Genomic DNA, 57,671 nt, shown 5'->3' with positions numbered 1-57,671 from the left:
CCGTTCGACGCCGTGGGCCCGGAGGTCGGAGATCCGGTGGACCGGCTCTGGGGTCCGCCCCGCCTGGTCGGTGAGGAGATCGCCGGCGAGGTCATCGCCGCGGATCCGTTCGGCAACCTCGCGACCAACATCCCCGCCCAGTGGATCCGCGGTCTGCCGGGCTTCGTGGACGTTCGGATCGAGGGAAGGACGCACCGCGCGCGGGTGGTGGACACCTACGGTCAGGCGGAGGTGGGGGCCCTGCTCGTCCTTTCCGGCAGCGACGGCCTGGTTGAGATCGCCGTGCGCGAGGGCAGCGCGGCGGTGCGCCTCGGTGCGGGCCCCGGCGCGGACGTCCGCATCTCGCCTGCGCCCGAGCACGCGCCGATTCCATGACACGCGGCGCAAGCGGCCGCGCTCACCACAGCGTTACAATCGCATAGGAAGTTAGGGGCGCCAGCCCCCGAGGAGGAGGAGCCGTGCACCGTGTCCGTGCTCGCAGGGCCCTTGCCGCGCTGATTCTCTCGCTGGCGATCGTGACCAGCGTCCCCACGGGGCTGGGTGGCATCCGACCCGCAGCGGCCGCGGACGCCTCGTTGGTCTTCGCGGTCCTCGACCTGCTCAAGAACGAGCACGTCGATCGGCCCGACCCGGTCCGCCTTCTGGCGGCGGCGTTGGGCGGGCTTCGGCAGGCGCTGTCCAGGGCCGGCGTCACGGCCACGCTGCCCGACCTGGCGGCGACGGACGAGGTCGGTGCGCGGGTCGAGTTCCAGGCGCGGTTCGATCAAGCGCTGGCGGTCGCGGCCGGGCGTGTCACCCAGACCCAGCTCCAGTACGCCGCCGCGCAGGCGATGGCCGCGAGCATGGGCGATTCGCACACCGGCTTCATCACGCCCGAGCGCCTCGCCGAGCGCCGCCGCCAGCAGCAGAACCAGGCGGGGTTCACGGGGATCGGGATCCTGCTGATGCCGCGCGCCGGCCGCTTCTACATCAAGCTGGTGTTCCCGGGCACGCCGGCCGAGCGGTCGGGGCTGAGGCCGTTCGACCGGATCGTCGCGATCGACGGGCAGAGCACGGAGGGCATGACGACGGAGGACGTCTCCAACCGCATCCGCGGGCCGCAGGGCACACCGGTGACGGTTGTCGTGCAGCGCCCCGGGCAGCCGACGCCGCTGTCGTTCCTGATCGTGCGCGAGCCGATCGTCGTCCCGGCCGTCGAGCATCGGATGCTCGAAGGCGGCATCGGCTACATACGGTTCGGGCAGTTCACGCAGGGGTCGGCGAACCTGGTGCGCCGTGCGATTGAGGACCTGCAGGCGCAGGGCATGCGGGGTATGCTGCTGGACCTGCGTTCCAACCCCGGAGGGTTCGTGGCGGAGCTGAACCGGGTCGCCGACATGCTCTTGCCGGCGGGGCTGCCCATCTACACCATGGACAGCCGCCGCGACGGACGGCAGACGCAGGTGACCCGTACTGGTCCGGTGCTCCACCAGATTACGCCCCTGGTGGTCCTGGTGGACGACGGGACGGCGTCTGCCAGCGAACTGCTGGCTGCAGCTCTGCAGGAGCACGGCCGCGGGACGCTCGTCGGGACGCGGACGGCCGGGGCGGTGCTGGTCAGCATCACCTTCCCGCTGCCGGGCGGCGCCGGGTTGAGCGTCGCCATCGCGCGCATGACAACCTCGCGCGGCGTGGTGCTGGAAGGCAACGGGCTGCGCCCCGACGTCGAAGTCGAGCTCACCCTCGAGGATCTCGATCGCGGCGTGGACTCGCAGCTCGCGCGCGGGCGCGACGAACTCGCGCGCCGGTTGGCGCAGGCTGGACGGCCGCTTGTGACGACCGGCGTCCACTAGCCCGCATCGCCGCGGCGAAGCGCAACGACAGGATTTCCGTACGCCCCGGAGAATCCTCTTCGCTGCCGCCGCCCGCGACCGACCCAGGGAGGCATCGTGCTCGACGAAGCGCTCGTTTCCGATATCCTCACGCTCGCGCGCGCCCGAGGGGTCGACTTCGCCGAGCTGTACGTCGAGCGGTCGCGCCGTCGCGCGATGCGCGTCCTCAACGGCGGCGTCCAGGAGGCCACCAGCGGGATCGAGTACGGTGCGGGTTTGCGGCTGTTCTACGGGACTGACGTCGTCTACGCGTACACGAACGACCTCACCGCACCGGGCCTGCTCGAGGTGGCCGAGGACCTCACGCGCCTGCGGGGAGAGGCGGGTCGGGTCGATGCCCGCGGCCGGGGTGGGCTGGATTTCCGACGCCACGCGCCGCGCGGCCTGCACGCCCCGTCGGTTCCGTTCGACGAGCATCCGAAGTCCTACCGCCTGGAACGCCTGCGGGAAGCCGACGCTGCCGCCCGCGTGGCGCCCGAGGTGCGCGACGTCGAGTGTTCGCTGCTGGAGTGGGATCAGGAGGTGCTGGTCTGCAACTCCGAGGGTGGCTGGGCCGAGGACCGGAGGGTGCGTACCCGCCTCGTTGTGACCACGATCGCCCAGCGCAACGGCGACGTGCAGACCGGATTTGCCGCACCGGGTCTGAGCGTCGGCTTGGAACTGTTCGATTGTTGCCCCCCGGCCGAAGTGGGCCGGAAGGCGGGCGAACAGGCGATGACGCTGCTGCGCGCCAAGCGGGCCCCGGCCGGGGCGATGCCCGTGGTGATCGGCAACGCCTTCGGCGGGGTGATCTTCCACGAGGCGCTGGGTCACCTGCTGGAGACGACGTCCGTCGCGAAGAAGGCTTCGGTGCTGACCGACAGGCTCGGCGAACAGGTCGCCAGTTCCGTTGTCACGTACATCGATGACGGCACGACGCCGCACGGCTGGGGCAGCAGCGAGATCGACGACGAGGGCATGGCCACGCAGCGCACCGTGCTGATCGAGAGCGGCGTGCTCCGCAGCTACATGGTGGACCGCTGGGGCGCGCTCGTGACCGGGTACGCGCCGACCGGGTCGGGCCGGCGGCAGGACTACACGGTGGCGCCGACATCGCGGATGCGCAACACGTTCATCGCGCCCGGCACCACGCCGGTCGAGGCGCTGTTCGAGGGCATCGAGTTCGGGCTGTACGCCAAGGACATGGGCGGCGGGCAGGTCAAGCCGGGATCGGGGGAGTACAACTTCGCGGTGCGCGAAGGCTACGTCATCCGCCGGGGGCGCGTGGAAGAGCCGGTGCGTGGGGCGATGCTCGTGGGCAAGGGCCCGGAATCCATCCGGAGGGTCGTCGCGGTGTCCTCTGACCTAAAGACCGCACCGGGGATGTGCGGGAGCCTGTCGGGCGCGGTTCCGGTCGAGGTGGGCCAACCCCACCTGCTCGTCTCCGAGATCGTAGTCGGCGGAGAGGCGCGATGACGCTCGACGAAGCCCGCCGCTACGTGCTCGAGCGCGCGCGGCGCAGGGGCATCCAGGCGGAAGTCCTGGGGCTGCGGGACCGGGAGCTCACGCTGCGCGCCCACGGCGGAAGGCTCGAACAGCTCACGCGCGCGACGCAGGCGGGCGTGGGCATCCGGGTGGTCGTGCGCGAGCGCGTCGGGTACGCGTACAGCGAGCACCTCAGCCCGGAGGCGCTGGACTGGGTGCTGCAGGAAGCCGAGGAGAACGCCGCGCTGCAGCACGAGGCCGTCGGATTCCTGCCCGAGGGCACCGACCTGGGCGAATGGGGTCGCCTGGGGCAAAGCTTTGACGCTTCGATGGAGCGCAAGCAGCAGGCCACCCTCGACATGGAGGCGGGCCTGCGGGCCGATCCGCGCACGCACCGGGTTCCGGCGGCGATCTACACCGAGCGCGAACGCGAGGTCAGCCTGGGCTCCACCGAGGGTGCGGCCGGCCGGTACCGCACCGGCGTGGCCGGAATCGGCGCGACGGTGGTGATGCGGGAAGGCGACAGCATAAAGCAGTCCGCCGACATGGACTGGTCGGTGCGATTCGACGCGCTGGATCCCGGCCGCACCTCGCTGCGGCTGGTGGAGCGCACCGCGCGCCTGCTCGACGCGCGGCCGTTGAGGACAGGGCGCTACGTCGCCTACTTCGAGCCCAAGGCCTTTGCGCAGCTGTTGTGGGCGTTCTGGCCCCTGTGGAGCGGCAAGGCGGTGGTGGAGGGCAAGAGCCGACTGGTCGGCAGGCTGGGCGAGAGGATCGCCTCGGAGCTCGTGACCCTGGTGGACGACCCCACGCTGCCGGAGGGTCTGGCCAGCCGGCCGTTCGACGCGGAGGGGACTTCGGCCCGCCCGGTGGTCCTGGTCGAGCGGGGCGTCCTGTGCAGCTACCTCACGAACTCACAGACCGCCCACGCGCTGGAACACCCGAACACGGGGCACGCCTCGCGCGGCTACCGAGGGGTGTTGGGAGTGGCACCGACGAACCTCTACGTGAAGCCGGCAGACGGACTGCGCCGGGAGCGCGGCGTCGTCGTCACCGAGCTGATGGGGGTCCACGCCGGCGCCAACCCCATCACCGGTGAGTTCTCGGTGCAGGGCCTGGGGTTGTGGGTCGACGGCGGTGAGGTCGTCCACGCGGTGGAGGACTTTGCCATCGCCGGGGACTTTTTGGCGTTGCTGGAGAGGGTCGGCGCGGTGGGCACCGACCTCGACTGGTGGTTCGCCGGTACCGCGTTCGGAGCTCCGACGGTCGAGGTCGGCGACCTGTCGTTCGCAGGAGGGGAGTGACGGTGCAGGAGGTCGGCACGGTCAACAAGGTCAGTCCGACGGATTTCTACGTCACGGAAGATCTGCTCACGGACGTGCAGCGGGCGGCGCGCGACACCGTCCGACGGTTCGTCGACCGCGAGGTGATCCCGCGGATCGGGCGCTGGTGGCTGGACGGCATCTTCCCGATGGAACTGGTGCCCAGGCTCGGCGAGCTGGGGGTGTACGGCGCGAACCTGCCGGCGGAGTACGAGTGCGCGGGCTTGGACAACATCGCCTACGGGCTGCTGATGCAGGAACTGGAGCGGGGGGACAGCGGCATCCGGTCCTTCGCCAGCGTCCAGGGTGCGCTCGTCATGTACCCGATCTACGCGTACGGCAGCGAAGAGCAAAGGCGCCACTACCTGCCGCGGCTGGCGCGGGGCGAGCTGATCGGGTGCTTCGGCCTGACCGAGCCGACCGCCGGCAGCGACCCCGCCGCGATGAACACGCGTGCGCGCAAGACGTCGCGCGGCTGGGCGATCACGGGCACCAAGATGTGGATCACCAGCGGGTCGATCGCGCACGTGGCCATCGTGTGGGCCAAGGACGAGACCGACACCGTCCGCGGGTTCATCGTGCCGACCGACACCCCGGGCTTTGCGGCCCACGAAATCCACACGAAGGCTTCGATGCGCGCGTCGGTGACCTCCGAACTGGTGCTGGAAGACGTCGAAGTTCCCGACGACCACGCGCTGCCCGAGGGCGTTGGCCTGGGCAAGGCCCTGGGGTGCCTGACCCAGGCGCGGTACGGGATCGCGTGGGGCGCGATCGGGGCAGCGGTGGCGTGCTTCGAGGAGGCGCTGGCCTACGCCGGGGAACGGATCGCGTTCGGCCGGCCGATCGCGGCGACGCAGATCATCCAGGAGCGCCTGGTGGACATGCTCACCCGCATCACCGCCTCGCAGCTCCTCGCGCACCGGTTGGGCCAGCTCAAGGATGCCGGGCGGATGCGCTACACGCAGGTCTCGCTGGCCAAGCGCCACAACGTGCGCGCCGCCCTGGAGGTGGCGCGACAGGCCCGCTTGATCCTCGGCGGGTACGGCATCACGGTCGAGTACCACGCCATGCGCCACGCCGCCAACCTGGAGTCCGTCGACACCTACGAGGGGACATACGACATCCACACTCTGATCGTCGGCCGCGAGATCACGGGCCACGACGCCTTCTGAGCGACGGATCGAGGTCGACGGCAGCGGCTCGTCGATTCCCAGCTGCGATGCGCGTGTACTTCTGTGGGGCCATACGAGGTGGCCGGCGGTTGCAGCCGCGCTACGCGCGGATCGTCTCGTGGCTGCAGCAGCGCGGCCACCAGGTGCTGACCGCGCACGTCGGGCGGGCGGACGTCCTGGAACACGAGCGGGCCACACGCAAAAACGACCGGGCGATCTACGAGGGCGACATGGCCTGGATCGAACAGGCCGACGTGGTGATCGCGGAGGTCACCGTTCCCTCGATCGGCGTGGGGATGGAGATCATGCGCGCCCAGATGCTGGGCAAGCGGGTCGTGTGCCTGTGCGAGGCCGGTGCGGACGTCTCGGCGCTCGTGGCCGGAAACCCCCATGTCGAGCTGTGGCGGTACCGCGACGAGGACGAGCTCTTGCGGATCCTCGACCGCCTGGTCTCCTCGGCGGGTGGCTGACCCGCAGCCCGGCGCAGGCTGGCTCGCTTGCGGCCCGGCTGTCCGGCCGGCGGACCGGGCCAGGATTCGATCGGCCGCGTGGAGAAGGACTGCCCATTTCCCCCAGGAGGCCGGCCATGGCAGACGTGACGAGGGTGGTGCTGCCCCAAAGCGAGGTTCCGCGCGCGTGGTACAACATCGTTCCGGACCTCCCCAGTCCGCCTCCGCCGGTGCTGCACCCAGGGACGAAGCAACCGGTGGGCCCCGACGACCTGGCGCCGCTGTTCCCCATGGATATCATCCTGCAGGAGGTGTCCTCCGAGCGTTGGGTGGAGATCCCACAGCCCGTGCGCGACATCTACGGCCTGTACCGACCCACGCCCCTATACCGGGCGCGGCAGCTGGAGCAGGCGCTGGATACGCCCGCCCGCATCTACTACAAGTACGAGGGTGTGAGCCCGCCCGGCAGCCACAAGCCGAACACCGCGGTCGCCCAAGCCTACTACGCCAAGGCCAGCGGCGCCCGCCGGCTCACGACCGAGACCGGGGCCGGCCAGTGGGGGTCGGCGCTGGCGTGGGCATGCCGGATGTTCGGGCTGGAGTGCACCGTCTACATGGTGCGCGTCTCCTACGAGCAGAAACCCTACCGGCGCATCCTCATGGAGACCTGGGGCGCGGAGGTGCTGCCCAGCCCCAGCCCCCGCACCCACGCGGGCCGGGGGATCCTCGAGCGCGACCCGCAGTCTCCGGGTAGCCTGGGGATCGCGATCAGCGAGGCGGTCGAGGACGCGGCCACCCATGACGACGCGAAGTACTCGCTGGGCAGCGTGCTCAACCACGTCTTGATGCACCAGACCGTCATCGGGCTGGAGGCCAGGCGGCAGATGGAACTCTTCGACGACTACCCGGACGTCGTGGTCGGCTGCATCGGTGGGGGGAGCAACTTCGCCGGCCTGTCCTTTCCGTTCGTCGCCGACAAGTTGGCGGGCCGACAGACCCGCATCGTCGCGGTCGAACCGACGGCTTGCCCGACGCTCACCAAGGGCGCCTACCTCTACGACTTCGGCGACACCGCGCAGACCACCCCGCTGGTCAAGATGTACACCCTGGGGCACACGTTCGTCCCCGCGCCCATCCACGCGGGTGGCCTGCGCTACCACGGGGACGCACCGCTGGTGTGCATGCTGTACGACCGAGGCGTGATCGAGGCGTACGCCTATCCCCAGAACCCGGTTTTCGAGGCCGCGATGCTGTTCGCGCGGACCGAAGGCATCGTGGCCGGCCCCGAGCCGGCGCACGCGATCCGCTACGTCGTCGACGAGGCAATCCGGTGCCGCGAGGCAGGCGAGTCGAAGGCGATCCTGTTCAACCTCAGCGGGCACGGACACTTCGACCTGGCGGCGTACGAGCAGTACCTCGCGGGCAAGCTGCCGGACTTCGAGTACCCGGAAGAGGAGGTGCGCCGGGCGATGGCTGAGCTGGCTCCGCTCCAGCCCGCATAGAGTGCTCCCCGGCAGGCGGGGCAATCACGCGGAGCGGCGTGCGAACTCCCGCAGCACGTCGAACGCGTGGTCGATTTCCTCGTCGGCGGTGTAGAAGTGTCCGGAGATGCGGATGCCGGCTCTGGGCCGGTGGTCGACGAGGACGTTGCGTCGCGCCAGTTCCCGGGTCGCCGCCTCGGCTCCGGGGAAGTCGACGACGACGAGGCCACCCCTGGCTGATGCCTCGCGGGGTGTGTTCACGCGCAGTCCGTACTCGTCCGCCAGGTCGATGATCCGTTGGGTGAAGCGCACAGACTTCTGCCGGATCGCCTCGGCACCCACTTCCAGCACGATCTCCAGCCCGGCCCGCGCCGCGAACAGGCCCGGGATCCCGGGCGTGCCGGTCGCAAAGCGCATGGCGTCGGCGGCGAACTCCATGCGCAGGTCGAATGCGAACGGATCGCGGTGGCTGAACCATCCCACCATCCGGGGCCGCACGGAGGCCAACCGGTCCGACTGCACGTACAGCCAGGCGGCGCCGGGCCCTCCGCACAGCCACTTGTGCGAACCCCCCAGTACGGCGTCCGCGCCCCACGCCCGCACATCCACGGGCACGCAGCCGACGGTCTGATAGGCGTCCACGATCGACCACGCCCCGTGGCGGTGCGCGATCTGAGTGATTGCTGCCACGTCCTGCAGGGCGCCCGACCGGAAGATCCCGTGGTCGACGACCACCGCCAGCGTCCGGTCGTCAACCGCATCCTCCCAGGCTTCCAGGGGAATCGTGATGCCGTCGGGGCTGGGGATGCGGTGGAGGCGCAGCCCCAGGTCTTCGTGCATCTGCAGGGCATAGAGCAGGGTGGGGAAGTTCAGGTCGGTGGCGACCACCTTCGTGCGACCGCCCGGCTGCACGAGGCCGCTGAGCAAAATGCCGAACAGGGTCGAGACGTTCTGGTGCAGCGCGACGGTGCCCGCAGGCGCACCGATCAGCGTGCCGATCCGGTCTGCGTGCTCGCGCACGTAGGGCTCCCACCGTTCCCACGCCGCCACGCCCTGCTCGCTCCACTCCCTGCCGTAGCGGGCCAGCCAGTCGGTCGCCGAACGCGGCATCGCACCCATCGAGTGCGACACCAAATAGGTGGTGTGCGCGAGGATGGGGAACTCGCTCCGCCAGCGCAGCAGGGAATCGGTCATGCGTCACGCTCCACGAACGTCCTGGTTTCCCACAGCAGCGGGAAGAACTTCTTCGAGAGGGTCTCGTGCAGGTATCCGACCCCGGTGAAGTACGCCGGCTCGTCGGAGGCCTGCTCGCCGATCGTCTTCTGCACGTCGGCCTGTCCGGTCCCGGGACGCGCTCCGATCATGCGCTCGACCATCAGGACGTGGCGGCGCCGCCACAGCGCGAACATCTCGTCGTAGGCGATCATCGCTTCGGACAGCTCGTACAGATCCGCAAGCGACGGATCCTTGTGGATCCGGATGAGCGTCTGACGGATCTGCGCGTCGTCGTCGGTCGGAAGCCCGCGGCCGCGCAGCAACTCGATGAACGCGTCCCAGACGGTCGGTTCTCCCAGCCGCCGCCGCAGCGCCGCCAGGTCTTCGGGCTCCCGCTCGAAGCTTGCGAGGTAGCGCGGGTCCTTGGCTCCCGACAGGAACTCGATCTCGCGGAACTGCCGGCTCTGGAACCCGCTGGCGGGCTTGAGCTGCGAGCGGAACTCCAGAAAGTCCCACGGGCGCATCGTCTCGATGACGTCGAACCCGACGAGCAGCGCGCGGGCGATCTCCGTGGCCCGCCGCAGCAGGCGGGCGGCGGTCGGGAGGTCGCCGCGCACCAGCGCGCCCCGCACGCTCTCGAGCTCGAAGATCATCAGCCGGAACCAGAGTTCGAACACCTGGTGGACGACGATGAACTGCAGCTCGTCGTGCGCGTCGCTCAGGCGCTGCTGCAGACGCAGCAGCTCTGCGGTGCGGATGTACCTGCCGTACGTAAGGGGCTTGGCCGGCGCCTGCATGGCGGATGCCTCCCGTGAGAGTCCGGACGCTGCGGGCCCTCGCTCCTCGATAGTACCCCCGCCCCCGCGCCATCGCCAGGTTTGGCGGACCCCTGCGCCGCCTTCGACTACAATCGGGACATGGAGTTCGCCGACCTGCGCTGGCCGGACGTCGACGCGCTCCTGCGTAGCGGGCGGGCGCCGGTCTTGCTCCTCCCGCTCGGCGCGGTCGAGCCGCACGGGCCGCACGCGCCGCTGTCCACCGACCTGCTGATCTCCGTGGGGACGTGCCGCCGCGCCGCCGATCGCCTCGCCGACGATCCCGACGTACGGCTGTTGGTGTTGCCGCCCGTCCCCTACGGTGTGACACGGTACGCGGCGGGCTTTTCCGGTGCGGTCGGGTTTTCCGAGCAGACGCTGCACGGCGTGCTCGTGGGGATCTGCACATCCCTGCTGGGGCAGGGCTTCCGGTACGTCGTCGTCGTCAACAACCACTTCGAGCCCGAGCACGTACGGACGATCCACCGAGCCCTGGACGAGGTCGAGTCCACCACGGGTTGCGTCGTCGGGTTCTGCGACCTGACCCGCAGCGCCCGAGCGCGCCGACTGACCGAAGAGTTCCGCAGCGGTGCCTGCCACGGAGGCCAGTACGAGACGTCGCTGGTGCTCGCCGAACGCCCGGATCTGGTCGACGTGCAGACGATGCGGTCGCTGCCGGCCGTACCCGTCAGCCTCGTCGAGGCGATCGGTCGCGGCGTGCGCGAGTTCCGGGCGATGGGCCTGGACCGGGCCTACTGTGGATCGCCGGCACACGCGACCGCCGAAGAAGGGGAAGCCACCTTCGCGATCCTTGCCGAGATGCTCGTCGAGACGGTCCGCGCGCTCACGCGGGGGACCGGCGGCCGGGACCGGCCCGGCCGCTTCGGCGGCTAGCCTTATCCGCCCCTAGTCCCACGGCTCCAGGACGCACAGATCGGCGCGGCCGGAGGCCACCAGCGTGTTGACGTCGCCGATCGAGGCCAGGCCGCCCGCGACGAGCACCGCGACACCGACCCCGTTGCGTACCGCGTCGGCGAAGGGCACCAAAAAGCCCGGCCCATAGGTCGGGTCGTCGTCGGAGACCGTCTGGCCGGCGGTGACCTCGACCAGATCGCATCCGGCGTCCCTGAACGCCTGGGCGATCGCCAGCGCGTCGGCCTCGCCGATGCCGCGGCGCGCTCGGTCCGACGCGGGCAGGGCCACCCCCACGGGCCCCGACCACTCCCCGCGCACCGCGGCGAACACCTCGAGCGGAAACCGCAGACGGTTCTCGAGCGTCCCGCCGTAGGCGTCGGTGCGCCGGTTCGTCAGGGGAGACAGGAAACTCGCCAGCAGGTAGCCGCATCCGAAGTGCAGGTGCAGCAGGTCGAAGCCGGCCTCGCGCGCCATCCGGGCAGCCCGCACGTAGGCCGCCCGCACCGCGTCCATGTCCGCTTCGGTCATCTCCTTGGGGACGGGGCTTTCGGGCAGGTACGGGACGGGGCTGGGCGCCAGCAGGGTCCAGGGTTGGCGGAGGGGGACGTCCACACCGAAGCGGCGCGGCCGCGTGGCGCCCCGGCGCCCGGCGTGTCCGAGGACCGCGCCCACCCTCGCCCCCTCCGCGTGCACCGCCCCGACTATGGCTGCCCAACCCGCCGCGTGCTCCGGTCGGTACAGCCCGGCGTCTTCGGGCGTGATGCGCCCTTCGGGCAGGACCGCGACGATCTCGGTCAGCACCAGCCCCGCCCCCCTCGAGGCGAGTCGGGCCAGCGCATCCCGGTGCGAACTGGCTGGCACGCCGTCGGTCGCGCCGCACGCGGCCGCCGGTCGCAGGACGACGCGGTTGTCCAGGCGCAGCCCGCACACGGTGAAGGGGAGGTGGGCGGGCGGGGGCGGCAGGCGCAGCCGGTCCCGTTCGCGCGCGAGGTGCCCGTCGACGCGGTCGACGAACGCCGGGTCGCGTAGCCGCAGATCGTCGTAAGAGATGCGGCCGCTTCGGGTGAGCAGGTGGAACGCGAACCGCATCGGGTCCAGCCGGATCGTGCGGTCCGTGGTCTCGAACGCCCGCTGGCTCTGCGCGGCGGCGCGCTGGAACGCTTCGACGATCGGCCGGCGTTCGCCCTCGTAGGTGCGCAGCGCCGCCTCGACGTCCCGGTGCGCCTCGAAGGCGTTGGCGAGCACGATCGCGTCCTCCATCGCGAGTTTGGTACCGGAACCGATCGAGAAGTGCGCGGTGTGGGCAGCATCGCCCAGCAAGACCACGTTGCCAAAGTGCCAGGCGTGCGCACGAAGGGTGGGGAAGCGGATCCACCGCGAGTTGTTCGACAGCAGTGGCTCCCCGCGCAGCACGTCCCCGAAGATGGCCTCGCATCGGCGCAGCGTCTGCTCTTCGTCGGCTTCCTGCAGGCCTGCCCGACGCCACGTCGTCTCGGCGCACTCGACGATGAACGTGCTCGTGCGGCCGTCGTACGGATAGGCGTGGGCCTGGAACAGCCCCCACTCGGTCGGGCGGAACGCGAACGTGAACGCCCCCAGCGTGCGGCGCGTCCCGAGCCACACGTACCGGGCGCGCCCGTACGCGATCGTCGGCCGGAAGGCGTCCTCGTACCACGAGCGCACGATGCTGTGGACACCGTCGGCGCCCACGAGCACGTCATGCGGCGGCAGGTCGGATGGTTGGGTGACCTCGGCGCGGAAGACGAGCCGCACGCCGAGGTCCGCGCAGCGGCGCTGCAGGATGCCCAGCAGCGCCGTGCGTGCGATGCCCGCGAAGACGTGCCCGCCGCAACGCACCCGCTCGCCGTGGACCCAGACGTCGATCGCGTCCCACAGGACGAACCGGTCGGTGATCTCCCGATAGGTCCGGTAGTCGGCCTCCCGGAACTCGGCGAGCGTGCGATCGCTGAACACCACGCCCCACCCGTAGGTCGCATCGGGCGGGTTACGCTCGAAGACTGTGATCTCGCGGCTGCGGTCGGCCTTCTTCAGCAGCAGGGCGAGGTACAGGCCGGCGGGTCCGCCGCCAACGATGGCGACCCTCAAGGCAGCGCCTCTGCGAGCCGGTCGATCTGGTCGAGGTCTCCCACAGCCGGCAAGAGGACGAGTTCGTCGCACCCCGCCTCGGCGTAGCCTTCCACGAACTGGACAATCCTCTGCGGCGTGGTCAGCAACTGCTCGACGATCTTCTCGACGAACGGGCCGGTGAACGCGTAGTAGTCCCGCATGTAGCGGACGGCCTGCTCGATGGCGTCGTCGCCGAGGGCGAAGTAGCCCTGCCCCCACAGCTGCGGGCGTCCCGGCCGGCCGGCGTCGACCCATGCGGCGCGGGCGGCCTGGGCGGCGCGCGCGAACGCGCGGGGTGGGCCGCCGCCGTGGAAGTAGCCGTCGGCGTAGCGGGCGGCCCGCGCGAAGGCCTCGTCGCTGAACCCACCCACGAGGAACGGCGGCCCCCCGGCTCGGGCGGGCGGAGGACCGATCCTGCCCTCTTCCCAGATCTGCCGCAGCCGGCGCAGCTGCTCGGAAAGCCGCGCGCCCCGTCCGCGGTGGTCGACACCGGCGGCGTCGTAGTCCTCCTCCCGGGCGCCCACCGCCAACCCGACGACCAGCCGCCCGCCCGACAGTTGATCGAGCGAGGCAATCGCCTTCGCCAGCAGGGCAGTGTTGCGCAGCGGTCCGACGAGGATCGCGGTGACCAGCTTCAGACGCTGCGTCGCACCGGCCGCCGCGGCCAGCGCGATCAGCGGATCGTAGCTGTCGTAGGCCAGACGGTCGATCACGCCGAGGCTCGCGAAGGGCCCCTGCTCGGCGCGAAGCGCCCAGCGCATGATCACCTCGCCCCTCACCTCCGGGACGCCGCTGGGGAGCCCGATGCCGATTCGGATGCTCACCCCTCCCCTCCGATGGCTAGGTCCCCGGCCTTGGCGTCTTCTGCGCGCCAGCACGGCCGGTTTGCGAATGCTTCGATCATTCGGTGCTCCGCAGTTGCTTGCGGTCGACCTTGCCCGACGGTGTGCGCGGGAGCGATTCAGCGAAATGGACGTCCCGCGGGAACTTGTGCGGGCTGAGGCGTCCCCGCACGTACGCCTGCAGCTCACGCGCGACCTCCGGCGAGGCGCGCTGTGGCTCCCGCAGTACGACGTACGCGCGCGGCAGGACCAGCCCGCCTTCTGTATAGGGCACGACCGCACACTCGGCGACCAGCGGATGCGTGAGCAGGCAGGCCTCGATCTCCATCGGCGCGACCCAGATGCCGCCCACCTTCATCAGGTCGTCCGCTCGGCCCCGGTACAAGAAGCGGCCGTCTTCGTCCTGCGAGAACAGGTCGCCGGTGCGCACCCAGTTGCCGTGGAAGGTGCGCACGGACTTGCCGCGATCCTTCCAGTACAGCAGCGCCGCGGTCTCGCCCCACACCCACAGCTCCCCGACCTCGCCCGGGGGCAGGGAGGCGCCCTCCGGGTTGCGGACCTCGGCGCGGTATCCGGGACACGGACGCCCGACGCTGCCCGGGAGCACGTCGTCGAGCCGGTTCGAAATGTAGATGTGGTACAGCTCCGACGACCCGATGCCGTCCAGCACCTCGACCCCGAAGGCGGCCTTCCACCGGTGATACAGCTCCGCGGGCAACGCCTCGCCCGCAGAGGTCGCCAAGCGCACGCACGACAGGTCGGCCCGCCCGGCCTGGGCGTGCGCGAGCATCGCGTGGATCATCGTCGGCACCAGCACGAGGATCGTCGGGCGGTGCGCGGCGATCAGCTCGAACATGCGCTCAGGGGTGGAACGCTCCGGGAAGACCACGCCGGATGCGCCCACGCCGAACGGAAACAGCGCCGTGCAGTCGCGGGCGTACCCGAAGAACAGCTTCGGCACCGGCAGCACCACGTCGTCTGGCCTGTAGCGGATCACCTCCTGGGCGTAGTTCCAGAAGCTGAGATAGGGTGCGTAGTGGCAGTGGACGACCGCCTTCGGCCGGCCCGTCGTGCCCGTGGTGAACTTCCACAGGGCGAAGTCGTCCTTGGCCGTGTCCTCCCCGCGCAGCTCATCAGGTGCTTCGGCCACCGCGCGGTCAAAGCTGATCTCGCCCGGACGCAGGTCTTCCACGCCCACCGCCAGGATCCGGCCCCGGAAGTTCGTCTGGCGCGCCGCGTCGCGGATCCGGTCGTGGGTCACGGGATCCGTGACAACCACACGGGGGCGGACGTAGTCCAGGTAGTACGCGTAATCCGCGACGGTCAAAAACGTGTACACCTCGGCGGAGACCGCACCGATCTTCAGCGCCGCGTACCAGGTCGCGACGAACTCTACGCCGTCGGACAGCGCCAGCAGCACCCGGTGTTCGGGTTCGGTGCCCAGTTCCCGCAAGACGTTGCCCACACGGTTGGCCAAGCTCGCCAGCTCGCCGTAGGTCACCCGGCGGGTGCCGCAGACGAGCGCGGTCCGGTCCTGCCGTCCTTCCTCGAGGTGGCGGTCGAGGAAGTAGCGGGTCAGGTTGAAACGCGCGGGCACATCCTCGTAGGTGACCATGTCGCGCTCCCTACGACATTACCGCCCCGCCGTCCAGCACCAACCCCTGTCCGTTGATGCCCCGTGCAGCGTCGCTGCACAGGAACGCCACGAGCGAGGCCACCTCCTCGGCGGTGAACAGGCGCCGCTGGGGGCTGAACCGTTCGAGGATCCTGCGAACCTCCTCGGGCGGGCGTCCGCTGCGGGCGCTGATCCGCTCGATGTTGCGGAAGGTCATGTCGGTGGCCAGATATCCGGGGCACACCGCGTTGGCCGTGATTCCCCGGTCGGTGTACTCGATCGCCACCGACCGGATCAGGCCCAGCAGCGCGTGCTTGGAGGCGGTGTAGGCGGCGGTGTAGCGGGAGGCGGCCTTCGAGGCCACCGAGGCCACCGCGACGATGCGCCCCCAGCCGGCGTCCAGCATGTCGGGCAGCACGGCGCGGATCGCGTAGAAAGCGCCGGTGGCGTTGGTGCGCAGGTGCTCCTCCCAGTCCGCGTCGGTGGTCTCCGAAAACGGCATGCCTCGGGCGATTCCGGCGGCGGCGACCAGCACCGTGACCGGGCCGAGTTCCTCCCGCGTCCGCGCCACCGCTGCTTCGACCTGTCGCCGATCCGTCACGTCGCAGACCACACCGATCGCCCGTCCTCCGCTGGCTTCGACCTCCGCCGCCGCCCGACCGATCTGGTCCGCGCTGCGGGCGGCGAGGGCCACCGCGGCGCCAGCGCGCGCGATCTCTGCCGCGCAGGCCCGGCCCACGCCCCGCCCGCCGCCGGTGACGAATGCCACGCGTCCCCGAAGATCCATCCGCAGTTCGGTGTTTCGCCGGAGCCGCGCGCAGCCCCTGGCGGGCAGGAGGAAATTCCTTTAAGTTCGAGAATCGCAAACTTGAAGCACTCTGAGGGCGGGCGTGGCGGTCTCCGAAGCATCCGACCTGGAAAGCCGCCTCCACACGGACGACCACCGGGCGGTCCGGCTGTGGCTGCGCCTGCTCACGTGCACCAACCTCATCACCGCCGAGATCCGCCGCCGGCTGCGCCGCCGGTTCGGGACCACGCTGCCGCGCTTCGACCTGTTGGCGCAGCTGGAGCGCAACCCCCGCGGGCTGCGCATGGGCGAGCTGTCGCGGCGCATGATGGTCACCACCGGGAACGTGACGGCCCTCGTCGACCGCCTCGAGGCGGAGGGCTGGATCCGACGCCGCGCCGACCCCCAGGACCGGCGCTCCGTCCTCGTGCACCTGACGCCGGCCGGCCGGAGGGCGTTCGCACGCATGGCGCGGACGCACGAGGCGTGGATCGTTGAACTCTTCTCCGACCTGTCAGGGGAGGACATCGAGACGCTGCACGCGCTGCTGGGGCGGCTCAAGCAGAGCGTGCGGAAGAGGGAGGCGGCACATTGAAGGGAGTGCCACTCGCCGACTACCGCGCCCAACACTTCCTGTGGGAGGTGGACGAGGGTGTCGGGACGGTGACGCTGAACCGGCCGGCCCGCAAGAACGCGCTGACCTTCGAGACGTACGGGGAGCTGCGCGACCTGTTCCAGATGCTCGGCCGCGCCGACGACGTGCGGGCCGTGGTTGTGTGCGGAGCCGGCGAGGACTTCTGCTCCGGCGGCGACGTGCACGAGATCATCGGACCTCTGGTGCGCATGGGGGCGCCGGACCTTTTGCGCTTCACGCGCATGACCGGCGCGGTCGTTTGTGCGATGCTGACCTGTCCCCAGGTGATCGTCGCAGCGGTGGACGGGGTCTGCGCCGGAGCGGGAGCGGCGCTGGCGATGGCCGCCGACCTGCGCTTGGGGACGGCGCGCAGCCGCATCGCTTTTCTGTTCAACCGTGTCGGTTTGGCCGGGTGCGACATGGGTGCGTGCGCGCTGCTGCCCCGGATCGTAGGGCAGGGCCGGGCCGCCGAGCTGCTGTACACGGGACGCACGATGGACGGCGAGGAGGCCGCGCGCTGGGGCTTCTTCAACCGGCTGTGCGAGCCCGACGACCTGTTGCCGTCGGTGCGGCGTCTGGCGCGCGAGATCGCCGGCGGTCCGACGTTTGCCCACGCGATGACCAAGCGGATGCTGTACCAGGAGTGGTCGATGGGGCTGGACGAGGCGATCGAGGCCGAAGCCCAGGCGCAGGCCCTGTGCATGAGCACTCAGGACTTCCGGCGCGGCTACGAGGCGTTCGTCCACCGGCAGGCGCCGACCTTCCGCGGGGACTGACGCGCCCCTTGAGGCTTTTGTCGATGCGCCTGCTGGACCTTCCCCTGTTCGAGGACCGCCACCGCGAGCTGGAGCGCGCGCTGGAGCGGTGGTCTTCGGCGCATCTCCGTCCCTTTGAGGAAGCCGACCCGGACGAGGCGTGCCGCGGGCTGGTGCGCGCGATGGGACAGGCAGGATGGCTGCGCCACGCCGTCGCCGGACGGGAGTACGGAGGGGCTGCGGACGAACTGGACGTGCGCGCGATCTGCCTGATCCGACACGTCCTCGCACGGCACCGGGGCCTGGCGGACTTCGCGTTCGCGATGCAGGGGCTGGGATCCGGGCCGATCACGCTGTTCGGCAGCCCCGACCAGAAGCGCCGCTACCTCCCGCGCGTGGCGGAGGGTCAGGCGATCGCGGCGTTCGCTCTGTCGGAGCCCGACGCAGGATCCGACGCCGCGGCGCTGCGATGCCGTGCGGTTCCGCACGGCGAAGGGTACCGGCTGGAGGGGCAGAAGACCTGGATCTCCAACGGCGGCATCGCCGACTTCTACGTCGTCTTCGCCCGGACCGACGACGGGCCGGGGTCCGCGGGGATCACCGCGTTTGTCGTGGACGCGGACGCGCCGGGCTTGGAGATTTCCGAACGCATCGAGGTCATCGCCCCGCACCCCCTGGCGACCCTGACGTTTTCGAGCTGCGAGGTCTGCGGTCGCCAGGTCATCGGCGCGCCGGGCCAGGGCTTCCGGATCGCCATGGCCACGCTGGACGTGTTCCGCTCGTCCGTGGCCGCCGCCGCCGTCGGGTTTGCCGAGCGCGCGCTGCAGGAGGCGGTCGCGCGGGCGACTTCTCGGGTCCTGTTCGGGCAGCGGCTCGCGGACTTCCAGCTCACGCGCGCCCGGCTGGCGGAGATGGCGACGCAGCTGGAGGCTTCCGCACTGCTGACCTACCGCGCCGCATGGATGGCTGATCGCGGCCGGCGCGTCACGCGCGAGGCGGCGATGGCCAAGGCGTTCAGCACGGAGAGCGCCCAACGGATCATCGACGCCGCCGTCCAGATCCACGGCGGCTTGGGCGTCCGGCGGGGCCAGGTCGTGGAGTCACTGTACCGGGAGATCCGCGCCCTGCGCATCTACGAGGGGGCGACCGAGCTGCTGCAGCTGGTGGTCGGCCGCGAGCTCCTGCGGGAACGAGAGGAGGGATCGTGATGGCCGCGACGGCGCACGCGGACACATTCGTGCGGGACAACCTCCCACCGCCCGACGCGTGGCCTCCGCTGGTCTTCGACCTCCCGGAGCTGCGCTACCCCGATCGGTTGAACTGCACGGTCGAACTGCTCGACCGCGGGGCGCGCCGGCATCCCGAAAGGCCCTGCATCCGCGCGCCGGGCGTCGTGTGGACCTACGGGCAGCTGCTGGAGCATTCCAATCGCATCGCGCACGTGCTGGTTCGCGACATGGGCCTGGTGCCGGGCAACCGCGTGCTGCTGCGCTCGGCCAACACCCCGATGCTGGTTGCGGCTTGGTTCGCGGTGCTCCGTGCCGGGGGCGTGGTGGTGGCGACGATGCCGCTGCTGCGTGCCCGCGAACTCGTACCGATCATCGAGAAAGCCCGCATCTCGCACGCCCTGGCGGACGCGCGTCTGTCGGCAGAGCTCGAGGATGCCCGCGCCGCCGCCCCGGTGCTGCGCCGCATCGCCTACTGGGGGGAGGGCGGCGAGCTGGAGCGGCTGGCCGCGACGCATCCGGCAGACTTCGACCCGGTGAACACATCCTCGGACGACCCGGCGCTCGTCGCCTTCACCTCGGGGACCACCGGCGAGCCCAAGGGGTGCGTGCACTTCCACCGGGACGTGCTGGCGATCTGCGACACCTTCGCCGCCCACGTGCTGCGGGCCGATCCGGACGATCTGTTTGCCGGCAGCCCGCCGCTGGCGTTCACCTACGGGCTGGGCGGTCTCGTCGCCTTTCCGATGCGGATCGGCGCGTCGTCGCTGCTGCTGGAGCGCGCCTCTCCCGATCTGCTGCTCGCGGCAGTGGCGGAGTTCGGCGTCCGCGTGCTGTTCACCTCGCCAACCGCCTATCGCGCGCTGGCGGCCCTGTGGCGCCAACACCGCCCGCGACATCTGTACAAGTGCGTCTCGGCTGGCGAGCCGCTGCCGGCGTCGACCCGCAACCAATGGAAGGAAGTCAGCGGCGTCGAGATCATCGACGGCATCGGTTCGACCGAGATGCTGCACATCTTCGTCTCCCACCGAGAAGAAGAAGCCCGCCCCGGAGCCATCGGCAGGGCCGTGCCTGGCTACCAGGCCTGTCTGCTCGACGAACGGGGCGACGTGTTGCCGCCGGGGCGGGTCGGTCGCCTCGCGGTGCGCGGACCCACCGGATGCCGGTACCTGGCGGATGCGCGGCAGCGGCAGTACGTGCAGCACGGCTGGAACGTGACCGGCGACGCATGCTTGCTCGACGAGGACGGGTACTTTCACTTCCAGGCGCGCACCGACGACCTGATCATCTCCGCCGGCTACAACATCGCACCGCCGGAAGTGGAGGACACGCTGCTGGAGCACCCGGCGGTGGCCGAGTGCGGCGTCGCCGGGGTCCCAGACCCCGAACGCGGGCAGGTCGTGAAGGCCTACGTCGTCCTGCGTGCGGACTTCGAACCATCGGAAGACCTCCGCCAGGAACTGCAGGGGTTTGTCAAGCGGCGGATCGCCCCGTACAAGTACCCGCGGGCGATCGAGTTCTGCTCCGAACTCCCGCGCACGCTGACGGGCAAGCTGCAGCGTCACGTGCTGCGTGAGCGCGAGGCCGGGGAGGTGCGGCCGTGACGGTGCCCGGCGACGCTTGGGCGATCGTCCAGCCGCCGGGGTGGCCCCGGCCGCAGGGGTACGCCCACGGGATTGTGGCCTCCGGTCGTCTGGTCTTCTTGGCCGGCATGCTCGGTTGGAACCGCGAGGGCCAGTTCGAGACCGATGACTTCGTCGGGCAGGTCGACCGCGCGCTGCGCAACGTCGTCGAGCTGCTGGCGGCCGCGGGCGCGCGAGCGGACCACTTGGTGCGCCTCACGTGGTACATCACCAATCGGGAGGAGTACCTGCGCAGCCTGCCGGCGCTGGGTGCCGTCTACCGCGAGGTCATCGGCCGCCACTACCCGGCGATGTCGGTCGTGGAGGTCTCCGCTCTGGTCGAACCGCGCGCAAAGGTGGAGATCGAGGCTACGGCAGTCATTCCCACACCGGAAGGGGGGACACAACGATGATCGGCTGCAGGATCGCTTACCTCGTCGTTGCGTTGCTGGTGGTGGCGGCGCTGCCCGTCGGCGCGCAGCCGCGCGCCGTCAAGATCGGGTTCGTGAGCACCCTGTCCGGAGGCGGCGCGGCGCTGGGGATCGACGTGCGCGACGGCTTCAACCTCGCGCTGCGGCACCTCGGCAACCGGCTCGGCGGGCTGGGCGTGGAGGTCGTGGTCGCTGACGACGAGCAGAACCCCGAGGTCGCGCGCACCGCGGTGGACCGCATGCTGCGGCGCGACCGCGTCGACTTCGTCACCGGGATCATCTTCTCGAATGTGCTGCTGGCGGTCGGGGAGATGGTGTTCGCGAACCAGACCTTCTACATCAGCCCCAACGCAGGGCCGTCGGAGTACGCCGGCGAGCAGTGCAACCCATTCTTCGTCAACGTCGCCTGGCAGAACGACAACCTGCACGAGGCCATGGGACACCACGCGCAGCTGCGCGGGTACGAGACCGCCTTCATCCTCGCGCCGAACTACCCGGCCGGGCGCGACGCGCTCAACGGATTCAAGCGCTTTTACAAGGGGCGCGTGGTGAGCGAGGTGTACACGCGGCTGGGCCAGCTGGACTACTCGGCGGAGATCGCACAGATCCGTGCCGCCCGCCCCAGGGCCGTGTACGCCTTCTACCCGGGTGCGATGGGGGTGAACTTCAATAAGCAGTACGCGGAGGCTGGGCTGATGCGGGAGATCCCGCTGCTGCTGCCCGGATTTTCGGCCGACGCCGACATCATCCGCGCGGTGGGGCGGCCGATGGTGGGGGTGTTCAACAGCTCGCACTGGGCGTTGGAGATCTTCAACCCCATCAACCGCCGGTTCGTCGAAGACTTCCGTCGCACCTACAACCGGGTGCCGGCGCTCTATGCGGCACAGGGATACGACGCGGCGCTTGCCCTCGACCACGCTCTGCGGGCCGTCGGGGGCGACCTGGGCCGCAGGGCGGACATTCGGCGCGCGATCCTGGCGGGCTTCGACACCACCCGCGGACGCGTCCGGTTCAACCGCAACGGGTATCCGATCCAGGACTACTACCTGCGGCAGGTCGAAGAGCAGACCAACGGCGAGATCGTCAATCGGTTGCGCGGCACGATCTTCCGCAACCACGGCGACGCCTACGTCGGCCGCTGTCGCCTGTAGGAGGCGCCCGTCCGGTCGGAGGACGCCGCGGAGCGGTGTCTGTTCCCGCGCGAGGCGACCATGTCGGACATCCCACTGTCGTTGGTCGTGGAGCAGCTGCTCAACGGGCTGCAGTTCGGCCTGATGCTGTTCCTGCTCGCCGCCGGTCTCACGCTGGTCCTGGGCATCATGGATGTCGTGAACCTAGCGCACGGCTCGCTGTACATGATCGGGGCGTACCTGGCGGCCACCTTCATCGGCGTCACCGGATCCTTCTGGGTCGGCGCGGCGCTGGCGGTCGCGGCCACCGCGGTCGTCGGGACGCTGCTGGAGGTCTCGGTGCTGCGACGGCTGTACGCCCGCGACCACCTCACGCAGGTGCTGGCGACGTTCGCTCTGATCTTGATCTTCAACGAGGGCGTGCGGATCGTCTGGGGTCCGCACGCCCTGCTGCTGTCGGTCCCCTCGGAGCTGGCCCAGCCGGTGCGGGTGTTGCCGGACTTGGGATACTCCGCCTACCGCCTGACGATCATCGGTGCGGGCCTGGGGCTGGCCGTCGCGTTGTTCTTGCTGATCCACCGGACGCGCATCGGGATGTGGGTGCGGGCCGGCGCATCGAACCGCGCGATGGCGCAGGCGATGGGGGTGCCGATCCGGCAGGTCTTCACCGTGGTGTTCGCCGCGGGCGCCGCCCTGTGCGCGGTGGCCGGCGCTCTTTTGGGACCGATCCTCGCGGTTCAGGTCGGCATGGGCGAGAGCATCCTGATCCTGGCGTTCGTCGTCGTCGTCATCGGGGGCATCGGATCGATCAAGGGCGCGCTGCTGGGTGCGATCGTCGTGGGCACGGTGGACACGGCCGGCCGGGCGTTCCTCCCGATGCTGCTGGTGCGGCTGGCGTCGCCCGAAGTGGCGTCGAACCTCGGCCCGGCGCTGGCGTCGATCCTCATCTACCTCCTCATGGCGATCGTGCTGTTCTTCCGACCGCAGGGGTTGTTCCCGGTGCGGATCTAGCTCGGAGTGGGCGGTGGCCGCGGACGAGCACACCCGATCGGTGACGGCCAGCCCCGATGTCGCCGCGCGGGCGCCGGGGTCGGCGTGGCCCAAGGCGGCGCTGGGCGTCTTGCCCGCGGCCCTGGTCGCGCTGTTTCCGCCGGCGGCCGTCGCCTGGGGCCTGGAGTTCTACATGGGCCTGGTCACGAAGGCGATGGTGTTCGCCTTGGCCGCCAGCGGCCTGAATCTCGTCCTGGGCTTCGGCGGCCTGGTGAGCTTCGGGCATGCGACCTACTTCGGTCTGGGGGCGTACACCGTGGCCGTCCTCGCTCGCGAAGGCACGACGTCGGCGTGGGTGGTATGGCCGACCGCGGTGCTCGTGGCGGCAGCGGTGGCGACGGCGGTCGCTGCGATCTGTCTGCGCACGCGAGGTCTGTACTTCATCATGATCACGCTCGCGTTCGCGCAGATGTTCTACTACGGCGTGATCTCTTTCAAACAGTACGGCGGCGAGGACGGGCTGCGCGCGCCGCGGACGGACTTCGGGCTCCCGCTGGGCGACGTGGAGGTCTACTACTTGGTTTTGGCCGTCTTGGTGGTCTGCCTGTGGTTGCTGTGGAGGATCGTGCACGCCCGTTTCGGGCGGGCGCTGCAGGCGATCCGGGACAACGAGTCCCGGGCGACGGCGATCGGCTTTTCCGCCTATCCGTACCAGCTGGTCGCCTTCGCGGTCTCGGGCGCGATCACCGGGCTGGCGGGCGTGCTGATGGTCCACTACACGCAGTATGCGTCTCCGTACATGCTGAGCTGGCCGCAGTCCGGCCACCTCATGCTGATGGTGATCCTCGGAGGGGTGGGCAGGTTCTGGGGCGGCGTGTTGGGAGCCGCGGCGATGGTGGCGCTGGAGGAGGTGTTCCACAGCGTCACGATCCACTGGCAACTGGGGGTGGGTGCAGTACTGCTCGCGGTCGTATTGCTCGCGCCGCGTGGGATCGCGGGCATCCTGGAAGGGCGGCCCCGGTGAGCCTGCTGGAAGTCCGCGGTCTCAGCAAGCGCTTCGGTGGGGTGGTTGCCCTGTGGCGGTGCGACCTGGACGTCGCACCCGGCGAGGTCCACGCGCTCATCGGTCCCAACGGCGCCGGCAAGACGACGTTCATCAACCTGGTCGCGGGTGTCGTGCCGCCGACGGAGGGCAGGATCGCGTTCGCCGGCGACGACGTCACCCGCCTGCCCGCGCACCGGCGCACGCTGCTGGGGATCGCCCGCACGTTCCAGGTCACCAACCTGTTCTGGGGCTACACCGTCGTGGACAACCTCGCCCTCGCGGTCCAGGCGCGGACGGGGAGCTCGTTTGGCTTCTGGCACCCCGTGTACCGCGAGCGGGACCTCGAAGACGAGGCAGCCGCGTTCGCACGGCAGGTCGGCCTCGCAGACCGCCTGCACGTGCCGGTGCAGGCGCTGTCCCACGGGGAGCAGCGCCAGGTCGAGGTGGCCCTGGCGCTGGCCTGCCGTCCCAAGCTGCTGCTGCTGGACGAGCCGACCTCCGGCATGAGTCTGGAGGAGTCGCGGCGCATGCTGGAGTTGATCCGAGACCTGAAAAAGCAGGTCACGATCCTGCTCGTCGAACACGACATGGATGTCGTCTTCGGCGCGGCGGACCGGATCTCGGTGCTGGTGGACGGCCGGGTCCTGGCTTCCGGTCGGCCCGACGAGGTCCGCGCCAACCCCGAGGTGCACCGCGCGTACCTGGGGGAGGCGGTTTGATGCTGCTAAGCGTGGAAGGCCTGCAGACGTTTTACGGGAACAGCCAGGTGCTTTTCGGCGTCGACCTCGCCGTCGAGGACGGGAAGGTCGTGACGCTGCTGGGCCGCAACGGCATGGGCAAGACGACCACCGTCCGCTCGATCACCGGTCTGGTGCCCCCGCGCGCCGGTCGGGTGGAGTTCCGCGGCCGCGCGATCGCGGGCTGGCCGCCGGAGCGGATCGCAGCCCTGGGGGTTGCCCTCGTGCCGGAGGGACGCCAGGTCTTCCCCAACCTGACCGTGCGGGAGAACCTCGTCGCGTTCGCCGCCAACCGCAACGGCAGCGCCCACCCGTGGACGCTGGACCGGGTCGTGGACCTGTTCCCTCGTCTGGGCCAGCGGCTGAACCGCTACGGCGACCAGCTGTCGGGCGGCGAGCAGCAGATGCTCGCGATCGGCAGGGCCCTGATGACGAACCCACATCTGTTGATCCTCGACGAGGCCACCGAGGGGCTGGCTCCGATGCTGCGCGAGGAGATCTGGCGCTGCCTGCGCCGCCTGAACGAAGGCGGCCAGGCGATCCTGCTCATTGACAAGTACGTCCACCGCCTGCTCGACTTGGCCCACCACCACTTCGTGCTCGAGCGCGGCCGCGTCGTCTGGCAGGGCTCTTCAGAAGAGCTGCGCGCGGCCCCAGACGTCTGGCGGCGGTACCTTAGCGTGTGACCCGGGGCGCTGTCCTCCTACAGCGCCAGGACGTGGTCGGCCCGGATCCCCAGCACCTGGAGTCGGCGCTGTGCGGCCGGCGCGCACTCCTCCGGGACGACCAGGTGGAACTCTCCGCCCGCGGCGTCGGCGTACTGCCGGAACAGACGCCACTGCGATGCGGTTTCCGGCAGGTCGAGGGTGTCGCAGGTCTCCGCCTCGACCACGACCAGTTTATTGCGCGCGTCGCGGCAAGTGAGGTCTGGCCGGGAGGGTTCGGATCCGGCGATGTGGATCGAACGCGGCGGCCGTATGCCCGGCACGTCCGCGAAGATGCGCGCGTATCCGTGCGACTCGTACCAGTTGCGCGCGGCGCGGATCAGGTTTGCGTGGCGCTGGAAGGAGGCAAGTTTCCGGTGGGCCACTGCGGCTCTCTCTGCCCTCGGCGCATCCCGGCGTCGTCCGCCTGCGGGCCGCCGTGGTCCTATGTTATCGTTTGGGCTGGGGGTCGGGCATGGTGACCACGCACGACATCGCCAAGACCGAACGCACCGAGATGTACCTCAAGGCGGTGTTTGCGATCCAGCAGAGCGCACCGCCTCCGACGGTCTCGAAGGTCGCGGAGTTCATGGGCGTCTCCGTGCCGTCGGCGTCCGAGATGCTCAAGCGGCTGGAGCAGCAGAGGTTCGTTCGCCCCACCGAAGAGGGCGTGGCCCTGACGCCCGAGGGCTACGACGTCGCCGTGCGCGTCGTGCGCCGCCTGCGCCTGGCCGAACGCCTGCTCACCGACGTCCTCGGGCTTGCTCTGGACAGGGTGTACGACGAGGCGTGCAAGATGGAGCACGTCATCAGCCCGGAGGTGGAAGCACGCCTGGAGGCCGTCCTGGGTTCGCCCACCCACTGCCCCCACGGCCAGCCGATCCCGTGCCGCGACGGCCGCATCGACTCGCTTCCCGAGGCGAGCCTCGCCGATCTGCGCGCGGGGGAGCGCGGCAGGGTCCGCAGCATCCCGGAAGAGAACGCCGAACTCGTGCGCTACCTCGGCTCGCTCGGCCTGGTGCCCGGTGCCGAACTGCTCGTCGAGGAGGTGGCACCCTTCAACGGGCCCATCTTCTTCCAGACGAACGGCCACCGCAGGGCCATCGGCCCGGAGGCGGCCTCCCGTGTCCGCGTGAGTCGGCTCTGAGCTCGTACCCGCACCGCCGGCTCCCGAATCACACCATAGGTCAGGAGTCCCGGACCCTGCCGGCCGATCCTACCCCTATAGGTTAGGATTGACTAACCAGAGATGGCGCCCATATCCTAAAAATAAGTTGACCTAGATAGTCAACTTTTGACTCTACGGGGAGGTGCCCGTCCCATGCGAACCCGTTGGCTGGTGGTCTGCGCCGTCCTGTGGCTCGTCTTCGTTCCGATGTCCTCTCCCGTCGTCGCCCAGACCGGTCGGCTCAACATCTACTCCGCGCGGCACTACGACACCGACCAGGCCCTGTGGGACGGCTTCACCGCTCACACCGGAATCCGCGTCAACGTCATCCAGGGTGATGCCGACCAGCTGATCGAGCGCATCCGAGCGGAGGGGCGCAATAGCCCCGCGGACGTGCTCATCACGGTCGACGCGGGTCGGTTGTGGAGGGCCCAGCAGGCCGAGCTGTTCCAGCGCGTCGCCTCGCCGCTGCTCAACCAGCGGGTCCCGGCCAGCCTGCGCGACCCGGAGGGCTACTGGTTCGGGTTCTCCAAGCGTGTGCGCGTGATCGCCTACGCTCGCGACCGTGTAAGGCCTGCCGACCTGTCCACCTACGAGGACCTGGCGCATCCGCGCTGGCGAGGCAAGCTGCTGGTGCGCTCCTCCAGCCACGTCTACAATCAGTCGCTGGTCGGCGCGATGATCGAGCGCATCGGCGCGCAGGCCACCGAGCAGTGGGTCCGCGGACTGGTGGCGAACTTCGCGAGGCCGCCGCAGGGAGGCGACACCGACCAGATCAAGGGGATCGCGGCAGGCGAAGGCGACGTCGCCATCGTCAACCACTACTATTACGTGCGGCTGGTGAACTCCCACAGCGCATCCGACCGCGCCGTCGCCCAGAAGGTGGGCATCTTCTTCCCCAACCAGGGACCAGGCGAGCGCGGGGTCCACGTCAACATCAGCGGTGCAGGCGTAGTGGCCACCGCGCCGAACCGCCAGGCAGCGGTGACCTTCCTCGAGTACCTCGCATCGGAGCGGGCCCAGGCGATCTTCGCCCGCGGCAACTACGAGTACCCGATCCTGGACGGGGTACCCAGCCCCGTGGCTGGCCTCGGCCTGGGTGCGTTCTTGGAGGACTCGCTGAATGCGCGCGCGTATGCCGCCAACAGTGCGCGCGCCCTGCAGATCATGATCGCGGCCGGCTGGCGCTGAAGCGGTCGTGAGACCCTCTCCTCGGGGAGGGGGGCACGGGAGCGGTTGTGGGCATCCCTGCGTGGACGGAGGCCGTGCGACGTCTCCCACCTCCCCCGCGGCTCGACGCGGCGGGAACGTCGCTGCACTGGATTCTGCCCGCCGCGGCCGCCGCGGTGGCCGTCGTCCTGTCGCTGCCGGTCGTCGCGGTCATGGCCAGTCTGCTGGTGCCGGCGGACCGGATCTGGGTCGAGTTCGCGGCGCTGGTGCTGCCGCGCTACGTCGTCCACACCGTGTGGCTCGTGCTGGGCGTGTGCACCGGCTCACTCGTCATCGGCGTGGGAACCGCCTGGCTGGTCACGATGTGTCGTTTCCCCGGACGACGCGTGTGCGAGTGGCTGCTGCTGTTGCCGATGGCGGTCCCCGCCTACCTGCTGGCGTACACCTACGCGGATCTGCTTCAGTTCGCCGGACCGGTCCAGAGCGCGCTGCGCGAGTGGTTCGGTTGGAGCCGGGGCGACTACTGGTTCCCCCAGATCCGATCGTTGGGCGGCGCGGTCGCCGTCATGACCTTCGCCCTGTATCCCTACGTATACATGCTTGCGCGTGCGGCGTTCTTGGAGCAATCGGTCGCCGTGCTGGAGGTGAGCCGCACGCTCGGGCACGGCCCGTGGAGCACGTTCTTCCGGGTGGCGCTGCCGCTGGCGCGGCCCGGCATCGCTGCGGGGGTCGCTCTGGCGGCGATGGAGGTGCTGGCGGACTTCGGGACCGTCAAGCATTTCGAGGTCGACACCTTTGCGACCGGCATCTACCTCACGTGGTTCAGCCTGGGCTCGCCGGTCGGAGCCGCCAAACTCGCCGCGCTGTTGATGGTGTTCGTGTTCGCCGTCCTCGGCGTGGAGCGGCTGTCACGCGGACAGCGCCGATTCCACCACGTTTCGGTCGGTACCCACGATCTGCCGGCCTACCGACTGGCAGGCGTGCGCGCCACGGGGGCGTTGGTCGCCTGCGCGCTTCCGCCCGCGGTCGGATTCCTGCTGCCCGCCGGCGTGCTGATGCACCTGTCGTGGGTCGCCGGCGACCCCCTGTTCGGGGCCACGTTCGTACGCCTCGCCACCAACACCTTCACGCTCGCCGCGCTGGCGGCTGCGCTGGCCGTGGTCGTCGCCGGCGTCGTCGCCTACGGGGTGCGCTTGGCCCCCACGCGGCTGATGCGGTTGGCTGCGCGCATCGCGACGCTCGGGTATGCCGTACCCGGCGCGGTGATCGCGGTGGGCGTTTTGATCCCGTTCGGCTGGTTGGACAACACCGTGGACGCGTGGGCGCGCCAAACGTTCGGCCGCTCGACCGGGTTGCTCCTCAGCGGGACGGCGTTCACGCTCGTCTACGCCTACCTCGTCCGGTTCCTTGCGGTCTCGGTGAACACGGTGGAGGCGGGACTGCTGCGCATCCGTCCGAGCATGGACAGTGCGGCGCGCACGCTGGGGCACGGCCCGGGCAGCACCCTGCTGCGCGTGCACGCGCCGATGATGCGTGGCACGCTGCTGGTCGCCGGTCTATTGGTCTTCGTGGACGCGTTGAAGGAACTGCCCGCGACGCTGATCCTGCGCCCCTTCAACTTCGACACCTTGGCCATCCGCGTCTACCAGCTCGCCGGCGACGAGCGGTTGGCGCAGGCCTCGACCGCGGCGCTGGCGATCGTCGTGGTGGGGATCATCCCGGTGATCCTGCTCAGTCGGGCGATCTCCCGCTCGCGCCCTGTGCGCGAAGCGAGCCTCTAGGACGTCCACCGCGCATCAGTACGGAGCCCTTGCGGCCGGCCCGTAGGATTGACACCAAATGCTCATTAGCATAACCTAAAGTCGATCTGGAGTCGGCCGCTCAACTTTTCTGGAGGCCCACAGGTTGGTCGGAAACTCAGCCAAGCGGCCCGTCTTCGCGTTCGCCCTGCGCGCCGTTCAGCCTCCTCAACCTTCCACGCCCTCCCAGACCGGATCGTTCGTGTCGGCAGAAGCTCCCCGCGCCCAGGTGCGCCTGCGCGGCGTCACCAAGCGCTACGGGGACGTCGAAGCGGTGCACGACCTGACGCTGGATGTCGGGGGCGGAGAGATCCTCGTGCTCCTCGGGCCCAGCGGCTGCGGAAAGACCACCGTGCTGCGGCTGATCGCCGGCCTGGAGGTGCCCGACGTCGGCGAGATCGAGATCGCGGGCCGCACGGTCGCGGGCCGACGCTGGGTGCCTCCGGAGGTGCGCGGCGTCGGCATGGTCTTCCAGGACTACGCATTGTTCCCCCACCTCAACGTCGCAGACAACGTGGCGTTCGGCTTGCGCCGCTGGAGTCGTGCGCACCGCATCCGACGCGTCGAAGAGGTCTTGGCCCTCGTCGGGCTGGATCGGCTGGCGGGGCGCTTCCCGCACGAACTGTCCGGAGGTGAGCAGCAGCGCGTCGCTCTGGCGAGGGCGCTGGCCCCCGGCCCGCAGGTCCTGCTGCTCGACGAACCGCTCAGCAACCTGGATGCGGAGTTGCGCGCCGGCATGCGCGCCGAACTGCGCCGGGTCCTCAAGGCCGCGGGGACGACGGCGATCCTCGTGACGCACGATCAGGAGGAGGCGTTCGCGATCGCCGATCGAATCGGCGTCCTCAGCCGCGGCCGGCTGTGGCAGGTGGGCTCGCCCGAGGAGATCTATCACGCGCCGGCCTGCCGGTTCGTCGCCGATTTCGTGGGCGAGGCGGGGTTTGTGCAGGGATACGTGGCGGACCATCGGGTGGTCACCGAGCTGGGCGACTTCCACTGTCTGGATCTCCCCCAGGGCATGCGCGTCGAGGTGATGCTGCGCCCGTCGGACCTGCGCCTGCACGTCGCCGATGACGGCCCGGGCGTCGTGGTCTCCCGCTACTTCCGCGGCTCCGAGAACGCCTACGACGTGCGGCTGCCGTCCGGCGCGGTCCTCCGCTGCCGCCAGACGGGTGTGCGGCCACTTCCCCCCGGCACACGCGTGCGCATCGAACCGGTCTGCGAGCACCCGATCGTCTTCCCGGCAGACGGCAGCCCGGAGATCGGACGGTGAGCGCGTAGACGGGTCGGGCCCGCCGGCCGCCGCACGCGATGACGACCGAAGAGATCATGCAGGTAGCACTGGACCTGGCCGGGTTCGCCCGCATCCCGGAGGACTCGGCGATCTACGTCCGCGGCGACCGGATCCGGCGCGTGCTGTTCGGCATCGACGTCGGTCCCGCCGAGCTGCTGCTGGCACGGCAGCTCGGTTTCGACTGTGTCGTCGCGCACCATCCGGTTAACGCCACGCCCGATGCGTGGAAGGTCTACCTGCGCCACGTCGAGTTCATGGTGGCCGCGGGGGTTCCGGAAGACGCCGCGCTGGCGGCTGTGGCCGATCGCGTCGACGCCTATCGTGTGCGCGCCCACGTGTGGAACTACGATCACGTGCCGTCCGTCGCGCGCCTGCTCGGCATCCCCTTCCTCAACGTCCACGCTCCGCTCGACGAGGTTGGCCGCCGTCGGATGATCGAGGTCGTCCGCCATGTCCAATCCGAGGACCCGCACGCCACGGTCGGGGACCTCGCCCGCGCCCTGGGGCGTCTCCCGGAGATCACCAACGCGCAGACCGCGGTCGAGGTGCGTCTGGGATCGGCGGACAGCGTCGCGGGCAACGTCGTCGTCGCCCACGGTGCGCTGACGAATGGAGGCTACGACGTCGCGAGCACCTGCTTTGCACACGGTGTTGACACCGTAGTCTACATCCACATCGACTACGCCGAGCTGCAGCGCCTGCGCCGGGACGGGCGCGGCAACCTCATCGTCACCGGCCACATCGCCAGCGACTCCCTCGGGTTCACGCCCTTCCTGCAGGCGCTGCGGGCCCGCGGGCTGGAGGTCACCACCTTCAGCGGCGTGATCGCCCCCTGACGATCTGTTTGCCCTTCGACCCGCGGCAGGCGGGTCTCCTCCGGCCGGGAGGGCTAGAATGAGACGAGACGGCCTCCAACGCGGGCGCCGGGGGAGCGTGGTGCGCATGGCGCGACGCAGCGTCTGGCGGTTGGATCTTCCTGGGACGGCGGACTACCGCGAAACCTGGGATCTGCAGCGCCGGCTGGTAATGGCCCGGCAGCGCGGCGAGGTCCCCGACGTCCTGCTGCTGGTGGAGCACCCACCCGTGATCACTTGCGGCCGCGCGACCCGCCCCGAGCACCTGCCGGTCCCGCGCGAGACGCTGCGGCGGCAGGGATTCCAAGTGTTCGACGTCGAGCGGGGTGGCAGCGTCACCTATCACGGCCCGGGACAGCTCGTCGGTTACCCGATCGTCGACCTGCGCGCCTACGACGAGAACGTCGTCGGATACGTCCGGATGCTGGAGCGGACCATCGTCCAGTGCCTGGCCGCCTTCGGCATCGAAGGCGCAACGCGGCCGGGGTTTACGGGGGTGTGGGTCGGACAGAAGAAGATCGCCGCGATCGGCGTCGCGGTCAAGAGGCGCGTCACCATGCACGGGTTTGCGCTGAACGTGAACACGAACCTCGCGCACTTCGACGTGATCAATCCCTGCGGGATCGCCTACGTGCCGACTTCGATGGAGAGGCTTCTGGGCTTTCCCCAGGACCTCGGCATCGTACGGGACGCGTACGGCCGCGCATTCGAAGACGTCTTCCAGGTGGCTCTCTGCGCGACGGCCCTGGAGGAACTCCCCTCCGCAGCCGCCTCCGTCTAGTCGACTTCGGGTCGCAGGGGACCCGACGGGGGTCGCCCTGGCGCTCTGACCCGTAAGCAGACGGACGATGCGGGTCGCCCCGTGATAGACTGCTGCCGAGATGAGCCGCCGCCACCGCTTTGAGACGCGCGCGATCCACGACGGCCAGGAGCCGGAGCCGGTCACCGGTGCCGTGACGGTCCCCATCTTCGCGACCAGCACGTTCCGCCAGCGGGCGCCCGCCGAGCACACGGGCTACGAGTACGCCCGCACCGCAAACCCGACCCGGACCGCACTGGAGACCGCCCTCGCCTCGTTGGAGGAGGCGCGCCACGGCCTGGCCTTCGCATCCGGGATGGCGGCCATCACGACCGTCGCCTACCTGCTGGATCCGGGTGATCACGTGCTGCTGCCCGACGACGTGTACGGCGGTACGTTTCGCCTGTTCGTTCGGGTGCTGCGGCGGTACGGCATCGACTGCGACTTCGTGCCGATGACGGACCTGGATGCGACCGAGCGGGCGTTCCGCCCCAAAACCAAGATGGTCGTGATCGAGACCCCCACCAATCCCTACCTCAAGATCCTCGACATCGCGGCGCTGTCCGAGATGGCGCGCCGTCGCGGCGCACGCACGGTCGTGGACAACACCTTCGCGTCTCCGTACCTCCAGCAGCCGCTGCGATTGGGCGCCGACGTCGTCGTGCACTCCACGACGAAGTACCTGGGGGGTCACTCCGACGTCGTCGGGGGGGCCGTCGTCACCGACGACGATCGGATCGCCCAGAGCCTGCGGTTCCACCAGAACGCTGTCGGGGCCGTGCCCGGGCCGTTTGACTGCTGGCTGGTCCTGCGGGGCATCCGCACCCTGGCCGCACGGATGGAACAGCACCAGCGCAACGCCGCGCGCGTCGCGAACTTCCTCGTCGAGCACCCGCGCGTCGAGCGCGTGCACTATCCGGGGCTGCCCGACCACCCGGGCCACGCGCTGGCCGCGCGCCAGATGCGCGGGTTCGGCGGGATGGTGTCGTTCGTCGTGCGAGGGGGCGAGGAGGCCGCGCGGCGCGTGGCGTCGCGCACGAGGCTGTTTTTGCTGGCCGAAAGCCTCGGGGGCGTGGAGAGCCTGCTGGACCACCCGGCGAGCATGACCCACGCGTCGCTGAGCGGATCCCCGCTGCAGGTCGACCCCGGACTGATCCGCCTGTCGGTGGGCATCGAACACCCCGACGACCTCGTGGAGGACCTGGCACAAGCCCTAAAGTGACCGAGCGGAGGTCGAAGATGGCAACCGTATACCTCCCGACGCCCTTGCGACGCCTGACCCAAGGCCAGGCGAGGGTGGAAGTGCCTGCGGGGACCGTCGACGACGTAGTGGCGGCCCTGGACCGGCAGTTCCCCGGCCTGCGCGCGCAGCTGTGCGACGAAACCGGTGAGATCAAGTCGTTCATCAACGTCTTCGTCAACGGCAACGAGATCCGCACCCTACAGGGGCGCGAGACACAAGTCGCCGAAGGCGACGAGGTCTCGATCATCCCGGCGATGGCGGGCGGGGCTCGGCGGCCGCCGGTCGGGGTGCTGCCATGAGCGTCTCACCACCGCAACTCCTGCACGAGCAGATCTACGACTCGATCCTCGACGTCGTCGGGAACACGCCCCTGGTGCGGCTGCACCGCGTCACGCACGGGATCCGCGCCGACGTCGTCGCCAAGTGTGAGTTTCTGAACCCAGGCGGCTCGGTGAAGGACCGGATCGGGATCGCGATCGTCGAGCAGGCCGAACGGACCGGTCGGCTCCAACCCGGTGGGGTGGTCGTCGAGGCCACCTCGGGGAACACGGGGGTCGGGCTGGCCATCGCGGCCGCGCTGCGCGGTTACCGCACGATCTTCGTGATGCCCGACAAGATGAGCCAGGAGAAGATCCAGCTGCTGCGGGCGTTCGGTGCGCGGGTCGTCATCACGCCGACCGCCGTGGCACCCGACGATCCACGCTCGTACTACAGCGTCAGCCGTCGCCTGGCCCAAGAAACCCCCAACGCCTTCTACGCCGACCAGTACCACAATCCAGCCAACCCGCGTGCCCACTACGAGACCACCGGGCCGGAGATCTGGCAGCAGAGCGGTGGGCGCGTGGACGTCGTCGTGATCGGCATGGGGACTGGCGGGACGATCACAGGGGTCGGACGCTACCTGAAGGAGCGCAACCCGTCGGTCAAAGTCATCGGCGTCGATCCCGTCGGGTCGCTGTACACTGAATATTTCCGCACCGGCCGGCTCGGCCAAGCCCACACGTACAAGGTCGAGGGGATCGGCGAGGACTTCCTGCCGGGGACGATGGACTTCTCCGTCGTCGACGAGGTCGTCCAGGTCACCGACCGTGAGTCGTTCCTGATGACGCGCCGGCTGGTGCGCGAGGAGGGTCTGTTCTGCGGGGGGAGCAGCGGGTCGGCGATGGCGGGAGCGCTGCGCTATTTGCGCTCGCTGCCGGACCACGGCGAGGGCAAGCGCGTCGTGGTGGTCCTCCCGGACTCCGGATCCCGCTACCTCTCGAAGGTTTTCTCCGATGAGTGGATGCGGGAGAATGGCTTCCTTGCGTCCCAGGTGGGAACGGTAGAGGACCTGCTGCGCACCAAGGGCGGGGAGTTGATCTGCGCCGAACCTACCGACACGATCGCCTCGGTGATCGCGAAGATGAAGCAGCGCGACGTCTCCCAGTTGCCCGTGCTCGAAGGCGGCCGGCTCGTGGGGATGATCAGTGAGGTGGACCTGCTGAATGCGCTGCTCGAAGGCGCCTACGGGCCCAACGACGCCATCCGTCCGGTCACCGATCCGGCCGCGGTGACGGTGCCGCCGGACACCGCGATCGAGGACCTGGCCGAGCTGTTCCTGACGACGAACGCCGTCATCGTGACCGAGGGCGGGGCCGTGCGCGGCATCGTCACCAAGATCGACGTCATCGACTTCCTCAGCCAGCGGGTGGTGCCTTGACGGGCGCAGTCCCCGATCTGCGGTTCGTGCCGGTTGGCCGGGTGCTGCTGCACGAGGAGTGCGACCCCGAGCGTGTCGAACGCCTCGCCCGCCGCCTGCAATGGGAAGGAGTGCTCAAGAACCCTCCCGTGGCCGCGCTGACTGACGAGGGGCGTGCGGTGGTCCTCGACGGCGCGAACCGCACCTCGGCGCTGATCGCCCTGGGGGTGCCCCACGTCCTCGTGCAGGTTGTCGAGTACGAGGATCCCGCCGTCTGTCTGTCTACGTGGCGTCACCTCCTCACCGAACCGCTGCCGGACGCCGCCCGCCGTTTCGAGGACGCGCTGGGCATGCCGCTGGCGTGGACCACTCCGGAAGCTGCGGCCGATCGGCTGGACAAGCGCGACATCCTGGCCTACGTCGCGATCGGAGGGCGCGCGCTGGAGGTGCCCCGCGCTGCGACTTTGGAGCAGGACGCCGACAGGCTCGCCCGTCTGGTCGGCGTCTACCGCGGTGTCGCGCGCATCCACCGCGTGACCGCAGCCGACCCGCAAGCGCTCGCTGCCGAGTACGGCTCCGTGGGGTTGCTCGTCGCCTTCCCGCCGTTCGACAAGACGGAGATCATTCGCATCGCGCAGGACAATGCGAAGCTGCCGACGGGTATCACCCGGCACGTGATCCCCGGCCGCGCGCTGCGGGTGAACCTGCCGCTGGGACGGCTGACCGACCCGGAACCGGCGGAGGCCAAGACGGCGTGGATGCACGGCTGGATCGGTGCCCAGCTCCTCGAGGGCCGGGTCCGCTACTACGCGGAGCCCACGTTCCTGTTCGACGAGTGAGAATCCGCGGCGCGGACCGGAGGCCGCGCGAGCCCGACGATCCCTATGGCGTACCGCTTCGAACTCCGCAGACCGCCGATCGGCGAGGAGATCCTGCATCGGATCGGCAACACGCCGTTGCTGCGCCTGCGTCGGCTGAAGCAAGGCCTGCCGGAAGCCGTCGAGGTCTACGTGAAGGCCGAGTGGTTCAACCCAGGCGGCTCGGTCAAGGACAGGCCGGTACTGCGGATGATCGAGGACGCCGAGCGCGACGGCCGGCTGACGCCGGACAAGGTCCTCCTCGACTCGACATCAGGCAACGCCGGCATCGCCTATGCGATGATCGGGGCGGCCCGCGGCTACCGTGTGACCCTGGTGATGCCGGCGAACGCGAGCGAGGAGCGCAAGCGGATCATCCGCGCCTACGGCGCGGAAATCGTCTGTTCCGACCCGCTGGAAGGATCCGACGGGGCGATCCTCCTGGCGCGCGAGATCCACGCGCGGGATCCCGACCGGTACTTCAAGCCGGACCAGTACAACAACCCGTCGAACTGGCGGGCCCACTACGACACCACCGGCCCGGAGATCATCGCGCAGACCGAGGGCCGCATCACGCACTTCGTCGCCACGCTGGGCACGACCGGTACCGTGGTCGGGGTCGGCCGCAGGCTGCGGGAGTTCTCGGACGCCGTCGAGGTGATCGCGGTCGAGCCCGACGATCCCCTGCACGGCATCGAGGGACTCAAACACATCGCGACGTCGATCCGGCCCGGCATCTACGACCCGTCGGTCCACCACCGCAAGGTCGGTGTGGACACGGAGTCGGCGTACCGGATGGCGCGCACGCTCGCGAGGCAGGAGGGGCTGTTCGTCGGCCCCTCGACCGGCGCCGCCGTCGAGGTCGCGCTGCGCGTGGCACGCGAGATCCCCTCGGGGGTGATCGTAGCCCTCGCCCCCGACGGCGGGGACAGGTACCTCAGCACCGCGCTGTGGAGGGACGTCACCTGACGGCGTGATGGGCTCGGGCGGGCTGGCTCCCTGACCCCGAGGGCGGCCCCCGGTCTGCTATGCTGGAGGGGAGAAGGGGGATGCTGACGCTGACCTCCCGGCAGGTGGTGGAGATGGTGGCGCACGCCCGGCAGGAGGCGCCCAACGAGTGCTGTGGCCTGCTGTTCGGTCGCGAGGGGCGGGTCGAGCGCGTCTTCCGCGGCACCAACGTCGACCGCAGCCCCCTCACCTACCGAATGGATCCTCGGGAGCTGCTGGAGATCCCCCGCATGGAAGCTCAGGGCCTGAACCTGGTGGGCATCTACCACTCGCACCCCGCCTCCCCCGCGGTGCCGTCCCGGACCGACGTCGCGCGTGCCTACTACCCGGATGTGGCCTACGTCATCGTTTCGCTGGCCGCTGCCGAGCCCGACGTCCGTGCCTACCGCATCGCCGACGGCCGGGTGGAGGACGTGGAACTGGTGATCCGATGAGAATCTCCACGCGCGCCGAGTACGGCATCCGGGCCCTCATCGATCTGGCCATGTTCGGCCACCGCGGACCCGTCCAGACGCGCGACATCGGGCGCCGCCAGGGTCTGCCCGAGCCTTATCTCAACCAGCTGCTGGGCACCCTCCGCCGGGCCGGATTCGTGGTCAGCAAGCGCGGCCCGCACGGCGGCCACCTCCTCGCCCGACCCGCCGAGGCGATCCGGCTCGACGAGGTCTTCCTGGTGCTCGAGGGCACGACGTCGCCGTGGGAGTGCGTGGACACCGACGATCCCAACTGCATCTACGCACCCGGCTGCGGGTTGCGGCCGCTTTGGTTGCGGATCAAGGAAGCCACCGACCAGGTGCTGCGCAGCACCACGCTGGCCGACCTGCTGCCCGAACATCCGCTGTCGATGCCGCGCACGCCCGACCGCACCGTTGCTCCGCGCGCCTGAAGCCCCGGGCTGCCCCGTCCGGTCTGTGCACCCGATCGGGGGTGACGGGGGATGCTATAATGGAAGCGAAAAACAGGGATCGCACCTCCGGAACAGGGTTTTCCTGGGACGCGGGTCGTGCCCGACCGAGTGGGCGCGGGGTGAAGCCCCCAAACGATGCGATGACCAGGAGGGCCCTGTTCCCTTTCGGCACGGTCGGCCTCCGGGTTGGGGGCAGATCGGCGCTGCGAGGCGGGAATGGACTGCGAGGAAGCGGCGTTGACCACCAAACAGGAGCGGCACGTGAGGAACGGGCTGGCTGAGACCCGGCACGCGAGCGACGTGCGGGCACGGTTCGAGGCGATCGTCTCGGAGCACCTCGATGCGCTGTACGGCGCGGCGCTCCGGCTGACGCGGAACCGGGCGGACGCAGAAGACCTCCTCCAGGAGACGCTGTTGAAGGCGTGGCGCTCGTTCCACACGTTCGAAGAGGGCACCAACGCGCGGGCCTGGCTGTTCCGGATCCTGATGAACGCCCACATCGACCGCTACCGCAAGACGACGCGGGAGCCCGAAACCACCGACGTCGAGGACATCGGGGACTTCTACCTGTACTCCAAGGTCCAGGAGTCCCAGCAGATGCGCTTGGTGGGCGACCCCGAGAAGCTGCTGGACAACGTGATGGAGCAGGAAGTCCGCGAGGCGCTGGAGTCGCTGCCCGAACACTTCCGGGGAGCAGTGATCCTGGCCGACCTACAAGGGTTCTCCTACAAGGAGATCGCCGACATCCTCGGCGTTCCGGTCGGAACCGTGATGTCGCGCCTGTTCCGCGGGCGCCGGCTTTTGCAGCGCAAGCTGTGGGACTACGTGCGCGACCACCACCGTGTCAGCACAGCGAGGGGCGAGGCCGTTGGACTGTAAGGAGTTCGAAGCCCAGCTGTGGGCCTTCCTCGACGGCGAGCTCGACGACGGCGTGTGCGCCGAGTTGCGCTCCCACCTCGATGTGTGTCCGGAGTGCCTGGGCCACTACCGCTTCGAAGGTGCCCTCAAGCGGCTCCTGCAGCGCTGCTGCTGCGAACCCGCCCCCGAACTCGTACGCCGCCGCCTCATCCGTCTGGTCGCCCGGCTTTCGGAGTAGTCCCCCCGGTCCACGGTCCCTCTGCTACGCTATCTGCGTGCTCCGCGCCGCGATCGACATCGGCACCCACTCCGTGCGTCTGCTCGTCGCGGAGATCACCGGAGGCCGCGTCGTGCCGGTGCTCCGGCGCATGGAGATCACCCGCCTGGGCGAGGGTCTGGACGACGCGCTCATCCTCGCCCCGCAGGCGATCGGACGCACCGTGCGGGCGGTGCGGGAGTTTTTCGATCAGGCGCGCGCGGCCGGGGCGAGGCGGGTCGTCGTCTTCGGCACGAGCGCCGTCCGCGAGGCGCGCAACCGTGCCACGCTAGAGCGTGACCTCAGCCCCATCTGCCTGAGGGTCCTCACCGGTACCCAGGAAGCCGATCTGGCCTTCCGGGGCGTGGTCGCCGGACTGGACGGTCTGCCGCAACCGGCGCTCGTGGTGGACGTCGGCGGCGGCAGCACCGAACTCGTCCTTGGAACGCGTGAGGCCGTCCGCTCGCGCGTCAGCCTCCCGCTGGGGGCGGTGCGTCTGACCGAGCGGTTCTGCCGCAGCGATCCGGTGGCGGACGTGGAGGCCGAGGCGCTGTGCCGGACCGTGTCGGCGGCGCTGCGCCCGCACCGCTCGACGTTCGCCGGTGCCGCCCAGGCGGTCGGGGTCGGCGGCACGGTAACGTCGCTGGCGGCGATCGATCAGGGTCTGGATCCTTACGATCCACAGCGCGTCCACGGATACCGCATCCCCGCAAGCCGTCTCGCGTCGATCGCGCGCGGACTGTGTGCGATGCCGCTGGCGCTGCGGCGCCGACTGCCCGGTCTGCAGCCGCAACGGGCGGAGGTCATCTGTGCGGGTGCGCTCATCGTGCAGACCGTGCTTGAGGAGATCGGCCTGCCCGACATCGTCGCCAGCGAAGCCGATCTGCTCTGGGGGGCGCTGCTGGAGTTGTGATCGGCGGCTTTGATGCCCGTGCGGGCTGTCGTGTTAGGATGAGGATATGGAGACGGACCGAGTAAGCTCGGCGCGCGCTCTGCGCGGTCGGCGACCGGCCCAGGACCGTTTGCTGGCACCCCGAGGGCTGATCCGGTTCACCGTCCTCCGGCTGCTGTTCGACGAGCCGATGTCCGGGTCGGAGGTCGTCTCGGAGATCGAAGCCCGCACGCGCGGTGTGTGGAGGCCCAGCCCCGGGTCGATCTACCCGCTGTTGGAGTGGATGGTTAGACGGGGCTACATCCGCATGCGCGAAGCGCGCGCCGGGCTGAAGCGCTACGAGCTGACCGATTACGGCAGGGAGGCACTGCGTGAACAGACCGAGACGTTGCTCGGCCGCCTGCCCTGGGTCGACCTGCTGCTGTCGTTTTCGCCCGCGTTCGTGGAGGGCCAACAGGAGGTCGCCGAGCTGTGGGAGGGTCTGAGGCACGTCCTCGCGCAGGTGAACGACCTGGTGGACCGCCTGCGTGCCACGCAGGACGGCGCCGCCGCTGCGGCGGCACGCTCGGAACTCGAGGCCCTGGCGATGCGTCTCCGGGAGTTGGCCACGAGACTCGACGCTGCCGTGTCCCGGTGACCGCCACCACCCCTCAAGATCCCGCCTGAGATCGCCATGCGCCTGCGCCGTCTCGGCTTCGTTGTGGTGGTCCTGGCCGCCGTCGTCGGCCTGCTGTGGTCCCTGGGCATCGGCTTCCCTGGCGCGCCGGAGGAAATCGACGCGGCCCGCGTGCGCCGCGGCGACCTGGAGATTGCACTGCCGGTGACCGGGACCTTCGAGACGCGATCGGTCGAGCTGTCCTTCGAGATCCCCGGCAGGTTGGCAGCCGTCTACGTCCGCGAGGGCCAGGCGCTGCGCGCCGGCCAGGTGGTCGCGGCCATTGACGACCGCGAGGTCGTGGCGGCTGCCGAGCAGGCCGAGGCGGCAGCGCGGGCGGCGGCGAGTGAAGCACAGAGGGCGCAGACGCAGGTACAGGCGGCGACAGCGGAAGCCGAGCGCACCCGCGCCGCGGTCGAATCCGCGCGTCAGCAATCCCGGCAGGCCGAAGCCGCGTGGCGGGCCGCGCAGGCGAATCTCGCCCAGGTCCAGGCGGGCGCGCGGCCGGCCGAACTGCAGCAGGCGCAAGCGGCCCTGGACGCTGCCCGGGCGGGTCTGGAGCAGGCCGGGCGCAACTTCGATGCCCAGGAACGGTTGTACCGCGAAGGCGCCATCAGCAGCGCCCAGCTCGACTTGGCGCGTACGCAGCTGGAGACCGCCGAAGCCCAGTACCGGCAGGCCGCCGCACAGCTGGAGGCTCTGCGCGCTGGCGCCCGTCCGGAGGCGGTGGCCGCTGCGCGCGAACAGGTGCGCCAGGCCGAAGCGGCCTGGCAGGCCTCGCTGGCCAACGTCCGGCAGGTCGAGGCCGCCTGGCGTTCGTCCCTGGTCGGCGTGCAGCAGGCCCGCACCGTGGCGCTGTCCGCGGCGGCCAACGCCCAACAGGCGGCGGCGGCCGCGCGTGCCGCCCGCGCCCGCGCCGCCCGCGCCCGTCTGGCGGCGCCGTTCGACGGTGTGGTGACGAGGGTGTATCTCAACGTGGGGATGGCGGTCGGCCCGGGGGTGCCGGTGGTGTCGTTCGCCGAACCGGGCGGTTGGGTGAGTGCGGAGGTCGACGAGGCCGACATCGGAAGGGTGAGCGTCGGCATGCCGGCGCGCGTGACCGCCGACGCCTATCCCGGCCGCATCTTCACCGGTCGCGTCACACGGATCGGCCGGCAGGTGGAGGTTCGCCTGGGCAGCCGCGTCGTGCGCGTCCGCGTGGACCTCGACGGGCCGGCGGGCATGCGCGTCGGGACGAGCGTCGACATCGACCTGATCCTGCGTACCGTGCGCGACGCCGTCCTCGTCCCGGTCGAAGCCGTGGTCGCGGCGGCAGACGGCGGGCCGCACGTGTACGTCGTCGCCGGTGCCGTGCTGCGCCGGCGAGATGTCCGCACCGGGGAGAGCAACGACTTCGACACCGTCGTCGTCGGCGGCCTGCGGGAGGGCGAAATCGTCGCGCTGGCCGATCCCTCCCTGCTACGCGAGGGGCTGCGGGTACGGGTGCGGTCTGTCCGATGAGCGCGGACGGTTCGGCGTCGCCACGGCGTCCTGCGGTCGTCTGGCTGCGGGACATCACAAAGACCTACCTTCTCGGGAAGGTAGAGGTGCACGCGCTGCGCGGCGTCAGCCTCGAGATCGCTCCGGGAGAGCTGGTGGCGATCATGGGACCCTCGGGGTCGGGCAAGTCGACCCTGATGAACATCATCGGCTGCCTCGACCGCCCGACGTCCGGAACCTATCTGTTGGACGGCCAGGACGTCAGCCGGATGAGCGATGACGCACTCGCGGAGGTGCGCAACCGCCGCATCGGATTCGTGTTTCAGACGTTCAACCTCATGCCGCGGCTCAGCGCGCTGAAGAACGTCGAAGTGCCGATGCTGTACGCGGAACTGTCGCGCTACGAACGTCGCATGCGCGCGGTCCGCGCGCTCGAACGCGTGGGTCTTGGCGACCGGCTCCACCATACGCCCGCCGAGCTGTCGGGCGGGCAGCAGCAGCGGGTGGCGATCGCCCGCGCGCTGGTGAACGAGCCGAGGGTCGTGCTGGCCGACGAGCCCACCGGAAACCTAGACAGCCGGTCCGGGGAGGAAGTGCTCGCGCTGTTCCAGGCGCTCAACGCGTCCGGGGTGACCATCGCGATGGTCACCCACGATCGCGACGTCGCCGAGCACACCCGCCGGATCCTCTTTTTGCGTGATGGCCGGCTTGTGCGTGACGAGCCGGTGCCCTCACCGCGCGTCGCCGAGCGCGAACTGGAAGCCATCGGCGAGTAGTGAACCGCACACGCCAACGGGTCGCCGAAGATGGACCTCCTGGAATCGTTCCTCGTCTCGATCGAGGCGCTACGCGCCAACAAACTGCGGTCGTTCCTCACCACGCTCGGGGTGATCATCGGCGTCGCCGCGGTCATCACGCTCGTGTCGGTGGGGCAGACCGCGCGCAAGAGCGTGGTCGGCGAGTTCGCGAGCCTCGGGCCGGACCTGCTGTGGGTACTCCCCGGCAAGGCGAGGGAAGGCGAACAGTTTGCGACCCAGGAAGGGAGGTTCACGCTCACGTTCGACGATGCCCAGGCGATCGCGCAGCAGGCAAGGGCGGTGGCCGGTGTGGCGCCTTGGCTGCAGACGTCGGTCGAGGTCTCCGCCACCGGCCGCAAGCGCGTGACGACCGTCGTCGGCACGACCGCGGGCTACTTGACGATCCGCGGGCTGCGCCTTGAGATCGGCCGCTACCTGCAAGAGGCCGACATGCAGCGCCGCAAGCGGGTCGCCGTCGTCGGCGCCACCGTCGCCCAGGCGCTCTTCCCCAACGCGCGCCTGGCCGTGGGCCGGCGGGTCGTGATCAACGGTCGCGCGTTCGAAGTCGTCGGCGTGCTCCGCCCGGAAGGGCAGGTCCTGGGCGTGGACCTCGACGATCGGATCTACATCCCCTTCAGCACGTCGCAGCAGCTGTTCAACGTCGACTACGCATCGTTTCTGTTCGTGAAGGCGGAGGACACCGCATCCGTCCTGCGGGCGAAGCGGGAAGTCGAGCGGGTGTTGCGCCGACAGCACGGTGAGGAGGACTTCACCGTCCTCACCCAGAGCCAGTTCCTCGGCGCGCTGGACGCGATTTTGCGCATCCTGACCATCGCGCTGTCCAGCATCGCCGCCATCTCGCTCGTGGTCGGCGGCATCGGCATCATGAACATCATGCTGGTGTCGGTGACCGAGCGGACGCGCGAGATCGGCATCCGCAAGGCTTTGGGGGCGCGCCGAGCCGACATCCTCACCCAGTTCCTGATCGAGGCCGTCGTGATCAGCCTCCTGGGCGGCGTGTTGGGCATGGCGGTGGGGCTGGCCGGTTCGTGGGGCATCTCCGCACGGCTGCTCGGCCAGGCGCCGACGCTGGCGGCCACGCTACCGATCGTCGTGCTGGCCTTCAGCTTCTCGGTGGTCGTGGGCGTCGTCTTCGGCGTCTATCCGGCCTGGCGTGCGGCGCGCCTCAACCCGATCGACGCTTTGCGGTACGAGTAGGGCGTCTGGGGATGGACTACGGACGTGCGAGAATGGGTGACCTAGGGGCGTCCACCGTCTCCACACCGGCGAGGGCTTCGCGCACCAGTGAGTCCACGTCCAGTCCCGTTTCCGCGGCCTGGGCTTCCTCGACCGTGGGCCGAGTGCGCGGCCGGCGCGGCACGAACAGTGTGCAGCAGTCGTCGTAGGGCAGCACCGAGATCTCGTACGTGCCGATCCGCCGGGCGATCTCCGTGATCTCCTGCTTGTCCAGCCCAATCAGCGGGCGCAGCACCGGCAGACGCGTCGCGTCGCCGATCGCCCGCACCGCTTCGATCGTCTGACTGGCTACCTGCCCCAAACTCTCGCCGGTCACGAGCGCGTCCGCGCCCACCTGGTCGGCCAGGCGTTCGGCGATCCGCATCATCGTCCGTCGCATCACAACCGTCCAGAACGGCTCGCTCACGCTGTCGCGGATGGCGCGCTGGACGTGGGCAAACGGGGCGACGTGCAGCCGCAGCGGCCCGCACCACGCCCGCAGCCGTTCGACAAGGGCGACCACCTTGTCGCGCGACCGGTCGCTGGTGAAGGGGAATGCGTGGAAGTGCAGGGGTGTGACCTCCATCCCACGCTTGGCCATCATCCACAGCGCCACGGGGCTGTCGATCCCCCCGGACAGTAGCCCCACGACGCCGCCTCCCGTGCCGACTGGTAGCCCGCCGGGTCCGGGGCGCACTTCCGTGTAGAGGTAGGCGGCGTCACGGATCTCCACCCGCAGATGCACGTCGGGGGCGCGCATGCGGACCCCCAGCCCGGCGAACCGGCCCTGCAGGTATGAACCCAGGTGGCGGTCCAGGTCGGACGACGTCAGCGGGAAGGCCTTATCCCGTCTGCGCGTCTCGACCCGCAGCGTCGCCGCACCGACCTGGCGCTCTGCCGCGGCCAGCTGCTGTCGTACGAGTTCTTCCGCCGCCTGCTCGATGCGTTCCACCACCGCCGGTACCCGCACCGCCGGACTGAACGCGGCGACGCCGAACGTCTTCCCGACCGCGTCCAGCGCGCTCACGCCCAGCCGACCGGGGATGACGATGTGGTCGAAGTGGTTTTCCACCGCCCGCCCGGTCGCCCGACGCAGGTTGGCGCACAGCCGGGAGACGAAGTAGGCGCGGTTGCCCCGCTTCAGCCCAACCTCTCCGTAACGGACCAGTGTCACGCTCTCCATCGCCACGACCCCATCCTACCGACTCCTCGGTGCCAGGCACACCAACCTGCGCCAAACGCCTTCCCCGGGGCGGCTACCGCCGGCACGAACGGTGCCTGACACCCTTGGAAGTGTCATCGTGGGGTGCTGGTTGGTCGGAATCGACCCCAAACGGTGCCAGGCACGCTGCACGGGCGGCGGTCCCCCTGCTACAGCCGGACCGCCGACAGATCTTCCACGGCGGCCCGGATGGCCCGGGCGGCGGCCAGAACTTCCGCCTCGGTGTTCTGCGGCCCCAGGCTGACCCGGATGCTGCTCATCGCCTCTTGTTCACTGCGCCCCATTGCGAGGAGGACGTGGCTGGGGCGCGGCTTGCGCGAGTGGCACGCCGACCCCGTCGACACGTACACCCCTTCCGCTGCAAGGCGGTGAACCAACGTCTCGCCCCGTAGGCCCGGCACCGAGAAGTTCAGGATGTGCGGGGCCGTGCGTTCCGCCTGTGCGGGGGTGTTCCACGCAAGGCCGGGGATCGTGTTCAGGGCTTCCCGCAGCACGTCGCGCAGGCGCTGAAGGTGGTCCAACATGGTGGGGCCGGACTGCTGCCAGATGCGCAGCGCGGCCCCAAAGCCTGCAGCCCCTGGAACGTTCTGGGTGCCGGCCCGCAGGCCACCCTCCTGATCACCGCCGACCAGCAGCGGTACCAGTCGGATGCCGCGCCGCACGTACAGAGCCCCGATTCCCTTGGGGCCGCCGATCTTGTGGGCGGACACCGTCACCAGATCCACGCCCTGCGCTTTGGGATCGACGTCCACGCGGCAGAACGCCTGCACCGCGTCGGTGTGGAGTACCGGGCGACGGCCGTAGCGGGCTGCGACATCGTCCAGGATCCTGGCGATCTCACGGATGGGCTGTACGGTCCCGACCTCGTTGTTCACCCGCATCACGCTGACGATCGACGTGTTGGGGCGGACGAGTTCTCGGAGCGCGTCCAGCCGCACCTGGCCGTCGGCATCCACGGGCGCCACGTCCACCGCCACACCCCGCTCGGCCAGCCGCCGTGCGGCTTCCAGCACGGAGGAGTGCTCCACGGCACTGACGACGACGTGCGGATGGCGGCGGTTGGCGGCGACACCGAACAGCGCCAAGTTGTTGGACTCCGTCCCGCCCGACGTGAAGATGACCTCGGAGGGATCGGCTCGGAGGCCATCCGCCACGACGCGGCGAGCCTCCTCCAGGACGGCTTCCGCCTCCATCCCCATGCGGTGCAGGGACGACGGGTTTCCGAAGGGGCCGGCCGACACCTCTGCTGCCGCTGCCACCGCCTTCGGAAACGGCGGCGCGGTCGCACTGTTGTCGAGGTAGATCCTCCGCATCCGAATCTCCGAGTTTCAAGACTTTGCCTCCAGCGACGCCCTCCGGCCACCCTTTCCATCCTAGCCTGGCCCTGCTCCCGGTACCAGGAACCCGTACCAGGAACCCGTACCAGGAACCAGTACCAGGAACCCGTACCAGGAACGGGCAGGATTTCCGCCTCATGGGCCGAACTTGATCAAGGATTTTGGCGAAAAACCTCTGCAAGCATTCGGAAACCGAACCCCGAGGCCCGGCAGGTATGGCGGAACGCGCGACCGGACGCGACGACGCGGCGACTGACGGGAGTGAGGTGCTGCCCACCAGGCCCGACTCCCGGACCGGAGCAGCAACCCGCGGGGGGCTTGATGCCAGGTCACGGCTGGCGCGGCTCGCCCGGCAGGAGGCCCTCCCCATCGAGGTGCCCGCCCCGCGTCCCCCACGCGGAGGCCGACGTCCCTTCACTGAAAGCCGAGAGGATCTCATCCGCCGGCTGCTGGACCCCGAGCTCACCCTCCAGGAAGCCTCGCTCATCCTGAACCTGAGCAAGGCCACGATCCGCCGTTACACCGACCAGGGGAAGCTGCGGTGCACCCGCACCGCCGGCGGCCAGCGTCGGTTCCGCCTCTCCGACCTGCTGGCCTTGATGGAGGGACAGGACTCGTGAAGTGCGGAGTCCGCTGCCCGCTCCTGTGGCTCTGACCATCGGCATGTTCACCGACTCCTACCGCCCCCGGATCAGCGGAGTGGTGCACTCGGTCGGCACCCTGGCCCGCTGCCTCCGCGCCCGCGGCCACAGGGTCCACATCTTCGCCCCGCACTACCCCGGTCAGGTCGACGACGAGCCAGACGTGCACAGGCTGCCTTCCCTCGTCATCGGGAAAAACCGGGACTTCCCGGTCCTCTTGCCGACCGTGGGGCCTCTGCGCCGGATCGAGAGGGAACTGGGACTGGATGTGCTGCATGCGCACTCCCCATTCGTCGCCGGACACCTGGCGATGCGGGTGCGCGACGGCCGACCGGTGGTGTTCACGCACCACACCCTCTATGCGGAGTACGTGCACTACGCGCCTGGGATCCCGTCCCCGCTGGCGCGCTGGTGGGTGCGTCGCCGCGTGCGGCGCTTTTGTGACCGATGCGACGTGGTGATCGTCCCGACCCGGGTGATCGGCCGGATGCTGCGCGATCACGGCGTCCGAGCGCGGATCGACGTCATCCCCACCGCAGTCCTGGACCTCAACGCCATCGGACGGATCCCTCCGATCTCTCGGGAACCGTTCGGCGATGCACCCCTGGTCGTCTGCGCCGGGAGGATGGCTCCGGAGAAGAGCATGGACTTGGTGCTCGAGGCGTTCGCCGTCGCCCGGGCACGGCACCCCGCCCACCTCGTCATGGTGGGCGGCGGACCCGCCCTCCCCCAACTCCAGGGCCTCGCCGTGCGCATGGGCATCGCCGACCACGTCACGTTCGTCGGTGAACTGCCGTACGAATCCGCGATCGCGTGGATGAAGGCCGCCGACGTGTTCGCGTTCGCCTCCCAGACCGAGACGCAGGGGCTGGTCGTACTCGAGGCCATGGCCTGCGGCGTTCCGGTGGTGGTGGTCGCCGCCGCCGGGGTGGTCGAGGCGGTTGAGCACGGGCAGACCGGGCTGCTCACCGAACCCGATCCCGTTTCGCTGGGAGAGGCGATCGGCCGCGTCCTGGCCGATGAGGATCTCCGTCGCACCCTGGGGGAAGGGGGCCGCCGCGCGGCGCAGGCGTACTCGGCGGAAGCGGTGACGGAGCGCACGCTGCGGGTGTACGCGTCGGTAGCGGGCGGGACCGGCTAGGGGCGCTGCTGCCGGCGCCCGGAGGGCCTTGCAACCGCCGCGCCAGCGGTTCAAAGTAGGGGCTGAGGCCGTCACAGCGAGATCACGCCGAAGTCCGCAGCTTTTGACGCAGCGCACACGGAGGAACGCGATGCACCTCAAGCGCCTCGAACTGCAGGGTTTCAAGACGTTCGCCGACCGCACCGAGCTCGACTTCGGCCCCGGCATCACCGCGATCGTCGGCCCCAACGGATCCGGCAAGAGCAACATCTTCGACGCGATCCGCTGGGTGCTGGGCGAGACGTCGTGGCGCGCGCTGCGCACCCACCGCATGGACGACGTGATCTTCGCCGGCGCCGCCGATCGCCGCGCACACGGACTCGCCCAGGTCGACCTCACGATCGACAACGAGTCCGGCATGCTCCCCGTGGACTTCGCGGAGATCACCGTCACCCGCCGCGCGACCCGGGCCGGGGAGGGGGAGTACTTCCTCAACCGCGTACCGTGCCGGTTGCGCGACATCCAGATGCTGTTCTTGGGCACGGGGCTCGGCGGCCGATCGTACGCGATGATCGGACAGGGCGAAGTGGACGCTATCCTCGACGCCTCACCCGAAGAGCGGCGTGCGCTGCTGGAGGAAGCCGCCGGGTTGGCCCGCTACAAGCGCAAGCTGCGGGAGACCGAGCGCCGCCTGCTCCAGGCGCAGCACAACCTTGTGCGGATCACCGACCTCCTCGCCGAACTCGACGACCAGAAAAACCGCCTGGCATCCCAGGCCGAGGTCGTACAACGCTACCGGGACTACGAACGGAGGGCAAAGCAGACCGAACTGTACATACGTGTGGAGGAAACCCGTCGCTTGCGGGCGGCGGCCAAACGCGTCGCCGCGCAGTACGAGGCCGCATCCCAGCGCCGCGACCACGCCAGGGAGGAGGTGCGCACCGCAGAGCGCGAGCTGACCCAGACCCGCCAGCGCCTGCAGGAGGTGGTGCGCGCGCACGACGCCGCCCAGCAGGAACTCGTGAAGGCGGTGGGGAGCCTCAGCGAGGCGGCCAGGGCCATGGATCTGGTTGGGGAGCGGCTGCGGGCGGCGACCGAGCGCGGCGAGCGGCTGCGGGAGGACCTGGCCCAAATCGAAGCGGATCGCGAGCGCGCGGCGTCCGCGGTCGAAGACCTGCGGTCGCAGCACGTTAGGCTGGGCTCCGAGGTGATCGCGCTGCGCGCGACCTGCGCGCAGGCCGAAGCCCGGTTCGAGGGCGCGACGAGGGATCTGCACGACGCGGAAGTCGGCGCGGACCAAGCCCGCTCCGATCTGGTGGAGTTGCAGCGCGCCCGCTCGCAGACCGCGGCAGAACTCGCGGCCCTGGCAGAACGGATGGCCGCCGTGCGGTCCCAGGAGCACGACGCCCGCGCGCAACTGGAACGGATGCAAGAAGAGCGCGTTTCGACCGAGACCCGGCGCGCCGACCTGGAACGCGAGGTCGCCGCGGTCTCCGAGCGTCTACGTGCGGCGCGGTCCGCACTGGACGAGCTGAGCGCCGAGCGCGGCACGCTCGCCGCCGAGCTGGACCGGATCACTGCGCGGGAGCACTCCATCGCCTTTGATCGGCAGGCGCACCTGACCCGTCTGCGGCTGCTCGAAGAGGCGCAGGCGGAGTTGCTAGGCTACGAACAGGGCGCCCGAGAAGTCCTCCTCGCCCAACGCGCCGAACCCGAACGGTTCAGGGGGGTGCGCGGCGCGCTCGTCGATTTCGTGGACACCGACCGCGACCACCGCGCCGCCGTGGAGGCCGCGCTCGGCGACCGGCTGTTCGGACTCGTCACCGACTCGGTGGCCGCCGCGCGGACGGCGCTGGAGTACCTGCGCGAACACGGCACCGCCCGCGCCACGCTCCTGCCGCTGGATGCGGTGCCCGACGCCCCCAACGCGCCGGACCGTCCCGCCGGATCGGATGTGGTCGGCGACGCGTTCGACCTGGTGCGGTGTGCGCCGATGGTCGAACCGTTCGTGCGCGCCGCCCTGCGCGGGGCGGTGGTCGTCGACGACCTGGACGCCGCGCTGCGTCTGCGCGGGGCCGGTTACGGCGGCCGGATCGTCACGCTGGCGGGCGAGGTACTCGACCCCGACGGCGTGCTGTCAGGCGGGCGTAGAGGCGACAACCGACCACTGGGGCGTCCGCAGGAGATCGCGACGCTCCGATGCTCGATCGCCGCCGCCGACGCGCGCGCCGCCGAGTTGCAGGCGCGACGGGAGGAGGTCACCCAGCGACTCGCCCGCCTCGACGCCCGGATCTCCTCCACCTCGGAGTTGGTCGATGCGGAGCAGGCGCGGCTCGGGCGAGCCCGGCAAGCGGCGGCCATGGTCGCCGAAGAGCTCAGCCGCCGCCCGCGGGTCGAGCACGACCTCGAGGTGCGCTACGGCAAATTGCGCGTGGCGCTGGAGGAGCTTCGGTCGCAGGAACAGCGGCTGCAGGCCGACCTCGCCGCGCTGGACGCCGAGCTCGGGCAGGCCGAGCGCGCGCTGGCAGTGGCGCGCGAGCGCGCCGAGTCCGCCGAGCAAGCCCGTCGGGCAGTGTGGGATGAGTTGACCGCCCTGCGCATTCGGGTTGCCGAAGCCGAGACGGCGCATACGGGCCTGGGTCTGCGGCTGCAGGAGCGGGAGGCTGACCTGACCAGGATAGAGGCGCGCGCAGCGGCGTTGCGCTCGGACATCGCGCAAGGGGCGGCGCAGTCCGCCGATCTCCAGGCCGAGCACGCCGCGGCCCAGTCGCGCCTGGATGTACTGCGCGACGCGGAAGCCCACGCGCGGGAGCGCATTCAGACGCTGAGCACCGAGCGGGACGCCCTCGAAGCCGCGATCGTCGAACTGGAGGCGCGCTCACAATCCGCGCGCGCCGCCGAGCGTGAGCAGGAAGAAGGCGTGCACCGTCTGGAGGTCCGCCGCGCGCAACTCGAAGCCGAGCAGGAAGCCGCCGCGCGGCGCATCCTCGACGAGCACGGGATCCCCTTCGAAGAGGCCGAGGCCGCATCGCCTGACCGGATCGACCGGGACGCGTTGCTCGACGAGCTGGAGGGCCTGCGTGGGTTGATCGCGTCGCTGGGGCAGGTGAACCTGCGTGCGATCGACGAGTACGAGCAGGTCTCCTCGCGCTGCGAAGAGCTGCGCGCCCAGGCCGACGACCTGACCGCCGCGCGGGAGGCGCTGCTCGAGCTGAGCGGACGTCTGGAGCACATCCTCAAGCGCAGGTTCGCGGAGACCTTCGACGCGGTCGATGCCCAGTTCGCCGACTGCTTCCGCCGGCTGTTCGGCGGCGGGACCGCCTCGTTGCGGATCGTCACCGACGACAAAGGTGAAGAGGGGATCGAGATGCTCGCCCAACCCCCCGGCAAGAAGGTGAAGTCCTTGGGTGCGCTGTCGGGTGGGGAACGGGTGATGGTTGCCCTGGCCCTGGTGTTCGCGCTGCTGCGTGTGCACCCCAGTCCGTTCTGTGTTTTCGACGAGATCGAGGCGGCTCTCGACGACGTCAACACCCGCCGCGTGACCGATCTGCTGCACGAACTGTCGCGACGCACCCAGATCGTGATCATCACCCACAACAAGGCGACGATGGAGTCCGCCGACGTCCTGTACGGGGTGACGATGCATGAACCGGGTGTGTCTTCGATCGTCTCAGTTCGGATGGCCGAGCGAGAGACCGCGGCCCGCGAACCCGTAGCCGCCCGGTAGCAAACGGTCTCTGACACCAGGTGTCAGAGACCCCACGGTGAGCCGGAACCGAAAGGCAAAAGGACCTGGTCGGGGTTCCAATCGGGCTTGCGGTTCGCGTGGAACAACGCAAAGACCTGGCTTCTCAGCCTGAGGGCTTCGCAGTCCACGACCCACGCCCTTCCCGTCCGGAACGGAATCCGGTCTTTGCCCGCCACCACTTCTCGCTCGTGGGCGCGTGCGGCGGTGTGCAGCAGGTGTCCTGGCGGAATCGGTGTCCCCCGCGCGACGGAGTACTTCATGGACCGGGACGAAACGCTGACGTCGACCGCAAGCCCGGTCCGCTCCTCGGCGCCAAGCAGCAGTGCGGCCTGCTCGCCGTCCACCATGCGGACCATCCGCGCGACAACGGCAACGCATGCGTGAGGAGCCAGCAACCCCAGTTGGACGCACACCGCCGTGGCCGAAGCCCCTGTCGCGTCGTAGAGCACCGGCACCAGGCGGATCCCGAAACCGCGTTCGCGCCACGTGCGCACCACGAGGTCCCGCGGCACGAGGAACTCGGCCGCGCCGATGTTGCACAGACGCTCGCACGTGCGTTCGAAATCCTCCTGGCGGGGGTATTGGTCGTGCAGCAGCGCCAGCAGCGAATCGTCCCGACGGATCAGGTGGTGTGCGATCTCGTGGTAGGCGGTGAACAGGGCCCGCCTGGCAGGGCGACTCGGGTCGACAACGACCGCGTCCCCCACCAGGCCGCCCTCCCACTCTGCGAGGTCGCCTCGCAGCGTGCGCAACCCGAGCGCTGTGGCCAGAGCTTCGGGATCATGGCAGCTGGGGTGCTCGCGGCAGACGCGCCGCACGAGGTCGATCATCCGGGTTTCCAGTTCGTCGTCTGGGGTCACGGTTCGGAGGTCCGGTCGTCCGGGGGGATCAGCAGCCGTCGGATGTTGAGGTAGAGCAACTCCCAATCTTCCTTCGTGCGGGGCCTACGGCCGCGCAACTCGATCCGGCTCAGGTCGCGGGCCGTCTCGATGTCCACTCTTCCTTCTTTCACGAGTTCTGCCAGACCGGGGGGCAGCCCCTCGGGCGTCGCCTCGCCGGCTTCTTCCACGCCGGACAACAGGTCCAGCACCGACATATCGTAGGCCCGCGCCAGCCGCTCGAGGGTCTCGAAGCTCGGGTTGGACCGCCCCCGCTCCAGGTCGGACAGGTAAGAGACCGACAGGCCGGTCTTCTCGCGGACGTCGACGAGAGTCAGGCCGCGGTGGCGCCGCACCTCGCGGAGGCGTTCGTGCAGCCGCATGCGCCCATTGTAACGCCCCCGCTGATCGATCCAGAACACCACGGAGCGGGACGTGTGGCCATGCGGAGCCCGGCAGTACGCCGGCGCCGCGTCCTCCGGCGTCTCGGTGCCGAACCGGAATGACCCACGGTACCAACGCCGCCCGGAGGGGTATTGACATCCACGCCGTCTGCGTTCGCCGCCGGTCGGATGGCCTCTCGTGGATCCACACCGAAGTTGTTTGACGAGCTGACGGCCGTGTGCTACCTGTAGCGTAGAAAAACGGTCAGAGAATTTCGGAACCACAGGGGTCCCAAGCTCCCCACAGTCCCCAACGTCGCCGCAGCGTTTGCTTCGCGAGATCTGGCCGGACCACCTGGGCATACGAGTCAATCGGGATCGGGGTGCGAAAACTGGCAGGCGGCGCGTTCACTCCGGAGAGGAGCCGGTGCACACGGCTAGGCGGTGATGGCCGACCCGTCACCGGGAGGCAGCGGTGACCGCGTGGTTCGAGTTCGGCATCGGGATCCTGATGGGCGCGCTCGCCGCGGCCGTCGTCGTGTGGGCTCGTGCTGAAGCACGGCGCCGACGGGACGAATCCGAACTGGCGGCGTTGCGCGAGCGCGTACGCAGTCTGGAGACCGAGCGCTTGGAACAGGCGCGTAGGCTCGAGGAGGCCTCGGGCCGGGAAGAGGCGTTGCGCCGCAGCCTCCACGAGGAAGCCACGCGCCGTGCGGCCGCTGAATCCGAAGCCGCACGGATCCGCGACCTGGAGGCCGTCGCTGGCGAACGCGAGAGCGAGTTGACGACTTTGCGCAGCCGTCTGGCCGAGCTGCAGGGGCAACTGCAACACGAGCGACGTGCGACCGACGAGAAGCTCGCGCTGCTCAACGAAGCGCAGACGAAACTCTCCGACGCGTTCCGTTCGCTTTCGGCCGAGGCGCTGCGAACCAACAACGAAGCCTTCCTGCAGCTGGCGCGCGAGAACCTCGCGAAGTTCCAGCAGGCCGCCCAGGCGGACCTCGGTGCCCGTCAGAAGGCGGTCGAAGACCTGGTGAAGCCGCTGCACGAACAGATGGACAGAGTCCGCACCTACCTGGCCGATCTGGAGCGGCAGCGCGTGAGTGCTTACGCCGCCCTCACCCAGCAGTTGCGGGAGCTTGCGGAGTTGCACCTGCCGCGGCTGCACAGCGAGACCGCCAACTTGGTGAAGGCGTTGCGGCAGCCGACCGCGCGCGGCCGGTGGGGCGAACTGCAGCTGCAACGGGTCGTCGAGATGGCCGGTATGCAGCCCCACTGCGACTTCGTCGAGCAGGCCACCGGTCAGGGAGAAGACGGCCGTCTGCGGCCCGATTTGATCGTGCAGCTGCCCGGCGGTAGGCGTCTGGTCGTGGACGCCAAGGCGCCGGTCGAAGCCTACCTGGGCGCGATCGAAGCTCCCGACGAGGACAGCCGCCGTCGCCTGCTCGCCCAGCACGCGACCCACGTGCGCAACCACATCGCGAACCTGGGCCGCAAGTCCTACTTCGACCAGTTCGAGGTCACCCCCGACTTCGTCGTCATGTTCATCCCGGGCGAGGCCTTCTTCAGCGCGGCCCTGGAGGTGGACCCCGGCCTGATTGAGTTCGGCGTCGGCCAGCGGGTGATCCCCGCCAGCCCCACGATCCTCATCGCCCTGCTAAAGGCCGTGGCGTACGGATGGCGGCAGGAAGCCCTCGCGCAAAACGCCTACCAGGTGGCCGAGTTGGGTAAACAACTGTACGAGCGCATCGCCAACCTCGCCGAACACTGGGTGACGGTCGGCAGGCGCCTGGGCCGCACCGTGGAAGCGTACAACGCTTCCGTTGGCGCACTCGAGAACAGGGTACTGGTCTCCGCACGCCGCTTCGAAGCGCTGCGGGCCGCGCCCGACGGCGCGCAACTGCCTGACCTGCAGCCAGTCGAAGCTCTCCCGCGCCCCCTCACGGCTCCGGAGCTTTCCCCGGACCCGGAAGGAGGTGAGGGTGACCCCCGGGCAGCGGACGAGGTCGAACGGTAGTGGAAAACGTCTGTGGGCCGTCGCGACCTCGGAGCCACCGGGAGCGTCGAGTCTCGGATCTCAATGCATCGGGAGGTCCCCGGGGGACTACGACACGATCGGGAGGCGAAGGAGATGACTGATTTGAGTTTGGACGTCCTTCACAACGCCGTGGTGGGAGCTGCGGCGGCGTTCCGGTGCCGTCGGCGGCTCCAGCCCGCTGGTGGCCCAGGCGACAAGGTGTTTCCGCCGACCTTTGCAGGGGCGATGTATGCCATCGAGAAACGACGCATTCCTGGGCGCGACGAGCCAGTCACATGTGTTCTGCTCGACAGCGTGCAGAGCCAGGCCAACCGGATGGAGGCTGCGCTCCAGGAGGCGGTGGATGCCGGCCGGCTCAGGCTGCCCCTCATCGTCGTCGACTTCTCGGAGCACGACCCGACGGGGGACCTCGAGGCGGACAAGGCGGCTGGACGGCTAATCGACAAGGTCGGCCGGATTACGAGCTTGCAGGTCCCCCATCGCTTGGCGGACGCCACGTTGCGCTACAGCCAGCTCGACGGCCAACCGTTCCGCAAGTCACCGAGGGGCAAGACGCTCAATGCGGTAGGTCTGGCGAACGCGACGCCGCTCTTCGAGCTCTGCCCCACGGCGCTCGTCTTCGGCATGTGGGACTCGACCGGCCCGAAAGGCGGACTCGGCGCCAAGTTCGAGCGGGCCCTGGTTTCGGAGATCGTGGGCGTGGGGGCGGCGTGGGAAGCCGATTATCGGGCCCGCGGCGTGCGGCGCGACCCGTTCGAAACGAGCAAGAACGTGCGCGTCATTCCCTCTGAGGATCGGACGACATTCCGGGTGGCCGAGGCGAACGAGCGCGGGGCCGTCCAGCCGTCGAAGCTCGGGCTGTCGAGCGTGCCGTTCGAGTTGCCGAACTCCGGCCTCACCATCGAGTACGCGGAGCAGACGACCACGCTGTCGCTCATTGCGCTGCGCCGGTTGCGATTCCCCCTCGATGGCCAGCCGCCGCGGGGAGAAACGGACGTGGCGGCGCGCACCGTCCTGGCCGCGCTCGGTCTCACTGCTGCCACGCTCGCCTTCGAGGCCGGCACCGACCTGCGATCACGCTGTCTCCTGTGGCCGGACGGACCGATGGTGTGGGAGCTGCTCGACCGGCCCGGCGCCGAGCCCCAGCGCTTCACGCTCAGCGGCGACGAGGCGGTCGCGCTGCTGTGCAAGGCAGCGGCTCGCGCGAAGGAGCAGGGGCTCCCCTGGCCCGAGGAACCTATCGTGTTGAAGCCCTTGCCGGAGCTGGTGGAGCTCGTTCGGCTGAGTCAGATCGAAGCGATGAAGGAGACCGCTCCGGAGGCCTGACGGTGCTCGCCGTAGGAATTCGCTATCTCAACGGGTTTGTCGCGGCGAGTGAAGCTGACGCGCGGGATCGCCCCGAGTGGCCGCCCCATCCCGCGCGGATCTTCATGGCGCTCGCGGCGGCGCACTTCCAGACGGGGCAGGCCCCCGAGGAACGCCAGGCCCTCGAGTGGCTGGAGTCGCTTCCGCCGCCTTCGTTGCGCGCGCCCGCGCACGCGCCACGGGCGGTCGTCACGCACTACGTGCCTGTCAACGACAAGCCGGGCGACAAGACTAACCCGCCGACCGCCGTCATCCAGTCCGTTCCTCAACTCGCCCGCGACCGCCAGCCGCGGAGTTTCGCACGGGCCTGGCTCGACGAGGACCGGGTGTATCTCGTCTGGCCCGACGCTGTGGCGCCGGAACCCGTGGCCCGTGCGCTGGCGGCGCTCGTCACCAAGGTCACTCGGGTCGGGCACTCGATGTCGCTCGTGCAGATGTGGATAGCGGCCCCAGAGGAAGCCGGCGAGCCCAACTGGATCCCGGACGACGAGCGTGCGGAGATCCACCTGCGGGTCCCTGGCCCCGGGCTGCTCGCAGACCTCGAGCGGCGGTACAACGAGGCGGCGGTGGAGACGTACGCAGCGCTCCTCGTCGCCGCAGAAGATGGAGACGCCAAAACCCGGCGCACGGCGAAGAAGCGCTT

The 57,671-nt window shown here is 69.8% G+C and carries 55 protein-coding genes (1 of these 55 running past the window's edge); 44 read left to right on the top strand and 11 right to left on the bottom strand.

Annotated elements, in window-relative coordinates:
* The 7 genes from QN163_07475 to QN163_07445 form a co-directional block, all read left to right on the top strand.
* Positions 1-375, top strand: partial view of an SAM-dependent chlorinase/fluorinase gene (locus tag QN163_07475; GenBank protein ID MDR5683848.1) — the 3' portion only. It extends 435 nt beyond the left edge of the window; 375 of the gene's 810 nt are visible here — the last part of the coding sequence; the start codon falls outside the window, past its left edge; it ends in the stop codon at positions 373-375.
* An 83-nt stretch (positions 376-458) separates the two neighbouring features.
* Positions 459-1,832 carry a S41 family peptidase gene (locus QN163_07470; protein MDR5683847.1) on the top strand — a complete coding sequence of 458 codons (1,374 nt, stop codon included), beginning with the start codon at positions 459-461 and terminating at the stop codon, positions 1,830-1,832.
* Between the two features lie 96 nt (positions 1,833-1,928).
* Positions 1,929-3,326 (top strand): TldD/PmbA family protein, encoded by a 1,398-nt coding sequence (locus tag QN163_07465; GenBank protein MDR5683846.1) that lies wholly within the window; start codon positions 1,929-1,931, stop codon positions 3,324-3,326.
* A complete protein-coding gene (locus QN163_07460) occupies positions 3,323-4,639 on the top strand; it encodes a TldD/PmbA family protein (protein ID MDR5683845.1) in 1,317 nt (438 codons plus the stop codon). Before QN163_07465 ends, QN163_07460 begins: the two co-directional genes overlap by 4 nt.
* Before the next feature lie 2 nt (positions 4,640-4,641).
* Positions 4,642-5,829 carry an acyl-CoA dehydrogenase family protein gene (locus QN163_07455; protein ID MDR5683844.1) on the top strand — a complete coding sequence of 396 codons (1,188 nt, stop codon included), beginning with the start codon at positions 4,642-4,644 and terminating at the stop codon, positions 5,827-5,829.
* A 47-nt stretch (positions 5,830-5,876) separates the two neighbouring features.
* The gene (locus QN163_07450) at positions 5,877-6,299 is read left to right on the top strand and encodes a nucleoside 2-deoxyribosyltransferase (GenBank protein MDR5683843.1); all 423 of its coding nucleotides are present in this window, start codon (positions 5,877-5,879) and stop codon (positions 6,297-6,299) included.
* A 116-nt stretch (positions 6,300-6,415) separates the two neighbouring features.
* Positions 6,416-7,780 (top strand): TrpB-like pyridoxal phosphate-dependent enzyme, encoded by a 1,365-nt coding sequence (locus QN163_07445; GenBank protein ID MDR5683842.1) that lies wholly within the window; start codon positions 6,416-6,418, stop codon positions 7,778-7,780.
* 24 nt (positions 7,781-7,804) lie between these two features.
* On the opposite strand, the gene QN163_07440 is transcribed toward QN163_07445, so the two are convergent.
* Together QN163_07440 and QN163_07435 are read right to left on the bottom strand one after the other, a co-directional pair.
* Positions 7,805-8,953 carry an aminotransferase class V-fold PLP-dependent enzyme gene (locus QN163_07440; GenBank protein ID MDR5683841.1) on the bottom strand — a complete coding sequence of 383 codons (1,149 nt, stop codon included), beginning with the start codon at positions 8,951-8,953 and terminating at the stop codon, positions 7,805-7,807.
* Positions 8,950-9,771, bottom strand: a complete 822-nt coding sequence (locus QN163_07435) for a tryptophan 2,3-dioxygenase family protein (protein MDR5683840.1) — start codon at positions 9,769-9,771, stop codon at positions 8,950-8,952. The genes QN163_07440 and QN163_07435 overlap by 4 nt, the downstream gene beginning before the upstream one ends.
* A 120-nt stretch (positions 9,772-9,891) precedes the next feature.
* Here QN163_07435 and QN163_07430 point away from each other — a divergent pair, with 120 nt between their 5' ends.
* Positions 9,892-10,683 (top strand): creatininase family protein, encoded by a 792-nt coding sequence (locus QN163_07430; protein ID MDR5683839.1) that lies wholly within the window; start codon positions 9,892-9,894, stop codon positions 10,681-10,683.
* A 12-nt stretch (positions 10,684-10,695) separates the two neighbouring features.
* Here the strand turns inward: QN163_07430 and QN163_07425 are convergent, their stop codons facing one another.
* The 4 genes from QN163_07425 to QN163_07410 form a co-directional block, all read right to left on the bottom strand.
* Positions 10,696-12,810, bottom strand: coding sequence for an FAD-dependent monooxygenase (locus QN163_07425; protein ID MDR5683838.1), 2,115 nt, complete (start codon positions 12,808-12,810; stop codon positions 10,696-10,698).
* On the bottom strand, positions 12,807-13,655 hold the full coding sequence (locus QN163_07420) for an LLM class flavin-dependent oxidoreductase (GenBank protein MDR5683837.1): 849 nt from the start codon (positions 13,653-13,655) through the stop codon (positions 12,807-12,809). The genes QN163_07425 and QN163_07420 overlap by 4 nt, the downstream gene beginning before the upstream one ends.
* Before the next feature lie 76 nt (positions 13,656-13,731).
* A complete protein-coding gene (locus QN163_07415; GenBank protein ID MDR5683836.1) occupies positions 13,732-15,288 on the bottom strand; it encodes a benzoate-CoA ligase family protein in 1,557 nt (518 codons plus the stop codon).
* Between the two features lie 10 nt (positions 15,289-15,298).
* Positions 15,299-16,075, bottom strand: a complete 777-nt coding sequence (locus tag QN163_07410) for an SDR family oxidoreductase (protein ID MDR5683835.1) — start codon at positions 16,073-16,075, stop codon at positions 15,299-15,301.
* A gap of 103 nt (positions 16,076-16,178) precedes the next feature.
* On the opposite strand from QN163_07410, the gene QN163_07405 reads away from it, so the two are divergent.
* The 10 genes from QN163_07405 to QN163_07360 all read left to right on the top strand — a co-directional run bounded on the left by QN163_07405 (position 16,179) and on the right by QN163_07360 (position 25,331).
* Positions 16,179-16,670 carry a MarR family transcriptional regulator gene (locus tag QN163_07405; protein MDR5683834.1) on the top strand — a complete coding sequence of 164 codons (492 nt, stop codon included), beginning with the start codon at positions 16,179-16,181 and terminating at the stop codon, positions 16,668-16,670.
* A gap of 5 nt (positions 16,671-16,675) precedes the next feature.
* Positions 16,676-17,485, top strand: a complete 810-nt coding sequence (locus tag QN163_07400) for an enoyl-CoA hydratase family protein (protein ID MDR5683833.1) — start codon at positions 16,676-16,678, stop codon at positions 17,483-17,485.
* A gap of 23 nt (positions 17,486-17,508) precedes the next feature.
* Positions 17,509-18,672, top strand: coding sequence for an acyl-CoA dehydrogenase family protein (locus QN163_07395; GenBank protein ID MDR5683832.1), 1,164 nt, complete (start codon positions 17,509-17,511; stop codon positions 18,670-18,672).
* Positions 18,672-20,294, top strand: a complete 1,623-nt coding sequence (locus QN163_07390; protein MDR5683831.1) for an AMP-binding protein — start codon at positions 18,672-18,674, stop codon at positions 20,292-20,294. Before QN163_07395 ends, QN163_07390 begins: the two co-directional genes overlap by 1 nt.
* Positions 20,291-20,725 carry a RidA family protein gene (locus QN163_07385; GenBank protein MDR5683830.1) on the top strand — a complete coding sequence of 145 codons (435 nt, stop codon included), beginning with the start codon at positions 20,291-20,293 and terminating at the stop codon, positions 20,723-20,725. Before QN163_07390 ends, QN163_07385 begins: the two co-directional genes overlap by 4 nt.
* The gene (locus QN163_07380) at positions 20,722-21,894 is read left to right on the top strand and encodes an ABC transporter substrate-binding protein (GenBank protein MDR5683829.1); all 1,173 of its coding nucleotides are present in this window, start codon (positions 20,722-20,724) and stop codon (positions 21,892-21,894) included. The genes QN163_07385 and QN163_07380 overlap by 4 nt, the downstream gene beginning before the upstream one ends.
* A 69-nt stretch (positions 21,895-21,963) precedes the next feature.
* On the top strand, positions 21,964-22,884 hold the full coding sequence (locus tag QN163_07375) for a branched-chain amino acid ABC transporter permease (protein MDR5683828.1): 921 nt from the start codon (positions 21,964-21,966) through the stop codon (positions 22,882-22,884).
* Positions 22,885-22,897: 13 nt separating this feature from the next.
* Positions 22,898-23,887, top strand: a complete 990-nt coding sequence (locus tag QN163_07370; protein MDR5683827.1) for a branched-chain amino acid ABC transporter permease — start codon at positions 22,898-22,900, stop codon at positions 23,885-23,887.
* Entirely contained in the window at positions 23,884-24,627 is a 744-nt protein-coding gene (locus QN163_07365) for an ABC transporter ATP-binding protein (protein ID MDR5683826.1), read from the top strand. The genes QN163_07370 and QN163_07365 overlap by 4 nt, the downstream gene beginning before the upstream one ends.
* Positions 24,627-25,331 carry an ABC transporter ATP-binding protein gene (locus tag QN163_07360; GenBank protein MDR5683825.1) on the top strand — a complete coding sequence of 235 codons (705 nt, stop codon included), beginning with the start codon at positions 24,627-24,629 and terminating at the stop codon, positions 25,329-25,331. Before QN163_07365 ends, QN163_07360 begins: the two co-directional genes overlap by 1 nt.
* Positions 25,332-25,348: 17 nt before the next feature.
* Here QN163_07360 and QN163_07355 read toward each other — a convergent pair whose 3' ends face one another.
* Positions 25,349-25,735, bottom strand: a complete 387-nt coding sequence (locus QN163_07355; GenBank protein ID MDR5683824.1) for a hypothetical protein — start codon at positions 25,733-25,735, stop codon at positions 25,349-25,351.
* Between the two features lie 89 nt (positions 25,736-25,824).
* On the opposite strand from QN163_07355, the gene QN163_07350 reads away from it, so the two are divergent.
* The 20 genes from QN163_07350 (at position 25,825) to QN163_07255 (ending at position 44,278) form a co-directional block, all read left to right on the top strand.
* Positions 25,825-26,496 (top strand): metal-dependent transcriptional regulator, encoded by a 672-nt coding sequence (locus tag QN163_07350; GenBank protein MDR5683823.1) that lies wholly within the window; start codon positions 25,825-25,827, stop codon positions 26,494-26,496.
* Positions 26,497-26,724: 228 nt separating this feature from the next.
* Complete coding sequence (locus QN163_07345) at positions 26,725-27,708, top strand: Fe(3+) ABC transporter substrate-binding protein (GenBank protein ID MDR5683822.1); 984 nt, start codon at positions 26,725-26,727, stop codon at positions 27,706-27,708.
* Positions 27,709-27,782: 74 nt separating this feature from the next.
* On the top strand, positions 27,783-29,468 hold the full coding sequence (locus QN163_07340) for an iron ABC transporter permease (GenBank protein MDR5683821.1): 1,686 nt from the start codon (positions 27,783-27,785) through the stop codon (positions 29,466-29,468).
* A gap of 124 nt (positions 29,469-29,592) precedes the next feature.
* Positions 29,593-30,756 carry an ABC transporter ATP-binding protein gene (locus QN163_07335; GenBank protein ID MDR5683820.1) on the top strand — a complete coding sequence of 388 codons (1,164 nt, stop codon included), beginning with the start codon at positions 29,593-29,595 and terminating at the stop codon, positions 30,754-30,756.
* A 38-nt stretch (positions 30,757-30,794) separates the two neighbouring features.
* Complete coding sequence (locus QN163_07330) at positions 30,795-31,613, top strand: hypothetical protein (protein MDR5683819.1); 819 nt, start codon at positions 30,795-30,797, stop codon at positions 31,611-31,613.
* 58 nt (positions 31,614-31,671) lie between these two features.
* Positions 31,672-32,412, top strand: a complete 741-nt coding sequence (lipB, locus tag QN163_07325; protein MDR5683818.1) for a lipoyl(octanoyl) transferase LipB — start codon at positions 31,672-31,674, stop codon at positions 32,410-32,412.
* A gap of 100 nt (positions 32,413-32,512) precedes the next feature.
* On the top strand, positions 32,513-33,652 hold the full coding sequence (locus tag QN163_07320) for a cystathionine gamma-synthase (protein ID MDR5683817.1): 1,140 nt from the start codon (positions 32,513-32,515) through the stop codon (positions 33,650-33,652).
* Positions 33,653-33,669: 17 nt separating this feature from the next.
* A complete protein-coding gene (locus QN163_07315; protein ID MDR5683816.1) occupies positions 33,670-33,972 on the top strand; it encodes a ubiquitin-like small modifier protein 1 in 303 nt (100 codons plus the stop codon).
* Positions 33,969-35,372 (top strand): cystathionine beta-synthase, encoded by a 1,404-nt coding sequence (locus QN163_07310; protein ID MDR5683815.1) that lies wholly within the window; start codon positions 33,969-33,971, stop codon positions 35,370-35,372. Before QN163_07315 ends, QN163_07310 begins: the two co-directional genes overlap by 4 nt.
* The gene (locus QN163_07305) at positions 35,369-36,190 is read left to right on the top strand and encodes a hypothetical protein (GenBank protein ID MDR5683814.1); all 822 of its coding nucleotides are present in this window, start codon (positions 35,369-35,371) and stop codon (positions 36,188-36,190) included. Before QN163_07310 ends, QN163_07305 begins: the two co-directional genes overlap by 4 nt.
* Positions 36,191-36,235: 45 nt before the next feature.
* On the top strand, positions 36,236-37,177 hold the full coding sequence (locus QN163_07300) for a cysteine synthase (GenBank protein ID MDR5683813.1): 942 nt from the start codon (positions 36,236-36,238) through the stop codon (positions 37,175-37,177).
* Positions 37,178-37,257: 80 nt separating this feature from the next.
* Complete coding sequence (locus QN163_07295; GenBank protein MDR5683812.1) at positions 37,258-37,650, top strand: M67 family metallopeptidase; 393 nt, start codon at positions 37,258-37,260, stop codon at positions 37,648-37,650.
* On the top strand, positions 37,647-38,102 hold the full coding sequence (locus QN163_07290; GenBank protein MDR5683811.1) for an Rrf2 family transcriptional regulator: 456 nt from the start codon (positions 37,647-37,649) through the stop codon (positions 38,100-38,102). Before QN163_07295 ends, QN163_07290 begins: the two co-directional genes overlap by 4 nt.
* Positions 38,103-38,339: 237 nt before the next feature.
* A complete protein-coding gene (locus QN163_07285) occupies positions 38,340-39,002 on the top strand; it encodes a sigma-70 family RNA polymerase sigma factor (GenBank protein MDR5683810.1) in 663 nt (220 codons plus the stop codon).
* Positions 38,992-39,219: a mycothiol system anti-sigma-R factor gene (gene rsrA / locus QN163_07280; protein ID MDR5683809.1), complete on the top strand. Its 228-nt coding sequence runs from the start codon at positions 38,992-38,994 to the stop codon at positions 39,217-39,219. The genes QN163_07285 and rsrA overlap by 11 nt, the downstream gene beginning before the upstream one ends.
* A gap of 37 nt (positions 39,220-39,256) precedes the next feature.
* Entirely contained in the window at positions 39,257-40,150 is an 894-nt protein-coding gene (locus QN163_07275) for a Ppx/GppA phosphatase family protein (protein MDR5683808.1), read from the top strand.
* Positions 40,151-40,196: 46 nt separating this feature from the next.
* A complete protein-coding gene (locus QN163_07270) occupies positions 40,197-40,766 on the top strand; it encodes a PadR family transcriptional regulator (protein ID MDR5683807.1) in 570 nt (189 codons plus the stop codon).
* 36 nt (positions 40,767-40,802) lie between these two features.
* Entirely contained in the window at positions 40,803-42,284 is a 1,482-nt protein-coding gene (locus tag QN163_07265; GenBank protein MDR5683806.1) for an efflux RND transporter periplasmic adaptor subunit, read from the top strand.
* The gene (locus QN163_07260) at positions 42,281-43,039 is read left to right on the top strand and encodes an ABC transporter ATP-binding protein (protein MDR5683805.1); all 759 of its coding nucleotides are present in this window, start codon (positions 42,281-42,283) and stop codon (positions 43,037-43,039) included. The genes QN163_07265 and QN163_07260 overlap by 4 nt, the downstream gene beginning before the upstream one ends.
* Positions 43,040-43,069: 30 nt before the next feature.
* Entirely contained in the window at positions 43,070-44,278 is a 1,209-nt protein-coding gene (locus tag QN163_07255) for an ABC transporter permease (GenBank protein MDR5683804.1), read from the top strand.
* A 16-nt stretch (positions 44,279-44,294) separates the two neighbouring features.
* On the opposite strand, the gene thiI is transcribed toward QN163_07255, so the two are convergent.
* Positions 44,295-45,479, bottom strand: a complete 1,185-nt coding sequence (thiI, locus tag QN163_07250; GenBank protein ID MDR5683803.1) for a tRNA uracil 4-sulfurtransferase ThiI — start codon at positions 45,477-45,479, stop codon at positions 44,295-44,297.
* Between the two features lie 188 nt (positions 45,480-45,667).
* A complete protein-coding gene (locus tag QN163_07245; protein ID MDR5683802.1) occupies positions 45,668-46,831 on the bottom strand; it encodes a cysteine desulfurase family protein in 1,164 nt (387 codons plus the stop codon).
* 239 nt (positions 46,832-47,070) lie between these two features.
* On the opposite strand from QN163_07245, the gene QN163_07240 reads away from it, so the two are divergent.
* The 3 genes from QN163_07240 to smc all read left to right on the top strand — a co-directional run bounded on the left by QN163_07240 (position 47,071) and on the right by smc (position 52,343).
* On the top strand, positions 47,071-47,475 hold the full coding sequence (locus tag QN163_07240) for a helix-turn-helix domain-containing protein (GenBank protein MDR5683801.1): 405 nt from the start codon (positions 47,071-47,073) through the stop codon (positions 47,473-47,475).
* 25 nt (positions 47,476-47,500) lie between these two features.
* Positions 47,501-48,637 carry a glycosyltransferase gene (locus QN163_07235; GenBank protein ID MDR5683800.1) on the top strand — a complete coding sequence of 379 codons (1,137 nt, stop codon included), beginning with the start codon at positions 47,501-47,503 and terminating at the stop codon, positions 48,635-48,637.
* 130 nt (positions 48,638-48,767) lie between these two features.
* On the top strand, positions 48,768-52,343 hold the full coding sequence (gene smc / locus QN163_07230; protein ID MDR5683799.1) for a chromosome segregation protein SMC: 3,576 nt from the start codon (positions 48,768-48,770) through the stop codon (positions 52,341-52,343).
* Between the two features lie 23 nt (positions 52,344-52,366).
* Here smc and QN163_07225 read toward each other — a convergent pair whose 3' ends face one another.
* On the bottom strand, positions 52,367-53,224 hold the full coding sequence (locus QN163_07225) for an ImmA/IrrE family metallo-endopeptidase (GenBank protein ID MDR5683798.1): 858 nt from the start codon (positions 53,222-53,224) through the stop codon (positions 52,367-52,369).
* A complete protein-coding gene (locus QN163_07220) occupies positions 53,221-53,625 on the bottom strand; it encodes a helix-turn-helix transcriptional regulator (GenBank protein MDR5683797.1) in 405 nt (134 codons plus the stop codon). Before QN163_07220 ends, QN163_07225 begins: the two co-directional genes overlap by 4 nt.
* A 475-nt stretch (positions 53,626-54,100) precedes the next feature.
* On the opposite strand from QN163_07220, the gene rmuC reads away from it, so the two are divergent.
* From rmuC to csb2, 3 genes are all read left to right on the top strand, one after another.
* Positions 54,101-55,642 (top strand): DNA recombination protein RmuC, encoded by a 1,542-nt coding sequence (gene rmuC / locus QN163_07215; protein MDR5683796.1) that lies wholly within the window; start codon positions 54,101-54,103, stop codon positions 55,640-55,642.
* Between the two features lie 63 nt (positions 55,643-55,705).
* Positions 55,706-56,989, top strand: a complete 1,284-nt coding sequence (gene cas7u, locus QN163_07210; GenBank protein ID MDR5683795.1) for a type I-U CRISPR-associated RAMP protein Csb1/Cas7u — start codon at positions 55,706-55,708, stop codon at positions 56,987-56,989.
* A 2-nt stretch (positions 56,990-56,991) separates the two neighbouring features.
* Positions 56,992-57,671: type I-U CRISPR-associated protein Csb2 (csb2, locus tag QN163_07205; protein MDR5683794.1), on the top strand; the 680-nt coding region annotated here is incomplete at its 3' end.

It is taken from the genome of Armatimonadota bacterium (assembly GCA_031432545.1).
Classification (GTDB): Bacteria; Sysuimicrobiota; Sysuimicrobiia; order Sysuimicrobiales; family Sysuimicrobiaceae; genus Caldifonticola; species Caldifonticola tengchongensis.
The sequence above is the reverse complement of the archived record's forward strand: the minus strand, read 5'-3'. Positions and strand labels throughout refer to the sequence as shown.

Bases quoted from the DNA above. Each gene is read 5' to 3' on its own strand.
- QN163_07460 (MDR5683845.1), top strand. From the start codon at position 3,323: ATGACGCTCGACGAAGCCCGCCGCTACGTGCTCGAGCGCGCGCGGCGC.
- QN163_07450 (MDR5683843.1), top strand. From the start codon at position 5,877: ATGCGCGTGTACTTCTGTGGGGCCATACGAGGTGGCCGGCGGTTGCAG.
- QN163_07445 (MDR5683842.1), top strand. From the start codon at position 6,416: ATGGCAGACGTGACGAGGGTGGTGCTGCCCCAAAGCGAGGTTCCGCGC.
- QN163_07440 (MDR5683841.1), bottom strand. From the start codon at position 8,953: ATGACCGATTCCCTGCTGCGCTGGCGGAGCGAGTTCCCCATCCTCGCG.
- QN163_07435 (MDR5683840.1), bottom strand. From the start codon at position 9,771: ATGCAGGCGCCGGCCAAGCCCCTTACGTACGGCAGGTACATCCGCACC.
- QN163_07430 (MDR5683839.1), top strand. From the start codon at position 9,892: ATGGAGTTCGCCGACCTGCGCTGGCCGGACGTCGACGCGCTCCTGCGT.
- QN163_07415 (MDR5683836.1), bottom strand. From the start codon at position 15,288: ATGGTCACCTACGAGGATGTGCCCGCGCGTTTCAACCTGACCCGCTAC.
- QN163_07410 (MDR5683835.1), bottom strand. From the start codon at position 16,075: ATGGATCTTCGGGGACGCGTGGCATTCGTCACCGGCGGCGGGCGGGGC.
- QN163_07395 (MDR5683832.1), top strand. From the start codon at position 17,509: ATGCGCCTGCTGGACCTTCCCCTGTTCGAGGACCGCCACCGCGAGCTG.
- QN163_07390 (MDR5683831.1), top strand. From the start codon at position 18,672: ATGGCCGCGACGGCGCACGCGGACACATTCGTGCGGGACAACCTCCCA.
- QN163_07380 (MDR5683829.1), top strand. From the start codon at position 20,722: ATGATCGGCTGCAGGATCGCTTACCTCGTCGTTGCGTTGCTGGTGGTG.
- QN163_07360 (MDR5683825.1), top strand. From the start codon at position 24,627: ATGCTGCTAAGCGTGGAAGGCCTGCAGACGTTTTACGGGAACAGCCAG.
- QN163_07350 (MDR5683823.1), top strand. From the start codon at position 25,825: ATGGTGACCACGCACGACATCGCCAAGACCGAACGCACCGAGATGTAC.
- QN163_07345 (MDR5683822.1), top strand. From the start codon at position 26,725: ATGTCCTCTCCCGTCGTCGCCCAGACCGGTCGGCTCAACATCTACTCC.
- QN163_07330 (MDR5683819.1), top strand. From the start codon at position 30,795: ATGACGACCGAAGAGATCATGCAGGTAGCACTGGACCTGGCCGGGTTC.
- lipB (MDR5683818.1), top strand. From the start codon at position 31,672: ATGAGACGAGACGGCCTCCAACGCGGGCGCCGGGGGAGCGTGGTGCGC.
- QN163_07320 (MDR5683817.1), top strand. From the start codon at position 32,513: ATGAGCCGCCGCCACCGCTTTGAGACGCGCGCGATCCACGACGGCCAG.
- QN163_07315 (MDR5683816.1), top strand. From the start codon at position 33,670: ATGGCAACCGTATACCTCCCGACGCCCTTGCGACGCCTGACCCAAGGC.
- QN163_07310 (MDR5683815.1), top strand. From the start codon at position 33,969: ATGAGCGTCTCACCACCGCAACTCCTGCACGAGCAGATCTACGACTCG.
- QN163_07300 (MDR5683813.1), top strand. From the start codon at position 36,236: ATGGCGTACCGCTTCGAACTCCGCAGACCGCCGATCGGCGAGGAGATC.
- QN163_07295 (MDR5683812.1), top strand. From the start codon at position 37,258: ATGCTGACGCTGACCTCCCGGCAGGTGGTGGAGATGGTGGCGCACGCC.
- QN163_07290 (MDR5683811.1), top strand. From the start codon at position 37,647: ATGAGAATCTCCACGCGCGCCGAGTACGGCATCCGGGCCCTCATCGAT.
- QN163_07285 (MDR5683810.1), top strand. From the start codon at position 38,340: ATGGACTGCGAGGAAGCGGCGTTGACCACCAAACAGGAGCGGCACGTG.
- QN163_07270 (MDR5683807.1), top strand. From the start codon at position 40,197: ATGGAGACGGACCGAGTAAGCTCGGCGCGCGCTCTGCGCGGTCGGCGA.
- QN163_07265 (MDR5683806.1), top strand. From the start codon at position 40,803: ATGCGCCTGCGCCGTCTCGGCTTCGTTGTGGTGGTCCTGGCCGCCGTC.
- QN163_07260 (MDR5683805.1), top strand. From the start codon at position 42,281: ATGAGCGCGGACGGTTCGGCGTCGCCACGGCGTCCTGCGGTCGTCTGG.
- QN163_07255 (MDR5683804.1), top strand. From the start codon at position 43,070: ATGGACCTCCTGGAATCGTTCCTCGTCTCGATCGAGGCGCTACGCGCC.
- thiI (MDR5683803.1), bottom strand. From the start codon at position 45,479: ATGGAGAGCGTGACACTGGTCCGTTACGGAGAGGTTGGGCTGAAGCGG.
- QN163_07245 (MDR5683802.1), bottom strand. From the start codon at position 46,831: ATGCGGAGGATCTACCTCGACAACAGTGCGACCGCGCCGCCGTTTCCG.
- QN163_07240 (MDR5683801.1), top strand. From the start codon at position 47,071: ATGGCGGAACGCGCGACCGGACGCGACGACGCGGCGACTGACGGGAGT.
- smc (MDR5683799.1), top strand. From the start codon at position 48,768: ATGCACCTCAAGCGCCTCGAACTGCAGGGTTTCAAGACGTTCGCCGAC.
- QN163_07220 (MDR5683797.1), bottom strand. From the start codon at position 53,625: ATGCGGCTGCACGAACGCCTCCGCGAGGTGCGGCGCCACCGCGGCCTG.
- cas7u (MDR5683795.1), top strand. From the start codon at position 55,706: ATGCATCGGGAGGTCCCCGGGGGACTACGACACGATCGGGAGGCGAAG.